Origin of the sequence: Streptomyces rishiriensis (genome assembly GCF_003112535.1) — a bacterium.
GTDB lineage: Bacteria > Actinomycetota > Actinomycetes > Streptomycetales > Streptomycetaceae > Streptomyces > Streptomyces rishiriensis.
In genome coordinates this window covers 57,117-108,523 of record NZ_BEWA01000026.1, presented here as the reverse complement: position 1 = coordinate 108,523, position 51,407 = coordinate 57,117, and the positions used below count along the sequence as shown (strand labels likewise).

Below are 51,407 nucleotides of genomic sequence, written 5' to 3'. Positions count from 1 at the left end.
GAGATAGACAGCAGTGCTGGCCGACGACGCATGCCCCAGCAAGGTCTGTACGACATCGGGTGCCACACCACTGCGGATCCAGCGGGTTGCCGCTGTGTGCCGCATCATGTGCGGCCGGGCACGCAGGCCGCAACGGTCACCGATGCGCTCGATGACCTGTTTCGCGTTCGAGTACGACATCGGACGGCCCGCCCAGCCGCCGACGAGATTCACGAACACGTAGTCACAGCCTGCCGCCCCGGAAACGTCTTCCCGCTCGGCCAGATACTCGCGGTACCGGTGAACGGCGGTCTGAGCGAGGGGCACCGCACGGTGCCGGCCAGCCTTGGCGCGCGCCCCGTTCTCGTTGTTCTGGCGGGGGCGGACGTGCAGGTGGGCGCCACCGGTCCGGCAGCCGAGATGCGTGGAGTCCGGGAGTAGGTGCATGTCCTCACGCCGCAGCCCGAGGGCTTCGCCGATGCGGAGGCCCGCCTCCACCAGGACGGTCAGCAGCAGCCGGTCACGCGCGGTGCGAGCGGCATCGAGAATCTGATCCATTTGGGCACCGGTGAGAGTCTGTGGTGCCCGCTCGATCTCCGGCATTTTGAGGACACGGGCTTTGACCATCAAATGCTGGCCACCCTCGCCGGGGTCGAAGCCGGCCGGGGCATGGGTGAGGAAGCGCGGTTCGCTGAGGCGCGCTGCGACCTCGTGATCCACATGGCCTTGGACCGCGCAGAAGCGGAGGAACTCGCACACCGCAGTGAGTGTGGCGTTGACTGTCTTGCCGGACGGAGGCCGCCCATGGCGTGTCGGTGTCCGCTGAATGTGGAACTTGAACCGGCTCATGTCCCCGAGTCGGACGGTCTTCCAGTCGGTGCCTCGCTCCGCGCACCAGTTGAGGAAGCGACTGATTCTGGGGATGTACGCGCGCTGTGTCTGTGGCGATCGACCGGCTCCACGCAGATACAGGGAGAACTCGCGGGCCTCGGGATGAGGCGCGTACGTCTCCTCGTCGACCAAAAGCCAGGTGATCTCTCCGGTGATGGGCGATACGGCCTTCTCTGTGCGTAACGTCACGGAATCTTCTCCCTGTCCCCGATGTCACTCATGTGCCTCATGGCGTGACTGATAACGGCGAGGGACAGGAATGAGTTACGGCTGTGCCTCATGTGCATCACATGGACGAGGGAGATAGAGATAACCCGGGACGACATCCTCAAGCGCGACCTGGCCCGGGTGAGGTTCACCGGCGGCCACTGCAAGGTGTCCTACGGCGTGCTGGAGTCCGACCCGTACTCGGGCAAGGAGGTGACCTACCGGCGGGGCAGCAGCAAGGTCGACATCGACCACATGGTCGCGCTGTCCGACGCCTGGCAGAAGGGCGCCAAGTACTGGGACGCGGGCAAGCGGATAGCCCTCGCCAACGACCCGCTCAACCTGCTGGCGGTGGACGCGAGCACCAACCGCTCCAAGGGCGACGGCGACACGGCGACCTGGCTGCCGCCCGACAAGGGCTACCGGTGCACGTACGTCGCGGCGCAGGTCGCGGTGAAGAAGAAGTACGAACTGTGGGTCACCGAGGCCGAGAAGTCCGCCATGGAGAAGGTCCTGACGACCTGCCCCGGCCAGAGGCTCCCCGTCGGCGGCAACCCCACGAAGGCGCCGGGGCGCTTCCACGCGGGCTGAAGCCCCGGCTGCCGGCCGGGGTCTCCCCGCGCGTGGCGCCGCACTGCCCCGGCGTCGACGCCCCGGCGGCAGCGGCCGCCACGGCTACCGCCCGTAGGGGTAACCCTGCTGGTAGGGGTTGGCCTGCGCCGCCCCGTACGCCGGGGCCGGCTGCTGGGACTTCCGGTCGAAGACCGCGAACAGCAGCAGCACCGTCGCCGTCACCAGGGCCGTCAGGAACGTGACGCCGAAGTAGGCGTCCGCGTCGTCGGTGTCCGAGACCGCCGTCATGGTCACGATCACGCACTCGTACAGGGAGAACGCGCCGACGGCCGTCCAGTCGGAGGGCAGCCCGCGGCGGATCGCCACGTACAGGAAGGGCACCCACGCGAGGAAGCCCAGTGAACCCCACACCAGGGCCGTCCAGGCCAGCCGCTGGAACCAGCCGCCCTCCAGCCGTCTGTCCTCGCCCGTCGCCGTCGTCGGCATCGTCATGTCGCCCCCCAAGTCACCAGGGAGCCAGGGTAGGGCACGGGCCGACCGCGATGCGGACCGTGTCGGAGCATCGCTTCTTTGCCATCGGATGGCTGAATCTTGCCGCTCTGCGGGACCCCTGTTTTCCGATCATGGGGACGCCGCGGGGTACGGTGCGATCCGTTTGCGGTCCAGGACGTCGAGACGACGCCGTATCGTCGTGCCCCGAACGCAGAACCACAGGACTCCGGCGCCGCACAGCGCGCCACGGGAGGACCTGGCGAGACACAGCCGTACGCGCCGCCGGCGCCGTGCGCACACACGAACGATGGGGTGGGGGATGGCCGAGCACCGGCAGTCCAGGAAGCGCAGATACATCACGTGGGGCGTGGCCGGCGCGGCCGTCCTCGCGGGGGCGGGCATAGCGGCCCAGACCTCGATGGCGGCCACCGTCTGGCCCGCCCAGAAGACGTACACCGGCCGTGCCTTCGACGCCTGCACCGCGCCCTCGCTGGCCGCGATGAAGGCCTGGAAGACCAACGGCTACTACGGCGGCGCCGCGGTCTACGTGGGCGGCAAGAACCGCGGCTGCGCACAGCCCAACCTGACCGCCTCCTGGGTCAAGTCGGTCAACGCGCTCGGCTGGAACCTCATCCCGCTGTACGTCGGCGCCCAGCCGCCCTGCCAGACCGGCTCCAGCCCCGAGAAGATCACCGCCGCGACGGCCACCTCCCTGGGCGCGACCGACGCGGCGGACGCCGCCGCCAAGGCGTCCGCCCTCGGCATGAAGACGGGCAGCCCGATCTACCTCGACATGGAGGCGTACGACATCACGAACAAGTCGTGCAACGACTCCGTGCTGGCCTACGTCCGCTCCTTCACCAAGACGCTGCGCGCCAAGACCTACCGCTCGGGCTACTACGGCTTCACCAGCTCCAGCGCGAAGGCGATCGCCACCGCGACCGACAAGACGGATCTGCCGGGCAACCTGTGGTACGCGCTGTGGGACAAGCAGGACACCACGACCACGGACTGGCCCTGGGGGGCCACCCAGTTCACCGGTCACAGCCGCGGCCACCAGTACCAGGTCAACAGCAAGGAGACCCGCCGCGGTTACACGCTCACCGTGGACCTCGACTCGTGGGACGCACCGGTCGCGCTGGTCGGCTGAGCGCGGCCCCCACGCGCGGGGCTGAGCGCTCGCACCGACGAGCGGGCGGCGAGCGGGCGCGGCGGTGCCCGAAGTCCTGGTGAATCGTTGGTCGAATGGGTTGGCCCCGGGCCTGCCACTGCCTACCATCGATCACCGCAAGACTTTGTGCACCGTCGCACAATCTCCTCGGGAGGTTTCCTTGCACCGCCGTCGTCGCACCGCGCTCCTGCTGTCCGCTGTGATCGCGGCGGCCCCTCTTCTGGCCGCCTGCGGGAACGACGCGCATCCCGGCGCGGCGGCCGTCGTCGGCGGGCAGCGGATCACCGTCGCGCAACTGGAGAGCCGGGTGAAGGAGGTCCGCGCCGCCCAGCGCGCCGTCTTCACCGACGACACGCAGTACGCGCAGGCCCTCGCCCAGACCGGCACCCTCACCCGCGACACCCTGCACGGCATGGTCCTCGACCGTGTGCTGCAGCGGGCCGCCGAGGACGCGGGCGTCACCGTCACGCCCCGCGAGGTCCAGGAGATGCGGACCGGCCTGGAACAGCAGGCCGGCGGCGCGGAGGGGCTCCGGAAGGCGTGGCTCCAGCAGTACGGCATCCCGCCGCAGCGCCTCGAGGACAACCTCCGCCTTCAGCTGGAGGCCCAGAAACTCGCCACCCGGCTCGGCACGAACACCAGCCAGCCCGCGTTCTGGAACGCCCTGTCCAAGGCGTCCAAGAGCCTCGACGTCGACCTCAACCCGCGCTACGGCAGCTGGGACGCCCGCAAGGTCTCCCGCGTCGACGCGAAGACCCCCTGGGTACGCGAGACAGGGACGGCGGGAAGCAAGCAGACGACGTGACGGCGGCGCGGTCCCGTCGGCCCGGCCGGTATGACGAATGCGACGGGCCTGTGGACAACTCGTGGGGCCGTCGGCGGGTGTGGGTTACGTTCGAGGTGTGAACGCATCCAGCCCGTCCAGCGGCCGCCCGGCCGGCGGCCCCGCCGCGGTCTTCGAAGGGGCCCCGGCCCCCGGCCGCATCGTCCTGCTCACCACCAGCCACCGCGTGGCCCCCGGCCTGCTGTCCTGGCCCGCCTGGCAGGCCCTGCGCACGGCGGACCAGGTGCTGTGCGCGGACGGCGCGCATCCGCAACTGCCCTATCTGCGGGACGCCGGACTCACGGTCGAGGAGACGTCCCCGACCGCCGAGGGCCTCGTCGCCGCCTGCGCGGGCGGCCGCACGGCCGTGGTCGTGGCGACCGGCGAGGGCGAGCCGGCCCTCACGGACGGGCTGGCCCGGCTGGCGGGCTCCGGCCGCGTGACGATGCCCGAGCTGGAGCTGCTCCCCGCCTCCTACGACCTGCCCGGAGCCCGCCTGCTCGACCTCGTCCAGGTCATGGACCGCATACGGGCCGAGTGCCCCTGGTCCTCCCGGCAGACCCACCGGGGCCTGGCGAAGTACGCGGTCGAGGAGTCGTACGAACTGGTCGAGGCGATCGAGGTCGGCGACCGCGACGAGCTCCGCGAGGAACTGGGCGACGTCCTGCTCCAGGTCGTCTTCCACGCCCGCATCGCCGAGGAGGACGCGGAGTCCCCGTTCTCCGTGGACGACGTCGCGGGCACGATCGTCGCCAAGCTCATCCACCGCCACCCCCATGTCTTCGGCGACGCCACGGCCACGACCCCGGAGGAGGTCAAGGAGCACTGGCTGCGCACGAAGGCGGACGAGAAACGGCGCGCGTCCGTGACGGACGGCGTCCCCCTGCACCAGCCCGGACTGGCCCTCGCCGCCAAGCTGGTGGCACGGGCCCGCACGGCGGGCCTGGACGTGCCGCTCCCGACAGCCGACGGCACGGGATCCGGAAGCAGGGGAGCGGAGGGCACGGGATCCGGAAGCAGGGGAGCGGAGGGCACGGGATCCGGAAGCAGGGGAGCAGAGGGCACGGGATCCGGGGGGACGGGCGCCGACGGCATCGGCTACGAGCTGCTCGCCCTCGCCGCCCGCGCGGAGGCCGAGGGCGTGGACCCCGAGGCGGCGCTGCGGGCGGCGGCCAGGGCGTACCGGGACGCGATCCGGGCCGCCGAAGGGGTGGCGGGTTAGCCCGCTCCCGCTCCCGGCCGCCGTCGGTGTGCGAGGGCGGCGCCCGGCCCCGACGGCGGCCCCGCGCCGAAGGCGGCCGACCCGGTCGCGCTCGGGCCCGCCCGTGCGCCGCTGCCGATGCAGCCGCTGCCTGCGGCGAACCTGCCGTCGGCGAACCGGCTGCCGGTGCGCCTGCTGCGGGCGGGCACCGCAGCAGGCTGCAGTGGCGCGACCCCGCACTGGTCGACCACCCTGCCGCGGGCGAAGGAGTCCGCGGGCGAAGGAGTCCGCGGACGCGGCCCTGGGCGGCGCAGGGCCGCCGGGCCGGGGCGTCCGGGTGCGCGCGCAGTGCTCGCCCGGCACCCCGCTACCGTCGAGGCGTGACCAACCAGCCCCGCCCCCCGGCCGACGTCCCGCCCGCTCCCGAGCTGTTCACCTGGGAGTTCGCCACCGACCCCTACCCCGCCTACGCCTGGCTGCGCGAACACGCCCCCGTGCACCGCACCGAGCTGCCCAGCGGTGTCGAGGCGTGGCTGGTCACCCGGTACGCCGACGCGAAAGAGGCCCTCGCCGACCAGCGGCTGTCCAAGAACCCCGCGCACCACGACGAGCCGGCCCACGCCAGAGGGAAGACCGGCATCCCCGGTGAGCGCAAGGCCGAGCTGATGACGCATCTGCTGAACATCGACCCGCCCGACCACACCCGGCTGCGCCGGCTCGTCAGCAAGGCGTTCACGCCCCGCCGGGTCGCCGAGTTCGCGCCCCGGGTGCAGGAGCTGACCGATCACCTCCTCGACCGGTTCGCGGACCGGGGCGAGGCCGACCTGATCCACGACTTCGCCTTCCCCCTGCCCATCTACGCCATCTGCGACCTGCTGGGCGTCCCGCGCGAGGACCAGGACGACTTCCGGGACTGGGCGGGCATGATGATCCGGCACGGCGGAGGGCCGCGCGGCGGCGTCGCGCGGTCGGTGAAGAAGATGCGCGGCTATCTGCTGGAGCTCATCCACCGCAAACGCGCGGAGCTGCCCGCTCGGCCGGCCCCCGGCGAGGACCTCATCTCCGGCCTCATCCGCGCCTCCGACCACGGCGAGCACCTCACCGAGAACGAGGCCGCCGCCATGGCCTTCATCCTGCTGTTCGCGGGCTTCGAGACGACGGTCAACCTCATCGGCAACGGCGCCTACGCCCTCCTCACCCACCCCGAGCAGCGTGCCCGCCTCCAGCGGTCGCTCACCGAGGACGGCGGCGGCCCTTCCCTGCTGGAGACCGGGATCGAGGAACTCCTGCGCTACGACGGCCCCGTGGAACTGGCGACCTGGCGGTACGCGACCGAGCCGCTGCGCCTCGGGGATCAGGACATCGCGCCCGGCGACCCCGTCCTCGTCGTCCTCGCGGCAGCCGATCGGGACCCGGCGCGTTTCACGGACCCCGACGTGCTCGATCTCTCCCGCCGTGACAACCAGCACCTCGGCTACGGCCACGGCATCCACTACTGCCTGGGCGCCCCGCTGGCCCGGCTCGAGGGCCGGACCGCGCTGGCCGCCCTTCTCACCCGGCTGCCCGACCTCCGACTGGCGGCGGATCCGGCCGAGTTGAGGTGGCGGGGCGGGCTCATCATGCGTGGACTGCGGACGTTGCCGGTGCAGTTCACTCCGGAGCGTTCCGGTACATAACCCGCCCGGGTCTGATCACATGTCAGCCGGAGTGTGACCATTCGGCGTAGCAAAGGTGACCAGTCCTCAACTCTGTGATCTTCACGTGATCTGCGCGGCATGAACTTGTGACAAGTGATCGTCTGCCGATACGTTCACTCGTCAGCGCGACGGGCCGGTCTCGGACGCCGCGCCGGTACTGCTGTCCAGAGAAAGGCCCCTCGCATGCTCTCCGGGAACGGTCGACACCGTCGCCCCCGTCAGGCTCCGGCCCTCCTCGTCGCGGCCGGGGTGACCGGCTCCGCCATCGCCATCCCGCTGCTCGCCGCCTCCGGCGCGAGCGCTGCCGACGGCACGGTGTGGGACAAGGTGGCGCAGTGCGAGACCGGTGGCTCGTGGAGCGCCGACAAGGGTGACGGCGAGTTCGGCGGCCTGAGTCTCAGCCAGAAGGACTGGGAGACCTACGGCGGGCTCGACTACGCCACGCGTCCGGATCTGGCCAGCCGCAACCAGCAGATCGCGGTGGCGCAGAAGGTGCTCGCGGCTCAGGGCATCGGCGCGTGGGGGACCTGCGGGCTGACCTCCGGCCTCACCAAGGCGAACGGCGCGCTGGCCGTGGACACGGGTCTGGCGGACGACTCCTCCGGTTCGTCCTCCTCCGGATTGTCCGATCTGTCCAAGGGTCTGTCCGGTTCTTCGGGCTCCTCCGGTTCCTCGGGGTCCTCCGGTTCCTCGAGTTCCTCCGACGCGTCGGGCGACGGCTCGGCGAAGGGATCGTCCGACTCGTCCGTGGATGCCTCCAGTTCGCCCTCGGGGTCCCCTTCCTCCTCTTCGTCCCCTTCCTCCTCTTCCTCCGCCGCCGCGGGTGACTCCACCGCCTCCGCCGGGGGCAAGGGTTCGGCAGGCTCGGGTGGCGGGCGGACGTCAGGCGGCTCGCCCACGGTGAGCCCGGAAGTGGACGAGTCGGACAAGTCGGTCCAGGGTGTGGGCTCTTGGAGTCTCGTCGACACCGGCTCCCTCGGCTCCGGCCGGCACCGCGGGGCCACCGCCGACGAGGACGCGACCAAGAGCGCCAAGAGCGCCAAGAGCGCCGAGGACGTCGCGCCGAACGCCGCCGTCCCCGCCTCCGCCGGCCGGCATGCCGCGGCCACCTATGTCGTCCAGGAGGGGGACTCGCTCGTCTCCATCGCCGACTCCCTTGGCCTCGACGGCGGATGGCGTGCCCTGTATGCCGAGAACAGGGACCTCATCGGCGGCGACCCGAGCGACATCGCCCCCGGTCAGACCCTCGACACAGGGGTCCAATAGGGCGCAAAACCCGGTAAAAGTAGCGGGAGTTCACGTCATGCTTCGCTGCCAATTGTCCGGTTTGGTGAAAGTGTGGGATGAGTCTCAGAAGCCCTGATCGTCTTTGAAATTCGGCGGATCACGTGTCTACGGTCGAGGCCGCTCGGCAATCCGAGCCCCGGCCGTCGCAACGCCGAATCCTGCCAGCGGCAGTCCGGGAACAGTCGTCGCGTCAAGCGCCGTAGGCAGGAGCGGGGGACCCAAGGTAAGCGCCGGGACCGGCTGTTGAGGCTGGATCCGGCTTGGGGTGAAGTCACCCCTCCAGGGAGCAGTGCTTCCGCGGAGGAGTGACCGGGCAACTCACACGGCCCGAACCCGACAGCTCACCTCGCAGGCGTCGGTGAGGGGATCCACCATGCTGTTTTCCGCCAAGGGCAAGCACCGTCGTCCGTCCAAGGCCACCCGCGCCGCCGCTCTGGCCGGCGTCACCGGTGTCGCCATCGCCGCTCCGCTGATGGCGGCCGGCAACGCCTCCGCCGCCACCGCCTCCGAGTGGGACACGGTCGCCCAGTGCGAGTCCGGCGGCAACTGGTCCATCAACACCGGCAACGGCTACTACGGCGGCCTGCAGTTCTCCGCCTCCACCTGGGCCGCGTACGGCGGCACGCAGTACGCCGCGCAGGCCAACCAGGCCTCCAAGTCGCAGCAGATCTCCGTCGCCGAGAAGGTCCTCGCCTCCCAGGGCAAGGGCGCCTGGCCGGTCTGCGGCACGGGCCTGTCCGGCGCCTCCTACAACGGCGGCGGCTCCGGCTCCTCGAACTCCTCCGGCTCGTCCAGCTCCTCCGGCTCGTCGGACAGCGGCAGCAGCACCCGCTCGACCGAGAAGCAGAGCGCCTCCCGCTCCACCGACCGCCCGGCCGCCTCCAAGACGGTCACCACCCCGACCGGCGAGAAGGTCAAGAAGGGCGACGGCGAGTACAAGGTCGTCAAGGGCGACACCCTCAGCTCCATCGCCGCGAAGCACAAGGTCAAGGGCGGCTGGCACAAGCTGTTCGAGCTGAACAAGGACATCGTCGAGGACGCGAACCTCATCTTCCCGGGTCAGCAGCTGCACCTGAAGTGACACCCGGCTCCCCGAGAAGCCGCGGCGCCCCCACGATCGAGGTCGGCACACCGCGGACCTCGTGAGGGCCGCCCCCCGTCCCCACGGGCCCCCCGCTCCGGTGCGTGTTCCCCCGTACGCGCCGGAGCGGGGTTTCTCTTTGCCCGTTCGCCGTCTCCCGGCAACCTTTCTCGGCCACCCCCTTTGTTCCGGGCGTGAACAATAGGTACGGTCTGTCTGTCCACGGGACGGTCGGTCGGCTGCCGACGGCCCGGGGGCGGTTAGGCTCTAGTCGCAAGGCTCGCCGAGGCCGTCATGGCCCGCGGGCCCCGCACAACCAGCGTCACATCCCAAGAAGGAGATGCTCGTGCCGTCCATCGACGTCGTCGTAGCCCGGGAAATCCTGGACTCCCGAGGCAACCCCACGGTCGAGGTCGAGGTCGGCCTCGACGACGGCAGCACGGGTCGTGCCGCCGTTCCGTCCGGCGCTTCCACCGGCGCCTTCGAGGCCGTCGAGCTCCGCGACGGCGACCCCAACCGCTACCACGGCAAGGGTGTCGAGAAGGCCGTCCTCGCCGTCATCGAGCAGATCGGCCCGGAGCTCGTCGGCTACGACGCCACCGAGCAGCGCCTGATCGACCAGGCCATGTTCGACCTGGACGCCACCGACAACAAGGGCTCGCTCGGCGCCAACGCCATCCTCGGCGTCTCCCTGGCCGTCGCCCACGCCGCGTCCGAGGCCAGCGACCTGCCGCTGTTCCGCTACCTGGGCGGCCCGAACGCGCACCTGCTGCCCGTTCCGATGATGAACATCCTGAACGGCGGCTCGCACGCCGACTCCAACGTGGACATCCAGGAGTTCATGATCGCCCCGATCGGCGCGGAGTCCTTCTCCGAGGCGCTGCGCTGGGGCGCCGAGGTCTACCACACCCTCAAGAAGGTGCTGAAGACCAAGGGCCTGTCCACCGGCCTCGGCGACGAGGGCGGCTTCGCCCCGAACCTGGACTCCAACCGCGCCGCGCTCGACCTCATCATCGAGGCCATCCAGCAGGCCGGTTACATCCCCGGCGAGCAGATCGCGCTCGCGCTCGACGTCGCCGCGTCCGAGTTCTACAAGGACGGCAAGTACGAGTTCGAGGGCAAGTCCCGCTCGGCCGCCGAGATGACCGAGTACTACGAGGAGCTCGTCTCCGCGTACCCGCTGGTCTCCATCGAGGACCCGCTGTTCGAGGACGACTGGGCGGGCTGGAAGGTCATCACCGACAAGCTGGGCGACAAGGTCCAGATCGTCGGCGACGACCTCTTCGTCACCAACCCCGAGCGCCTCGCCCGCGGCATCGAGGAGGGTTCCGCGAACGCCCTGCTCGTCAAGGTGAACCAGATCGGCTCGCTGACCGAGACCCTGGACGCCGTCGAGATGGCCCAGCGCAACGGCTTCAAGTGCATGATGTCCCACCGCTCCGGCGAGACCGAGGACGTCACCATCGCCGACCTCGCCGTCGCGGTGAACTGCGGCCAGATCAAGACCGGCGCCCCGGCCCGCTCGGACCGCGTCGCCAAGTACAACCAGCTGCTGCGCATCGAGGAGATCCTCGACGACGCCGCGGTGTACGCCGGCCGCAGCGCCTTCCCGCGCTTCCGCTCCGCCAACTAGGCACGGCACGGGCGAGGCCCCGCCAGGGGCAAGGCCCAGCCAGTCGTACGTACGTCCCCGTACTCGGTCCCGTACCGTGTGCGGGGACGTACGCACGTGAAGGGGAGGCGGAGCACATGCCCGTGCTGTGCTGTCCCGGGGGGACGACCCCCGGACCTCCGGCCGACCAGCAGACGCCGGGAGTACTGATGCGAGGTGAGCTCTCATGACCGGCCGGGACCGGTTCTCCACCGCGACCAGGATCAAGCTGCTCGGCGAGCAGACCGCGGCCCGGGTCTACCGCTCCCAGACGAAGCGCCAGGCCCGCCGCTCCCGGCTCACCGGGCGGGCGGCCCTGCTGGCGCTCGTCCTGTGCACACTGATCGTCGCCCTTGCCTACCCCATGCGCCAGTACGTCTCCCAGCGCGCCGAGGTCGCCGATCTGGAGCGTGAGAAGCAGCAGGCCAGCGAGCGCGTGCAGCAGCTGCGCGACCTGAAGGCGCGCTGGCAGGACGACGCGTACGCAGAGCAGCAGATCCGACAGCGGCTGCACTACGTGCTGCCGGGGGAGACCGGCTACATCGTCGTCGACCCGGACGCGGCCCGGCAGTCCCGGGCCGGCCTCGGGGCGGCGGACCGCCCCTGGTACTCGAACGTCTGGGACGGGGTCGATTCGTCGGACGCCTCCGACCAGTGACCGACCGATAGAAAGACAGGCATGGAAACAGCCCCGCCGACCACTCCGCGCACCGAGCCCACCGACGCGGACGTCGAGGCCTTCAAGCAGCAGCTCGGACGCCCGCCGCGCGGCCTGCGCGCGATCGCGCACCGCTGCCCGTGCGGACAGCCGGACGTCGTCGAGACGGCCCCGCGGCTGCCGGACGGAACCCCCTTCCCGACGCTGTACTACCTGACGTGCCCGAAGGCCAACTCGGCGATCGGCACGCTGGAGGCGAACGGCGTGATGAAGGAGATGACGGAGCGGCTGCAGGCCGACCCGGAGCTCGCCGCCTCCTACCGCGCCGCGCACGAGGACTACGTCCGGCGCCGGGACGAGATCGAGGAGCTGAAGAACTTCCCCAGCGCGGGCGGCATGCCGGACCGGGTGAAGTGCCTGCACGTGCTGGTGGCGCACTCCCTGGCGGCAGGACCGGGCGTCAACCCGCTCGGCGACGAGGCGCTGGCCATGCTCCCGGAGTGGTGGCGCAAGGGCACGTGCGTGACCCTCGCGACGGACTCGGCGACGGACTCGGCGACGGAGGAGACGCGGTGACGCGGGTCGCCGCCGTCGACTGCGGCACGAACTCCATCCGGCTGCTCGTCGCCGACGCGGACCCGCGGACCGGCGAACTCGTCGACCTGGACCGCCGGATGACGATCGTCCGGCTCGGCCAGGGCGTCGACCGCACCGGCCGGCTCGCCCCCGAGGCGCTGGAGCGGACCTTCGCCGCCTGCCGGGAGTACGCGGCCGTCGTCAAGGAGCTCGGCGCGCAGCGGCTCCGCTTCGTCGCCACCTCCGCCTCCCGGGACGCGGAGAACCGGGACGAGTTCGTGCGCGGGGTGCTGGACATCCTGGGCGTCGAGCCCGAGGTCATCACCGGTGAGCAGGAGGCCGAGTTCTCCTTCACGGGGGCCACGCGGGAGCTCGGCGGCCGCGAGGACCTCACCAGGCCGTACCTGGTGGTCGACATCGGCGGCGGCTCGACCGAGTTCGTCGTCGGCGACGACCGGGTGCGCGCCGCCCGCTCCGTCGACGTGGGCTGCGTGCGGATGACCGAGCGGCACCTGGTCGTGGACGGGAAGGTCACCGACCCGCCGGCCGAGCGCCAGATCGCCGCCATGCGCGCCGACATCGAGGCCGCTCTCGACCTCGCCGAGCGGACGGTCCCGCTGCGTGAGGCGCACACCCTGGTCGGCCTGGCCGGCTCGGTCACCACGGTCTCGGCGATCGCCCAGGGGCTGCCGGAGTACGACTCCGCGGCCATCCACCACTCGCGCGTCCCGTACGACGAGGTCCGCGAGATCACCGAGCGGCTGCTGCGCTCCACGCACGCCGAGCGCGCGGCGATCGGCGCGATGCACCCGGGCCGGGTGGACGTGATCGCGGCGGGCGCGCTCGTGCTGCTGGCGATCATGGAGCGGACCGGTGCGCAGGAGGTCGTCGTGAGCGAGCACGACATCCTCGACGGCATCGCCTGGTCGGTTGCGTAACGGACGTCCGACCCGCTCCGTGCACTCTGCTGAGCAGGCAGGATGCCCGGATGAGCACAGCCGAGGGGCCCTTCGTGGCCCCTCGGACGCGTTCTCGCGGCACCCCGCCGGGAAAGTTCGTGAAGTTCTTCACAAGGAATTCGGCCCTGTCGGAGGACGAAGGCGTCCCGGTTGACCCTTCCGGGGGCCGAACTGCCGTGTGAACGTGTTCAAAACAGGCGGGCACGGACGTATCGCGGGCGGTTCGGCAGGAGGCGGCCCGGGGTCCTCGCGGCGTCCTCCGGGGCCCGGAGGAGCAGCTCACGCGCCATTGACAACGTCGCGCCCTATACGCTGGTTCCCTCTTCGCGCCATGATGTGGATCACGCGAGCGGCGGAGGATAGCACACACCCCCTCCAAGCTTGTGAAGGGGCGCACGAGCGACCCCCCACAAGCGGGTGGATACTCGATGGCATGAGCACCACGGAGCGTCCCAGGATCCTCGTAGTAGGCGGTGGGTACGTAGGCCTGTACGCAGCTCGGCGCATCCTCAAGAAGATGCGCTACGGCGAGGCGACCGTCACGGTCGTCGACCCCCGGTCGTACATGACCTACCAGCCCTTCCTCCCCGAAACCGCCGCCGGCAACATCTCCCCGCGCCATGTCGTCGTCCCGCTGCGACGCGTGCTGCCCAAGGCGGAGGTTCTCACCGGCCGGGTCACCACCATCGACCAGGACCGCAAGGTCGCCACGATCGCCCCGCTGGTGGGCGAGGCGTACGAGCTGCCTTTCGACTACCTGGTGATCGCGCTCGGCGCGGTCTCCCGCACCTTCCCGATCCCCGGCCTCGCCGAGCAGGGCATCGGCATGAAGGGCGTCGAGGAGGCCATCGGCCTGCGCAACCACGTCCTCGAGCAGCTGGACAAGGCCGACTCCACCACCGACGAGGAGATCCGCCGCAAGGCGCTCACCTTCGTCTTCATCGGCGGCGGCTTCGCCGGTGCGGAGACCATCGGTGAGGTCGAGGACCTGGCCCGCGACGCGGCCAAGTACTACAAGACGGTGTCCCGCGAGGACATGCGCTTCATCCTGGTCGACGCCGCGGACAAGATCCTGCCCGAGGTCGGCCCCAAGCTGGGCCAGTACGGCAAGCAGCACCTGGAGAGCCGGGGCGTGGAGATCTACCTCTCCACCTCCATGGACTCCTGCGTCGACGGCCACGTCGTGCTGAAGAACGGGCTGGAGGTCGACTCCAGCACGATCGTCTGGACCGCCGGCGTCAAGCCCAACCCGGTCCTCGCCCGTTACGGCCTCCCGCTCGGCCCCCGCGGTCACGTCGACACCGCCCCGACCCTCCAGGTCCAGGGCACCGACTACATCTGGGCCGCCGGCGACAACGCCCAGGTCCCCGACGTCGCCGCCCGCAAGGCCGGCGTCGAGAACGCCTGGTGCCCGCCGAACGCCCAGCACGCGCTGCGTCAGGCCAAGGTCCTCGGCGACAACGTCATCTCCGGCATGCGGGGCTTCCCGCAGAAGGAGTACGCGCACTCCAACAAGGGCGCGGTGGCGGGCCTCGGCCTCCACAAGGGCGTCGCGATGATCGTCATGGGCAAGATGAAGATCAAGCTCAAGGGCCGTCTCGCCTGGTACATGCACCGCGGCTACCACGGCATGGCGATGCCGACCTGGAACCGCAAGATCCGTGTCTTCGCCGACTGGACCCTCGGCATGTTCCTCAAGCGCGAGGTCGTGGCGCTGGGCGCGCTGGAGTCCCCGCGCGAGGAGTTCTACGAGGCCGCCAAGCCCGCCCCGGTCGCCGCGAAGCCGGTCGCCGAGAAGACCGAGAACGAGAAGGCCAAGGCCTCCTGACCTCCGGTCACCCGGCCCCGGGCCCCTGGGCCCGCGGTCACTGAGACACCCCCGAAGGGGCCGTCCGCCATCCGTGGTGCGGACGGCCCCTTCGGCGTCCCCGCCGGGACGCGGCACCGTTGTCACCCTTTGTGATGACGATCTCCGATTGCGCCGGTTACCGTGGTCGGGCAGGCCGAGAATCCCCTCCATGGGAGGAACCATGACCGCCGAGCCCCTCGCCGAGACCAGCTCCCGCTGGCCCGTGCCGCCCCGGGACGGATACAGCGTGGACGACCTGTTCACCCTGCCCGACCTCCCGCCGCACACCGAGCTGATCGACGGGAGCCTGGTGTTCGTGAGTCCGCGGCGCCGCTTTCACGCGAAGATGATCGAACTGCTGCTGCACGGCCTGCGCCGCACCTTGCCGAAGAGCATGAAGGTCGAGCGCGAGATGACCGTCGTCCTGGACCGCCGCAACGGCCCCGAGCCCGACATCTCCGTCGTGCGCGCGGATGCCGTCACCGGCCTGGACCAGACCCGCTTCCAGGCCGCCGACGTCCTGCTCGCCGTGGAGGTGGTCTCGCCCGACTCCGAGGCCCGCGACCGGGACACCAAGCCCCACAAGTACGCCGCCGCCGGCATCCCGCACTTCTGGCTGGTCGAGCTGTCCGACGAGAGCGAGCGCCCCCTGGTCCGCACCTACGAGCTCGACCCGGTGACCAAGAGCTACGCCTTCACCGGCAGCCACCGCGACCTGCTCAAGACCGACGTCCCGTACGACATCGACATCGACATCACGCCGGACGCCCTCGACGCGCTCTGACGTTCCCGCCGGCTCAAGGCCAGCGCTGTGTGCAGGTATTTTGCCCAGCCGTGACGGCGTCGCGGGACTGGACACCGAGCCCTCTCGTGTTTACGTGGTGACAGGACATCCGGGATCGCCGTCATGGAGGTGTGCATCATGGCCGACGCCGCGCCGCGGCTCCATGAGCTCGTCGAACAGATGCTGGGAGAGCCTTTCCCGGTGCGCCTCCGCGCGTGGGACGGTTCGCAGGCGGGCCCGCCCGGCGCGCCGGCCCTGGTCGTACGCAACCGCAGGGCCCTGCGCCGGCTGCTGTTCAAGCCCGGCGAACTGGGCCTGGCCCGCGCGTGGGTGGCCGGCGACCTGGACGTCGAGGGTGACCTGTACACCGCGCTCGACCTGGTCTCCGGGCTCCTGTGGGAGCGCGGCGAGGACGCCCGCACCCTCGCCCGGGCGCTGCGCGACCCCGAGTTCCGCACCGCGGCCCGCGGTCTGCTGAGGCTCGCCGGCCCCCCGCTGCCGCCCGCCCCGCCCCGCGAGGAGATCCGCCGGACCGGGCACCTGCACACCCGCCGCACCGACAGACGCGCCGTCAGCCACCACTACGACGTCGGCAACGACTTCTACGCACTCGTCCTCGGCCCGTCCATGGTGTACTCCTGCGCCTACTGGGAGTCCGCGGACGGCGCCCTGGAGGACGCCCAGCGCGACAAGCTCGAACTCGTCTGCCGGAAACTGGACCTGAGCCCGGGTCAGCGCCTGCTGGACGTCGGCTGCGGCTGGGGATCGATGGCGGTCCACGCGGCCCGTGAGCACGGCGTGCGCGTCGTCGGGATCACCCTCTCCCAGGAGCAGGCGGCCTACGCCCGCAAGCGCGTCGCCGAGGCCGGGCTCACCGACCGGGTCGAGATCCGCGTCCAGGACTACCGGGACGTCGCCGACGGCCCGTTCGACGCGATCTCCTCCATCGGCATGGCGGAACACGTCGGCTCCGACAGGTACCTGGAGTACGCGCGCGTCCTGTACGCGCTCCTGACGCCGGGCGGCCGGCTGCTCAACCACCAGATCGCCCGCCGCCCGCAGCGCGACGAGTCCGCCTACGGCGTGGACGCCTTCATCGACGCCTATGTCTTCCCCGACGGCGAACTCGCCCCCGTCGGCACCACGGTCGGCCACCTCGAACGCGCCGGCTTCGAGGTCCGCGACCTGGAGTCGATCCGTGAGCACTACGCCCTCACCCTGCGCCGCTGGGTGGGCCGCCTGGAGGAGGCCTGGGACCGGGCGGTCCGTCTGACCAGCCCCGGCCGCGCCCGGGTCTGGCGGCTCTACATGGCCGCCTCCGCCGTCGCCTTCGAACGCAACCGCATCGGCGTCAACCAGATCCTGGCCGTCCGGACCCCCGGCTCGGGCGACTCCGGGATGCCGTTGCGCGCCCGCACCTGGAACTGACCCGGCACGAGCGAGGGGTCCCGCGCCGACCTCCCGGCGCGGGACCCCTCGCTCATGCCGCTCGTCGCTACTCCGACTTGATCGCCGCCAGCATGTTCAGCCGGGAGGCGCGGCGGGCCGGCCACAGCGCCGCCAGGATGCCCACCCCGGCGGCCAGCGCCAGGAAGAGCGCCATCCGGCCCCAGGGCAGGACGAGTTCGTACGTGGGCATCTTCGTGCCGAGCAGCTCGCCGGCCGCCCAGCCGAAGAACACGCCCAGTCCGATGCCGAGCACCCCGCCGAAGAGCGAGATCACCAGGGACTCCAGCCGGACCATCCGCTTCACCGCACGCCGGTCCAGACCGATGGCGCGCAGCATGCCGATCTCCTGGGAGCGCTCGAACACGGACATCGCCAGGGTGTTGACGACGCCGAGGACGGCGACGATCACGGCCATCGCGAGCAGCCCGTAGAGCATGTTCAGCACGAGCGTGAACGTCTTCGCGATCTCGTGGGAGAGGTCCGCCCTGCTCTGGACCTTGATGGCCGGGTTGGAGCCGAGGGCCTTCTCCAGCCGGTCCGCCGTGCCCTCCGAGGCCCCGCCCGACGTCTTGACCATGACCTGCATGTCGGCCGGGTCTGCCACATGCGGGGTGAGGGCCGCGTTGTCGACGATGATGCCCTGGATCAGCTGGTTGCCCTGGTAGACCCCGGCGACCGTCAGCTGCTGCTTCCTGCCGTCCTCGTAGTGCACCGTGAAGACGGAACCCGCCTTCCAGCCATGGGACTTGGCGGTGTCCTCGTCGACGGCGACCCGTGCGCCGGCCACCGTGAAGGCGCCGTCGTCGACCTTGAGGTCGGTGAGCTCGCCGATGGCGGAGCCGGTGACGCCGGTGAGGTACTCGGTGGTGCCGTCGATGCGGGCGGGCGCGTTGCGCATCGGGCTGGTGGCGGTCACCCCGGCGACGGACCGGAGCTTGTCGTCGACGTCCGGGGAGAGCTCGTTGCCGTTGGCCATCGACACGACGTAGTCGGCCTTGATCGCGGAGGACGCCATCTTGTCGATGGACCTCTGCAGGCTGCCCGCCATCACGGTCATGCCGGTGATCAGGGTCAGCCCGATCATCAGCGCCGACGCGGTCGCGGCCGTGCGGCGCGGGTTGCGCACCGAGTTCTGGCGGGCCAGCTTGCCGGACACCCCGAAGACGCGCAGCACGGGCGCGGCGGCCGCGATCAGCGGGCGCGACAGCAGCGGGGTCAGGACGAACACGCCGAGGATCAGCAGGACCGCGCCCAGGCCCATGGGGGCCTGGCCGTCGGAGCCGTCCATCGTCGTCGCGGCCAGGACCACCGCGACGCCCGCCGCCGAGAGCAGCGCGCCCAGCGTGTTGCGCAGCACCAGCGACCTGGTCGACGCGGTCGCGTGCACGCTGCTCATCGCGGCGACCGGCGGGATCTTCGCGGCGCGGCGGCCGGGCAGCCAGGCCGCCAGCATGGTGATGACGACGCCGACGAGGAGGGCGGTGGCGACGGTGCCCGGGGAGACGACGAGCGGCCCGTCGGGCACGGTCGCCCCCAGCGTCCCCAGCAGGGAGCGCAGCCCGGCCCCGATGCCGACGCCGGCGACCAGGCCGGTCACGCCGGCGACCGCGCCGACCACCAGCGCCTCGATCAGCACCGAGCGCGTCACCTGCCGGCGCGAGGCTCCCACGGCCCGCAGCAGCGCGAGCTCCTTGGTGCGCTGGGCGACCAGCATGGTGAAGGTGTTGGCGATGATGAAGGTGCCCACGAACAGCGCGATGCCGGCGAACACCAGCAGCCCCGACTTCAGTCCGCTCATCGAGGAGGAGATCGCCTCCGCCTGGTCGTCGGCGAGCTGCTTGCCGGTGGTGGTCTCGACCTGGTCCTTCGGCAGGGCGGCGTCCAGGGCGGACTTCAGCGCGCTCTGCGAGGTCCCGGCGGCCGCCTTCACGTCGATCTCGTCGTAGACGCCGGGCTTGCCGAAGAGTTTCTGCGCGCTCGCCGTGTCGAACAGGGCGAGGCTGCCGCCGGCGGCGACGTTGCCGTCGTCGGTGGTGAAGACGCCGGTGATCCGCGGGGCGAGGACCGGACCGTCGACGGAGAGCCGCACGGTGTCGCCGACCCCGTACCCGGCGCGCTCGGCGGTCTTCGCGTCGATGAGGACCTCGTTCACGCCGCTCGGGGCGCGCCCGGAGACGAGCGGATAGCGGACGTCCTTCGTCCCCCAGTAGTTGCCGCCCTGCGACTGGAAGCCGCCGCCTATGAGCTTGCCGTCCTTGTCGGCCATGGCGGTGAAGCCGGTCACGACGCCGACGGCGGACGCCGCGCCCGGCGTCTTCGCGCTGCGCTCCAGCAGGGCCTGGGTCAGTTCGGGCGTCTTGACGATGCGGTCGCCGACGTCGGGCCGGGACTCGGCGGTGACGGCGACGTCGACCTGGTCGAAGCCTTTGGCGGAGCTCTTCTGCAGGGCGTCGGAGATGGTGTTGGTGAAGACCAGGGTCCCCGACACGAAGGCCACGCCGAGCATCACGGCGAGCACGGTCATCAGGAGCCGGGCCTTGTGCGCGAGGACGTTGCGCAAGGCGGTACGGAACATGGGTGTCGTCTTCTCAGTCCTGCTCGTCGGCGAGCGGTAGGTCCCGGTACGGGATCAGCTGGTGCGGCCCTTGGCGTCGAACCGCTTCATGCGGTCCAGCACCGACTCGGCCGTCGGCCCGTACACCTCGTCGACGATCCGCCCGTCCGCCAGGAAGATCACCCGGTCCGCGTAGGCCGCGGCCACCGGGTCGTGGGTCACCATCACCACCGTCTGCCCCAGTTCCCGCACGGAGTTGCGCAGGAAGCCCAGCACCTCGGCGCCGGAGCGCGAGTCGAGGTTTCCGGTCGGCTCGTCGCCGAAGACGATGTCCGGCCGCGAGGCCAGGGCGCGGGCGACGGCGACCCGCTGCTGCTGACCGCCGGAGAGCTGTGAGGGCCGGTGGCTCAGCCGGTCGGCGAGCCCCACCATCCCGATGACCTTGTCCAGCCACTCCTTGTCCGGCTTGCGGCCCGCGATGTCCATCGGGAGGGTGATGTTCTCGAGAGCGTTCAGCGTCGGCAGCAGGTTGAACGCCTGGAAGATGAACCCGATCTTGTCCCGGCGCAACCTGGTGAGCTGCTTGTCCTTCAGGGAGCCGAGTTCGGTGTCGCCGATGCGCACGGAGCCGGAGGAGAAGCTGTCCAGGCCGGCCACGCAGTGCATCAGCGTGGACTTGCCGGAGCCGGAGGGCCCCATGATCGCGGTGAACTCGGCCTGCCGGAAGTCGACCGAGACCCGGTCCAGGGCGACCACCTGGGTCTCGCCCTGTCCGTAGATCTTCGACAGGTCCGTGGCACGTGCGGCCGCTGTGGTGGTCCGGTCGGCGAGGGGGCTGGTGGTCACGGAGTGGTGCTCCTGTCGGGACGGCGATGGGTTCCTCGGGGTCGTGAACCATCGTCCCGGTCGCCTGCCGCCGTGTAGTCAGCCGCTGTTCCGGTTCTGAAGGCAGACTCCGGACGGACCGCGGGCTCTCGTGTCATACCTGGGGATGACGGCCGCCCCCTCCTTGCCCACGTGCCCGTCCGTCAGCTGGCCATCCGTCAAGAACCGGTGGAGCAACCTCGTTCGGACGGTGAAATTCCGTCATTCCGCATACACGAGCGGTGGCCGCGCGCGACGCTACTGGCAGGTGCGGACGGCCGCTTTCAGGTGCTGATGCACCCTCAGACGTCAATAAAATAAGACAACATCGGGTCCGATCGTCCGCTGATCGGAGGACGGATCCCGATAGGGTCGGTACCTCAAGCGGAGCCCTCGGCCTGCCCAGATGGTGGAATGCAGACACGGCGAGCTTAAACCTCGCTGCCCCTTCGCGGGCGTGCCGGTTCAAGTCCGGCTCTGGGCACTTCCGACGTCTCGGTGATCCCTCCACCGTCCCGACCGTTGACACCCGCTGGACACGGGCGCACACTCACGTCCCAGGTTAGTGAAGAAAACTTCACTGTGCGAACGTCCTCCGAAGGGAACGCCCGATGCGCACCACCGTCGGCATCGTCGGCGCCGGCCCGGCCGGCCTCCTCCTCGCCCGTCTGCTCCATGTCGCCGGCATCGACTCCGTCGTCCTGGAGAGCCGCGACCGGGCCTACGTGGAGCACCGCCAGCGCGCCGGGATCCTGGAGCAGGGCACGGTGGACGTCCTGCGCGCGGCCGGCGCGGGGGAGCGCATGGACCGGGTGGGCCTGCGCCACGACGGCATCGAGCTGCGGTTCGCCAGGCGGCGCCATCGCGTGGACTTCCCCGCCCTCACCGGTGGCCGGTCGGTGACGGTCTACGCCCAGACCGAGGTGTGCAAGGACCTCATCGCCCTCCAGCTCGCGCAGGGCGGCCCGCTGCTCTTCGAGGCGGAGGCGCTGGCCGTGGAGGACGCCGGGACAGACCGCCCGCGCGTGCGCTTCCGCCACCGGGGCGTCGAGGACGTCCTGGAGTGCGACTACGTCGTGGGCTGCGACGGCTTCTGGGGCGTCGCCCGCAAGGCGGTCCCGGCCGGGCTGACCCGCGTCTTCGAGCGGACGTACCCGTTCGGCTGGCTCGGGATCCTCGCCGACGTGCCGCCCTCGCACGACGAACTCGTCTATGCCCGCCACGAGCGCGGCTTCGCGCTGCTCTCCATGCGCTCGCCGTCCGTCTCCCGGCTCTACCTCCAGGTGCCCGAGGGCACGGACGCGCAGGCGTGGCGGGACGAGGAGATCTGGGACGAGCTGTCCCGCCGCTTCGAGACCGACGACGACTGGCGGCTGGAGCGCGGGCCGATCACCCAGAAGTCGGTCACCCCCATGCGCTCGTACGTGCACGAGCCCATGCGCCACGGCCGGCTCTTCCTCGCCGGGGACGCGGCCCACATCGTGCCGCCGACCGGGGCGAAGGGGCTGAACCTCGCCGTCGGGGACGTCGTTACCTTCGCGCGGGCCCTCGCGCACCGGCGGGAGACGGGATCGTCCGTCCTCCTGGACGCCTACTCCGAGACGTGCCTGCGGCGCGTGTGGCAGGCCGAGAGGTTCTCCTACGACATGACGACCCTGCTGCACCCGGCCCCCGACGCCACCCCCTTCGAGGAGCGGCTCCAACTCGCCCGGCTGGAGCGGATCGCCGCCTCGCGGGCGGCCGAGACCGATCTGGCCGAGGGCTACACCGGGTTCCCGTTCGATTGATCGAACAGCGGGGTTCGTCCGGTCTCCGTGGGATACCGGCCTTGTCCCGGCTTGGTCATGATCAGGGGCGGCCCGTGTGGGGAATCGCCACGCCGCGTAGCGTGTTGCGCGACAGGACGAGGGAAAGATCCTCCCCAAGCACTAGGGTCAATCCTTTGCCTACCTATTACCCTTGAGCCAAGGCCGCGCCACGTGGCCATGGAGGAGTGCAATGAGGAGCAGAAACCCGGTCTTCTCGCGACGGGGGTTCAGCCGCGACAACGGCTACGCGGGCTTCAACGCCGCGCCGCAGGCCGGGGGACCCGCAGTCGGCACGCAGCCGGGCAACCCGTACGCCCAGCAGGCCGGCAACCCGTACGCGCAGAACCCCTACGCCCAGCAGGACCTGCAGTACGGCGCCCCGCCGCAGGCCCCGGCCGCCACCGGCCGGATGACCATGGACGACGTCGTCGCGCGCACCGCGACCACGCTCGGCGCCGTTGTCGTCACGGCGATCCTGTCGTGGCTGCTGCTGCCGGTCGACGAGGCCAACCTCAACAAGTCGTACGGCATCGCCGTCGGCGCCGGTCTGGTCGCCATGGTGCTGGCGCTGATCCAGTCCTTCAAGCGACGCCCGGTTCCCGCGCTGATCCTGTCGTACGCCGCGCTCGAGGGCGTCTTCCTCGGCGTGGTGTCCAGCACGGTGTCCACGTACATCGCGAACGGCGTGGTCGCGCAGGCCGTGCTCGGCACCATGGCGGTCTTCGCCGGCGTGCTGGTGGCGTACAAGGCGGGCTGGATCCGCGTCAACCGCCGCTTCTACGGCTTCGTGATGGCCGCCGCGCTCGGCTTCGTGCTGCTGATGGCCGTGAACCTGCTGTTCACGGTCTTCGGCGGCGGTGACGGGCTCGGCTTCCGCAGCGGCCCGCTCGGCGTCGTCTTCGGCGTCATCGGCATCATCCTCGGCGCGTGCTTCCTCGCCCTCGACTTCAAGCAGGTCGAGGACGGCGTGGCCTACGGCGCCCCGCGCGAGGAGGCCTGGCTCGCCGCCTTCGGCCTCACGATGACGCTGGTGTGGATCTACATGGAGTTCCTGCGACTCCTGTCGATCCTGAACAGCGACTGACCCCGCGCGGCACGGCGAGCGACACCACGAAGGGCCCCGGGACACGCGTCCCGGGGCCCTTCGCCGTCAGCACGGGTGTGTCGCGAGCGCGCTAGAGCAGTTTGCGCGCGGCCCTCCTCAGGTCGTACTCGTGGATGATCGCCTTGGCGTGGCCGTACGCGAGGTCGTGCTCGGCGCGCAGCCAGCTGACCTTCTCCTCGAAGCGGAGAGCCGGGCCTTCGTCGACGGTGCGCAGCCAGTCGGAGACTTCACGACCGGTGCAATGGGGGATGCGGGCCAGTATGTTGCGGTGGGTCTCCTCGGAGAGGACATGGGACATCGGCGCCTCCGGTAGCAAAGGGGATGTAAGCCGGTCCTTCAGGTCACCGTGCCTGACTGTTCGCCCGTTGGCAACAGTCCCGGTGCGACGCGTAGTCTCGCGGCGTGGCTGATACGACGTCCCTGACCCGTGCGGTGGACCACTTCGCCGACCGTCTGCGTGCCGCCCCGCAGAGCCGTCTGCAGAGAGGCGCGGCCGCCGAGGCGCTCGCGCTGGCCCGGGAGTTGGCCCGGCGGGCCCAGCTCGTGGAGGAGCCCGGCACCCGGCCCCGGGAGATGCCCGACGCCGGGATGTTCGCCGCCGCCGACCAGATCACCGTCGCCGTACACGACTTGGCCCTCGTGCTCACGGACGAGGGCCAGATCGAGGAAGCGGTGGCACTGGTGGCGCAGGCGCAGAAGCGGGCCGGCGTGTGAGCCTCACAGGCTCGCTATGACCCGGTCCGCCAGGATGTAGACGTTGTCCGCGCCGCACTGGAACGTCAGCGTGTACGCGCCGGAGATGCCCGAACCGCCCAGCAGGAACGGGGTCTCGCCCGCGGTGAGGGCCGCGGCGAGGCGTTCCGCCGTCTCGCGGTGGCCCGGAGTCATGCACAGGGTGGTGCCGTCGGCGAAGACGTAGACGTCGAGGGTGCCCAGCGGGCCCGGGCGCACATCGGTCAGTTCGACCTGGGACGCCGCGAGTTCCTCCAGAGTGGCCACCGTGCGCTCGTGGTCGTTCACGACGGGTGACTGTACCGGTACGAAGTCGGGGTGCGAGGGGTGACGGCGGCGGGCCGCGGCCAGCTCCGCGGACTCACTGCTGAAGTCGTCGGCGTCCGCGGCCGGCTCGGCCACCGGCTCCAGCCCCACGAAATCCGCCTGCCGGGGCAGGAACAGCTCACTGTCCGGCAGCCCCAGCAGGGAGGGGGTGTCGGAGGCGTCACGGGCCTCCTGGGCGGCCCAGAAGGCGCGCGCCTCGGCGAGCTCCCGCTCCCGCTCCTCCGCGAGCGCCTCGGCGACCGCGGCGCGTATCTCGGCTGTGTCGGCGGTGGCGCGGGCCGCCGGAACGAAACCGCGCAGATGCGCGGCTGCGCTCTCGGCGCTCTCGGCGTTCCTGGCGAGCTCGGTGTGCAGGGCGGCGACCTGTCGGCGCAACTGCAAGAGGGTGCGCAGGACGGCGACGCTCACGGCGCCCGTGGCGGCCGTGGTGACCAGCAAGGCGATCGGCATGGCGCTCACTGACGTACTCCCGGTTCAAAGTCGACCCCCGACTTCCTACATCAGCTTGAAGGGTGGACTATCCAGCTGTCAGTGCGTAACGTCACGAAACGGACAGGACTTTGGGCCTGGGGTCGGCTGTCGAAAGGCGCTGAGCTGGGTAAATCCCTCCTGGGAGGGAGATAGGTCACATCCTGGGGGAGATTGGATCACAAAAAGGCCCGGAGCCCAGGTACTTTCCGGACTCCGGACCGATTCATGACGGGGGGTGACGAGGCGATTACGCAGAGGCCCCGTCGGATCCTCCGTCGGATCCTCGCGTCACCGGGTCAGCTCAGGCGCTCGATCACCATCGCCATGCCCTGGCCGCCGCCCACGCACATGGTCTCCAGACCGAACTGCTTGTCGTGGAACTGCAGGGAGTTGATGAGCGTGCCGGTGATCCGGGCGCCCGTCATGCCGAAGGGGTGGCCGACGGCGATGGCGCCGCCGTTGACGTTCAGCTTGTCGAGGTCGATGCCGAGGTCGCGGTAGGAGGGGATCACCTGGGCGGCGAACGCCTCGTTGATCTCGACCAGGTCGATGTCGCCGACGGTGAGGCCGGCCCGGCGCAGGGCCTGGTTGCTCGCCTCGACCGGACCGAGGCCCATGATCTCGGGGGACAGGCCCGAGACGCCGGTCGACACGATGCGGGCGAGCGGGGTGAGGCCGAGCTCGCGGGCCTTGGTGTCGCTCATGACGACCACCGCGGCCGCGCCGTCGTTCAGCGGGCAGCAGTTGGCGGCGGTGACCATGCCGTCGGGGCGGAAGACCGGCTTCAGGCCCTGCACGCCCTCCATCGTGACGCCGGCGCGCGGGCCGTCGTCCTTGCTGACGACCGTGCCGTCGGGAAGCGTCACCGGGGTGATCTCGCGCTCCCAGAAACCGTTCTTGAGGGCTTCCTCGGCGAGGTTCTGCGAGCGGACGCCGAACTCGTCCATGTCCTGCCGGGTCACGCCCTTGACGCGGGCGAGGTTCTCGGCGGTCTGGCCCATCGCGATGTAGGCGTCCGGGACGAGGCCGTCCTCGCGGGGGTCGTGCCAGGTGGTGCCCTCCTGCTCGGCGACGGCCGCGGTGCGGGCCTCCGCCTCGGCGAAGAACGGGTTGTGCGTGTCCGGCAGGCTGTCGGAGTTGCCCTTGGCGAACCGCGAGACCATCTCGACGCCCGCCGAGATGAAGACGTCGCCCTCGCCGGCCTTGATGGCGTGCAGGGCCATGCGGCTGGTCTGCAGGGACGAGGAACAGTAACGGGTGATCGTGCAGCCGGGGAGGTGGTCCATCCCCATCTGCACGGCCACGATGCGGCCCAGGTTGTTGCCCTGCTCGCCGCCGGGCAGGCCGCAGCCGAGCATCAGGTCGTCGATGTCCCGCGGGTCCAGCTCGGGGACCTTGGCGAGGGCGGCCTGGATGATCGTGGCGGTGAGGTCGTCCGGGCGCAGGTCCTTCAGGGAGCCCTTGAAGGCGCGGCCGATGGGCGAGCGGGCGGTCGAGACGATGACTGCTTCGGGCATCACGGCTCCAGGCGGGAAGGTGGCGCTCAGCGCCTCGTTACGGGCGGCGGTCGAGCCACGGGCAGGGGTTCGTACGGGCACGGCTGCTTGGGAAGTTACCCGTACGTATGGCCAGGGTCACGGGGATGGCGATGTGACCCTGGCCGCAATTTACTAAGCGCTTGCTTGGCCGCCTGTCGCTCAGGGGGAAGGAGCGGCGGGCGCCCGCTCCGGCTCCGCCACCCGCCGGCGCCGGCGCCGCTTCAGCAGGGCCCAGGGGCCGCGAGGGCCGGTCGGCATCGCCGCCGTCACCTCCGTGCCGGGCTCCGAGGCCGCTTCCGCCGCCGCCCGGGCCACCGGCAGGAAGCCCTCGCGGCGGGCGGCGTCCGGCCGCTCGTCCTCGGCCGGCCACAGGCCGAGAGCCGCGCAGACCGTGGGCAGGACCGCCATCGCCGCCGTCGCATAGCCCTCCGCCGACGGGTGGTAATGGTCGGGGCCGAACAGCTCGCGCGGGTTCGCCTCGAACTCGGGACCCAGCAGGTCGCCCAGGGACACCGTGCGGCCGCCCTGCTCGACGGCGCCGATCGTCTGGGCCGCCGCCAGCTGGCGCGAGGCCCGGCGGGCCAGCCAGCGCAGCGGCTGCTGGACCGGCTCGATCGTGCCCAGGTCCGGGCAGGTGCCGACGACGACCTCCGCCCCGGCCGTGCGCAGCCGCCGCACCGCCGCCGCCAGATGCCGCACCGAGCGGGTGGCCGGCATGCGGTGCGTCACGTCGTTCGCGCCGATCATGATCACGCAGACGTCCGGCACCCGGTCGCCGTCCTGCAGGACCAGCGCGACCTGCCGGTCGAGGTCGTCGGACTGGGCGCCGGGGTGCGCCACGTTGCGCAGCTCCACGGGCCGCTCCGCGACCGCCGCCAGCCCCGAGGCCAGCAGGGCGCCCGGGGTCTGCCCGGAGCGGTGGACGCCCTGGCCCGCCGCCGTGGAGTCGCCCAGCATCGTCAGCCGCAGGGGCTCCCTGCCCGGCCCGGGAACGTCGTACGCGGTGCCGTAGCGGCCGTCCGCGTGCGGGACGTGCGGGTGCGCCCCGTTGTTCACCTGGCGGCGGGCCAGATGCACCTCCGCCAGCACCAGCCCGGCCACCGCCGCCCCGGCCAGTCCGATGCCGCCGCCGCCGTAGGCCGCGCCGGCCGCGATACGCCGGGCCACTCTCGCCCTCGACATGCTCGTCATGCCTCGACGCCACCTCCTCGTGTCCGTACACCCACTCCTTGCCCCGTACGCACCGTCGTCCAATCTCGACGGGGAGTGAACCTGCCGACGGGGACGCCGCCCCGGCCCGCAGCCGGGCCCGTACCCTGGCGGGACCACTACGACCACAGTTTTTGCAAGCAACCGGAGACAACGGTGCAATTCCACGACTCGATGATCAGCCTCGTCGGCAACACCCCGCTGGTGAAGCTCAACAGCGTGACCAAGGGCATCCAGGCGACCGTCCTGGCCAAGGTGGAGTACTTCAACCCGGGCGGCTCCGTGAAGGACCGCATCGCCCTGCGCATGATCGAGGCCGCCGAGCAGAGCGGAGAGCTGAAGCCGGGGGGCACGATCGTCGAGCCGACCAGCGGCAACACGGGCGTCGGGCTGGCCATCGTGGCACAGCAGAAGGGGTACAAGTGCATCTTCGTGTGCCCCGACAAGGTGAGCACCGACAAGATCAACGTGCTGCGGGCGTACGGCGCCGAGGTCGTCGTCTGCCCGACCGCCGTGGACCCCGAGCACCCCGACTCCTACTACAACGTCTCCGACCGGCTGGTGCGCGAGACGCCGGGCGCGTGGAAGCCCGACCAGTACTCCAACGCGAACAACCCGCTCTCCCACTACCACTCCACCGGCCCCGAGCTGTGGGAGCAGACGGAGGGGCGGATCACCCACTTCGTCGCCGGCGTGGGCACCGGCGGCACCATCTCGGGGACCGGCCGGTATCTGAAGGACGCCAGCGAGGGCCGGGTGCAGGTCGTCGGCGCCGACCCCGAGGGGTCCGTGTACTCCGGCGGGTCCGGGCGGCCGTACCTGGTCGAGGGCGTCGGTGAGGACTTCTGGCCGACCGCCTACGACCGCACCGTCGCCGACGAGATCGTCGCGGTGTCCGACAAGGACTCCTTCCAGATGACCCGGCGGCTGGCCAAGGAGGAGGGCCTGCTGGTGGGCGGCTCCTGCGGCATGGCCGTCGTGGCGGCGCTGCGGGTCGCCGAGCGGCTCGGCCCGGACGACGTGGTCGTCGTCCTCCTGCCCGACAGCGGCCGCGGCTACCTCTCGAAGATCTTCAACGACGAGTGGATGGCCGACTACGGCTTCCTCGAGGACGAGGGGCCCAGCGCGCGCGTCGCCGACGTGCTCAACGACAAGGTGCACGGCGCCATCCCCTCCCTCGTCCACATGCACCCGGACGAGACCGTGGGCCAGGCCATCGAGGTGCTGCGCGAGTACGGCGTCTCGCAGATGCCGATCGTGAAGCCGGGCGCCGGGCACCCGGACGTCATGGCCGCCGAGGTCGTCGGGTCGGTCGTGGAGCGGGAGCTGCTGGACGCCCTGTTCACCCAGCGGGCCTCCCTCGGCGACCCGCTGGAGAAGCACATGTCCGCGCCGCTGCCGCAGGTCGGTTCCGGCGAGCCGGTCGGCGACCTGATGTCCGTGCTCGGCATGGCGGACGCGGCGATCGTCCTCGTCGAGGGCAAGCCCACCGGGGTCGTCAGCCGTCAGGATCTGCTGGCCTTCCTGGCCAAGGGCGGGAAGTAACTTCCGGGGCGTGGGGGCCGTAACTGCGGGGAAACCTGCGGTGAACGGCCCCCGCGGGCGTCGGACTTCCGTTTGCCCACCGGATCGGTGGACTTCGTGGAAGTGGTACGAGCACGTCACGTGCGCGCAGCACCCGGTTAACACGCGTCCGGCATATTTGTGGATGTCGAAGGGCGGTGGGGGTACCTCCCAGGCGTTGAGCGCTGGGGGAGGCTCCCCGCCCCTACGGCACCGAAACGGCGTCACGGACCTCCGGAGCGGCTCCCGGACCTCCACCGACGCCACGGACGCGCAAGCCCGGCCTGACCCGGCACGCGTCCCTCGCGGGGACCGCCGTCGTCCCGCCCCCCGGTGACGGGGGTGCGGCGGTCCCCGCGCAAGCTTCCCCGCGCGCGGCCCCCTTTTCGGCGGCTCGGCTCAGCGGGGCGACGTCTGCACCTGTGAGGCTCCCCAACTGCCCAGCAGCCGCAGCCGCTCCTCCGTCTCGGAGCCCGCTTCGGCGGTGTACACCAGCAGGGTCTGGTCCGGGTCCGCCGCCACCGCCAGCGTCTCGTAGGGCAAGGTCAGCAGACCCGCGACCGGGTGCTGGACCCGCTTCACCCCGTAGGCGCACTCCCGGACCGGATGATCGGCCCACAGCCTGCGGAAGTCCTCGCTCTTCAGCGAGAGTTCCCCGACGAGCGCGGTCAGCCGGCGGTCGTCCCGGTGGTGGCCCGCCAGGTTCCGCAGGTGCGCGACGCACTGCGCGGCCACCGCGGACCACTGCGGGTAGAAGTCGCGGGAGCCGGGGTCGAGGAAGACGTGCCGGGGGATGTTGCGGCCGTCCGGCCCGGCCCGGCCGTAGCCGAACACGGCGTCGGCCGCCGCGTTCCACGCCAGCACGTCCATCCGGACGTCCAGGACGAACGCCGGGGTGCGCTCCATGCTGTCGAGCAGGAGTTGCACGCCCGTGCGGACGCGGGGCGCGCTCCGGCGCCCGGCGGGCCTGTGCGGGCGGGCGACCGCGCGCAGGTAGGCGTGCTCCGTGTCGTCGAGGCGCAGGACGCGCGCCACGGCGTCCAGCACCGCGTCGCTGACGGCCGGGCCCCGGCCCTGCTCCAGGCGTATGTAGTAGTCGACGCTCACTCCGGCGAGCTGCGCCACCTCCTCGCGCCGCAGCCCGGGAACGCGCCGGCGCCCGTGCGAGGGCAGTCCGACCTCCTCCGGCCGGATGCGGGCGCGGCGCGAGCGCAGAAAGTCTCCGAGATCCCCGTCCATGCGCTCGATGGTAGGGGAGGGGCGGATCGCGAACCTGGTACTGGCAGACCCAGGAAGAGCGCAGCCCTGGGTAGCGCCGCGGGGGACGGTGAGAGTGGTGCGTGCCGCCGGGGAGACGCCCCGGCCCAGCGTCGCAGGAGCATCAGATGCCGTACGAGAACCCGTATGCGAGCCTTGCCGGCCGTACCGCCGTCGTCACCGGCGCCGCCAGCGGGATCGGGGAGGCGGTGGCCGTGCTGCTCGCCGCCTCGGGCGCCCGGGTCGCCCTGCTGGCCCGGCGCGCGGACCGGCTGGAGGCGGTCGCCGAGAAGATCCGCGCCGACGGCGGCGAGGCCCTCGCGGTCGTCGCCGACGTCACGGACGACGCGTCCGTGGCGGGGGCCGCCGACCGGGTCAGGGAGGCCTACGGGGCCGTCGACCTGGTCGTGAACAACGCGGGAGTCATGCTGCCGAACCCCGTGGACGACGGTCGCGTCGACGAGTGGCGGCGGATGCTGGACACGAACGTCACCGGGGTGCTGCGGACGATCCGCGCCTTCACCGGGGACCTGGTGGGCGCCGCCGCCGAGGGGCGCGCCGCCGACCTGGTGAACGTCTCGTCGATCGGCGCGCACGTCACGTTCCCGAACTACGCGGTGTACGGGGCGACCAAGGCCGCCGTCACCTACCTGTCCCAGTCCCTGCGCACCGAGTTCGGGCCCCGGGACGTGCGGGTCACCAACGTCGAGCCGGGACTGACGCAGACCGAACTGGCGACGCACCTCGACAACGACGAGCTGGCCGGGCAGCTGGACGGCATGTTCGACGCCGTCGGCGCGCTGTCCTCGGCGGAGATCGCCGACGTCGTCGCCTACGCGACCAGCCGCCCGCGGCACGTCAACCTGCGGCAGATCATGGTCCTGCCGACCCGGCAGGCGTGAGGCCAGGAGCCAGAAGCCAGGAGCGGGCCGGCCAGGGGCGGGCCCCTCGGTCCGCGTCGCGTACGTCAGTCCGCGTCGCGCGCGGACCGTCGGCGCCGGCCCGGCAACAGCTCGGGGTTGCTGCGGGCGGCCTGCACGAAGTTCACGCCGACGACGCCGAGCCAGGTGGTGAGCACGCCGGAGAAGCCGGCGAAGGCGCCGCCGATCGCCGACAGCGGGACCGCCAGGATCAGCGAGACGACGCCGAAGCCGAAGCGCTCGCCCCAGGAGTCCGCCGCCCTGGGCGAGCGGGCCCCGCGGGCCGTGGCCATCTGCTGCTCCGCGAGTTGCCGGCGCACCCGGCGCTCCACCGCGCCGTCGATGCGCTGGTCGACCTTCTCCAGGAACGAGTCCACCAGCGCGGACTCGTACTCCTCGCCGAGTTCCCTGCGTGTCTGCAAGGTGGCGTCGAGTTCCTTCTTCAGGTCCGTGTCCCGCGCGTCCATGGCCGTCTCCCATCCCGTCATGGACACCAAGGCTAGGGAGCCGGGACGCCCGCCGCACTGGGGACAGCCCCCCTGTCCGGCGGGGGGCCCGCTAGCGGGCCAGCCCGTGCTGCCTGGCGTACGTGTTCGCCACGTCCTCGGGGTCCTTCTTGTCCTTGTCCACCTGGCGGTTGAGCTCGGTGAGCTGGGTGGTGGTGAGGACGTTGCCGAGCCTGGCGAGGGCCTTGCGGACGGTGGAGTCGGCCCGGCGGTCGGCGATGAGCGGGACGATGTGCTGGCCGGGGATGAGGTTCTTCGGGTCGCTGAGCACCACCCAGCCGTTGTCCAGGATGTCGGTGTCGGTGGTGAAGAGGTTCGCCACGTCGACGTCGCCCTTCTTCAGGGCGCCCTTGACCAGTGGGCCGGAGGAGTCCAGCGACTTGAACTCCTTGAACTCCACGCCGTACACCTCCTTGAGGCCGACCACGCCGACGCGGCGGGTCTTCACCTCGGGGGCGGCGCCGAGGACGAGCCTGCCGTTCAGTTTCGTCAGGTCGGCGAGGGAGGCCAGGCCGTACTTCCGGGCGGTCTCCCGGGTGACCGCGAAGGCGTCCGCGTCCTCGGCGAGGCCGTACGGCAGCACCTGGAGTCCGGCGGGCAGGGCGATGGTGAGGTCGTTCTGCATCTCGCCCTCCTCGGTCGCCGCGGCCTTCGGGGCGAGGTAGGTGAGGAGGGCGCCCTGGTACTCGGGCAGGAGGTCGATGTCGCCGCTTTTCAGGGCGGGGAAGACGATCTCGCGGGTGCCCAGGTTGGGGCGGACCTTCACCTTCACGCCGGCCGCCGCCAGGACGGCGGCGTAGAGGTAGCCCAGCACCTGGTTCTCGGTGAAGTTGGCGGTGCCGATGGTGACGCCGTCCTTGCTGGAGCCGCCGCCGGAGGCGGCGCCGCCCTCGTTGTCGAGGGAGGTGATGCCGCTCGCGCAGGCGGTCAGGGCGGGGACGGTCGCGGCCGCGAACAGGCCGCCGAGGATCGTGCGTCGGTTCATGTCGGGATTCCCTAGGCGTGCTGTGCGGGGCGGTGTCGGAAGAGGAGCCGCTGGACGCCGGAGAGCGCGAGGTCCAAGGCGATGGCGACGGCGGCGACCAGGACCGCGCCGCCGAGCACCTGGACGAGGTCGCGCTGGGCGAGGCCGTCGAAGACGTAGCGGCCGAGACCGCCGAAGGAGACGTACGCGGCGATCGTGGCCGTGGCGACGACCTGGATGAGCGCGAGGCGCAGGCCCGTCATGATCAGGGGGAGGGCGAGCGGCAGCTCGACCTGGAACAGCACCTGGTGGCCGCGCATGCCCTGCCCGCGTGCCACGTCCTTCACGTCCGGGTCGACGGCCGTCATGCCCGCGTAGGTGTTGGTGACGATCGAGGGGACCGCGAGGGCGACCAGCGCGACGTAGACGGGCCACATGGACAGGCCGCTGGCGAGGAAGACCAGGACGACCAGGCCGACGGTCGGCAGGGCGCGGCCGAAGGAGGCCAGGTTGATGGCGAGGAACGCGCCCCGGCCGGTGTGGCCGATCAGCAGGCCGACCGGGAGGCCGATCACGGCCGCGACGAGGGTGGCCAGCAGGGAGTACTGGAGGTGTTCGGCGAGGCGGTGGGCGATGCCGTCCGGGCCGGACCACTGGGCGCCGCTGGTCAGCCAGCCGCCGAGGTTCTTGAACAGTTCGTACATCAGGCTCGCCGCCTCTTCCACGGGGTGAGGAGGTACTGGACGCCCACCAGAGCCGCGTCGGCGACGACGGCGAGGAGGATCGTGAGGACGACTCCCGCGATGACCGGCGTCGGGAAGTCGCGCTGGAAGCCGTCGGTGAACAGCTGGCCGAGACCGCCGTCGCCGATGTAGGTGGCGACGGAGACCAGGGAGATCGACATGACCGTCGCGATCCGCACGCCCGCCATGATCACGGGGAGCGCGAGCGGGAACTCGACGGTGAGGAGCGTGCGCAGGGGGCGGGTGCCCATCGCCTTGGCCGCTTCCTTGGTCTTCGCGGGCACCGAGTCGAGGCCCTCGACCGTGTTCCGCAGCAGCACGACCAGGGTGTAGACGGTCAGGCCGATGACGGTGGTGGTGCGGGTGAGGCCGCTGATCGGCAGCAGCAGGACGAAGATCGCGATCGAGGGGATCGTGAACAGCACGTTCGAGAGGCCGAGCAGGAACCCGCGCAGGGGGCGGACCCGGTGGGCGACCACCGCGAGGGGGAGGCTGATCAGCAGGCCGAGGAGGACGGCGGTCAGCGCGGCCTGCAGGTGAGAGATCGCGAGGGTGGTCAGTTCGTCGGTGTGCCCGGATATCCAGGACCAGTCGATGGTCATGCGGCCACCCGTGCCTCGGTGTGGGCCCGGCCCGCGTGGGTGTGGACGTCGTCGCGCGAGGTCACGCCGGTGAGGACGCCGTCGGCGTCGACCCGCGCGACCAGGCCGGTGGGGGCGGCGACCGACTCGTTGAGCGCCGAGAGGAGGGAGTCGGCGTCCCTGAGGGGGCGCACGGGGACCTCGGCGCCGTCCGACGCGGACGCCCAGTGCAGGGGCCGGCGGGCCTCGTCGAGGACGAGGGTCCAGGCGCCGCCCTCGGGGGCGGGGCCCTGCGGGACGTCCGCGAGGGTCTTCAGCGAGAGCAGCTTCAGACCGCGCTCGGCGCCGAGGAAGTCGGCCACGAAGTCGTCGGCCGGGCGGGCGAGCAGCTCGGTGGGCGAGGCGCACTGGACCAGGTGGCCGCCGGTGCGGAACACGGCGATCTGGTCGCCGAGGCGGACGGCTTCGTCGATGTCGTGGGTGACGAAGACGATGGTCTTGCTCAACTCCTTCTGCAGCCTGAGCAGTTCGTCCTGGAGCTGGGTGCGGACCACGGGGTCGACGGCGCCGAAGGGCTCGTCCATGAGGAGCACGGGCGGGTCGGCGGCGAGCGCGCGGGCCACCCCGACGCGCTGCTGCTGGCCGCCGGAGAGCTGGTGCGGGTAGCGGCGGCCGGAGTCGGCGGACAGGCCGACGGTCTCCAGCAGTTCGGCGGCGCGGGCGCGGGCCCTGCGCCGGCCGTGGCCCAGCAGCAGCGGCACGGTGGCGATGTTGTCGAGCACCGTGCGGTGCGGGAAGAGGCCCGACTGCTGGATGACGTATCCGATGGAGCGGCGCAGTTCGGCCGCGTCCTGACGGGTGATGTCCTTGCCGCCGACCTCGATGGTCCCGGAGGTCGGGTCGACCATCCGGTTGATCATCCGCAGGGTGGTCGTCTTGCCGCAACCGGAGGAACCGACCAGCACGGTCACGCCGCCCTCCGGCATGTGGAGGGAGAGATCGTGGACTGCCGTCGTGCCGTTGGGGAAGCGCTTGTGGACCGCGTCGAACTGGATCATGAGTTGTCCCTTGCCCGGCTGTATAACGTCATGCAGAGTTCTCCGTAGATGAATAACTTGTCAACGGTCCGGTGTTAATCCGACGTAACGGATGACCGGAGGGCAAGATCGACTGTCCCGATTGAGGGGAGTTCGTAGCCTTATGTCGTCTCGAATCGTGGACGCATCTCCCGGAGTGGGCTCCGGTCTCGTCGTCCTCGACGGGATCGCCCTCGGCGTCGAGGACGTCGTACGCCTCGCCGACGGCGTCGCCCGGCCGGTCCCCGGCACCGACGCGACGAAGCGGATGACCGAGGCCTGGGACGCCGCCCGGCTGATCGCCGCCACCGGTCGCGTCTACGGCCGCTCCACCGGCGTCGGCGCCAACCGGAACGAGGACGTGCCCACCGAGGCGGCCGCCGAACACGGTCTGCGCCTGCTGCGCAGTCACGCCGGCGCCATCGGCGAGGAACTGCCCGCCCGGCAGGTCCGGGCGATGCTCGCCGTCCGCGCCAACCAGCTGCTCGCCGGGGGCGCCGGACTCAGGCCCAGCGTCGTCACCGCGCTGTGCGAGGCGCTGGAGAGCGGGGCGCATCCGGTCGTCAACGAGTTCGGCTCGGTGGGCACCGGGGATCTGGCCGCCCTCGCGCAGGTCGGCCTCGCACTGGTGGGAGAGCATCCGTGGCGCGGAGCAAAGGGCCCCGCACCGCAGCCGCTCGACAACAACGACGCCCTCGCGCTCATCAGCAGCAACGCCCTCACCCTCGGCCAGTCCGCCCTCGCCCTGCATGAACTGCGCGGACTTCTGCAGGCCACTCAGGTCGTCGCCGCCCTCTCGCTGCTCGCCGTGGACGGCTCGCACGAGGCCTACGCCGCCCCCGTGCACGCCGCCCGCCCGCACCGCGGCTCCGCCGAGGTCGCCCGCCGCATGCGCGAGCTGATCGGCGCCGAGGACCGGCCCACACCGCCCCTGGGCAGGATCCAGGACCCCTACGGCTTCCGCTGCCTCCCCCAGATCCACGGCCCCGCGCACGACGCCGCCGACGCCCTGGAGGAGGTGATCGCCGTCGAGATCAACGCGGCCGCCGAGAACCCCCTCATCTGCCCCGAGGACATGACCGCCTACCACCACGGCGGCTTCTACCAGGCTCAACTCGCCCTCGTCCTGGACCACTTCAGGCTGGCCCTGACCCAGGTGGCGCGGCTGTCCACCTCCCGGCTCTCCACGCTCAACGAGCCCGCCTACACCCGACTGCGGCCCTTCCTCGCCGACTCCGAGCCCGCCTCCTCCGGCGTGATGATCCTGGAGTACGCCGCCGGCGCCGCCCTGGGCGACCTGCGGGCCTTCTCCGCGCCCGCGTCGCTCGGTCACGCTGTACTCTCCCGGGGCGTCGAGGAGCAGGCCAGTTTCGCCTCGCTCGCCGCCCGGCAGACACTGCGCGTCTGCGCCGCGTACCGTCTCGTCGTCGGCTGCGAACTCGTCGCCGCCGTACGGGCGCTGCGCCAGCGCGAGCTGCGGCCCGAGCCGGGGCTGCCGGCCGGGCGGGCGCTGGAGCTGGCCGAGGCGCTGCTCGACGCCGACCAGGCCGACCGGCCGCTCACGGAGGACGTGCGCGCGGCGGCCGGACTGCTGGACCGGTTCACGGACATCTGGAGGGGGAGCGGGGCATGAGCGCGGAGACGGAGTTCGGTGAGGGCGGACCGGGACCGGGGGCGGCGGACAGTCCCGCCGCCCGGCTGCAGACGCTGTTCGAGGGGCACCGGCTGACGCCGACCCAGCGGCGCATCGCGCACAGCATGGTGCGGCGCGCCGCCGACGTGCCGTTTCTGTCCAGCGTCGAACTGGCCGAGCTCGCCGGGGTCAGCCAGCCGTCCGTGACCCGCTTCGCGGTCGCCCTCGGCTTCGACGGCTACCCCGCCCTGCGCAGGCATCTGCGCGAGGTCGCTCCCGCCGAACAGCCCGCCGACGCGGCCTCGTACAACGAGTACCAGCAGGCCGTCGAGGCCGAGATCGAGAACCTGCGGCACCTCGCCGAGGTGCTCGCCGACCCCCGTCCGGTGCGGCGGGCCGGCCGGCTGCTGGCGGCCTCCCGCCCGCTGCCCGTCCTCGGCCTGCGGGCCGCCGCCTCCCAGGCGTACGGGTTCGCGTACTTCGCCGCCAAGGTCCATCCGGACGTACGGCTGCTGCACGAGGGCGGCACGATGATCCACGACCGGATCGACGCCGCCGTCCGGGCCGGCGCCTCCGCTCTGCTCTGCTTCGCGCTGCCCCGGCACCCGCGCGAGGTCGTCGACACCCTCGGCTACGCCCGGGAGGCCGGGCTGAGCGTGGTGACGGTCGCCGACTCCGCGTTCGCGCCCGTCGCCAAGGTCTCCGACCTGCTGCTGCCCGCCGCCGTCGGCACCGGTCTCGCCTTCGACACGGCCTGTGCGCCGATGCTGCTCGGGCGGGTGCTGCTGGAGGCGATGTGCGACGACCTGCCCGACGCGCAGGCCCGGCTGGAGGAGTTCGACGCGCGGGCGGCGTCGCGCGGGCTGTTCGTGGAGTAGCCCCACCCGTGGGGACGCGCTCTTCGTGGGGGCGCGTTCTTCGTGGGGACGCGTGCTCTTCGTGGGGACGCGTGCTCTGTGTGGGGACGCGTGCTCTGTGTGGGGGCTCTCAGACTCGTCTCACGTTCGCTCACTAGTCTGCGCGGTCACGAGACTGTGCCTGAGTGACGAGGAGGCGGACGTGGCACGCGGAGGACACGGGTTGGCCCGGGTGGCGGTCGTCGTACGGGCCGGAGCCGCGCCGTTGTGGTGGTGCGGGGTGGTCGCGGCGGGGGTCGGCGCCCTGACGCCGGGCCTCACGGGACGGCGGATCGGGGTGACGGCCGGGGCGGCGCTGTTCCTCGTGGCCGCGGCGGTCACGGGGCTGCGCGGACGGCGCCGGTTCACCGGGCTCGGCGGCGGAGCCGCCCGGGCCGGCAAGCACGACGTGCTGCAGGACCGGGCGGTCACCGTCCGCACCTGGCGGCGCGGTCACCGCTGGTGGCTGCTGCTCGCCTTCCTGGCCGCGCTGGGCGGTTCCCTCGCGGCGCCCGCCGCCGGCGGGATGCTGCTCGCCGGCTGCGGGGCCGGGCTGCGCTGGAAGGCCGCCTGGCTCGGGCGGCGCGAGCGGGAGAACGACGCGCTGCTGTGGGTCCGTGTCGACTGGCTGGACCGGCGCGGCGGACGCCCGGCCGGCAAGGCCGTCAAGGCGTACCGCAGCACCGGCGTCGCGGCGGGCGACGCGGCCCCGGGCGGAGCCCGCCGCCGCACCGCTGCGCTGGTCTAGGGCCTGTCGGGCGCGGACCGGAGTCCGCGCCCCCGGCATGATCCGGGACGGGAGTCTCAGACCTCCAGGTCCTCCTCGATCTTCCTCAGCTGGTGGCGGGCCATCGCCAGGTTGGCCCGCTTGGCGTCCAGGACGAGGTACATGAAGAGTCCGTTGCCGCCGCGGCCGCTGATCAGCCGGATCAGGTGGTACTGGTCGTTCAGCGTGATCAGGATGTCCTCGATCTGTCCCTTGAGCCCGAGGTGTTCCATGGTGCGCATCTTGGCGCGCACCACGTCGGTGTTGCCCGCGGCGGCGACGTTCAGGTCGAACGTCTTGCTGCCGCCCATCGTGCCGAGCGCCATGCCGCTGGTGTAGTCGACGAGGGCGACTCCGGTCGCCCCCTCGATGGAGGCGAGGCACTCTTTCAGCGTGGTTTCGGTGTTGGCCATGACGTGTGCTCCTCGGTTCCTGTCAGCTTTCCGTGGTGGTGCGCGCGTTGGCGGTGGCCGGGCCGCGCGCCGTTCTGGTCCGTACGGTCGGGGGCTTGGCCGGTGTGCGCACCGGCGGCTTGGCGGGGGGCTGCGGCGGCGGCTCGGCGGGAGCGGCCCGCGTCTGCCGCGCCGCCGCCTCCCGGGCGTCCACGAGCTCCCCGAGGCGGGCCCCGGCACGGCGGCCCTCCAGGTGCAGCCGGCCGACGTTGACGCGGTCCTGCGCGAGCAGGGTCAGCACGGCGGACTCGCCGGCCGCGTACGTCGCGACGTAGCCGTACCGGCCGCGCACGAGCAGCTCGCGGAAGTCGCCCTGGCCGGTGGTGTCCGCCATCCGCACGGCGACGCCCAGGGCGGCGGCGGTCAGCGCGGCCACCACCTCCGGCTCCACGCCGGGCGTGTCGTGGGCGAGGACGAGGCCGTCCACGCCGGCCGCGAGCGCGCCGGTCAGCTGGGGCACCCGGGCCCGCAGCCGCCGCAGTTCGTCGAGTATCTCGGGCGCCGAGGCCATCAGCTCGCTCCTCTCGGCGCGCGGTCGCTGCCGTTCAAAGGGCCTCCAGCGCATCCCTGAGCCTCTTCAGCAGGGTGATGTCGGGGTCGTTGACGCGGGGCAGCGTGATGCCCGGCGAGGGTGGGGCCGCGGCCGTCCCGGTGCTCTCGGCGAGTGCGTGGCGGGGCGGGAGGCCGGGCACGGCCGCGGTCGCGGCGTGGTGGACGCGCGGCGGCGGGAAGAGGGCTGTCAGCAGCCCCGCCGCCGCCAGCCGCCGGACGTCCACCAGGGTGTGGAAGGCCTGCCGGCCCAGCTCGCGGGCGATGTCCGGCGCGGTGCGCACGCCGTCCGCCAGGGCCAGCACCGCGCTCTGCCGGGCGGTCGGCGTCGGCGCGGCGACGGCGTCGGACCGGCGCAGCGGCGCGCCGTCGGACAGCGGGTCCGGCCAGAGACGGTTCAGCAGCTCGCGCCGGCGCAGCGTCTCGCGCTCGACCGCGTCGACCGGGACCGGCCGCACGGCGCCCAGCCAGTGGCCGGCGCCGTAGCGGAAGTGTCCCGGGGTGCTGCTGGGGGCGAGCGCGAAGTAGGCCGCGTCGAACACCGCCTCCAGATGGCACAGCTCCAGCGCGCCGCGCGGGACACGGCCGGCGTCGAGCAGCAGACGGGCGGCGCCGTACTCCTCGTCGGCCCGGTCCACCGCGTCCTGCCAGACGGCCGGGGCGAGGGTGCCGTGGGCCAGGAGGAGCACGTCGAGGCCCGGGGCGAGCGGGCTCTCGGCGTGCACCACGCGGCCCTCGGCGAGATAGAGCGAGCCGCGCTCGCGCTCCAGGACGCCCGTCGCCCGCTCGGCCGCGAGCCGGGTCAGCATCGGCGACAGCGCGCCGCCGCGATCCCGGGCCCCGGACTTCTCCCGCACGGGCAGCCGGGGCGGTGGGGTCGTCCCCTGGGGGTGCGTTCTCACCGCGGTCACCCCAGCACCAGCCGTCCGGCCATCTCGCCCAGCCGGATCCGCGCCAGCGCCAGGTTGCCGTCCGGCCGGCCCAGCCACACGTGCAGGAAGACGCTGCTGTCGAAGGACGTCGGCACGAACCGCAGCACGTGGTAGCTGTCCCGGTTGCTGATGATCAGGTCCTCGACCGGGGGATCGACGCCCGCCCCCGGTCCGGCCGTTGCGTCCGCGTGCTCGTGACGGTCGTAGCCGTCGGGCGTGAACGCCCGCTGCTCGGCCGTGAGCCGGGCGACCTCGGCGGCCTCGGCCGCGGCCGCCTCGTGGTCGCCGCCGGGGAACTCCCCGACCGAGCCCAGGGCCAGCCCGCTCGTCCAGTCGACCAACGCGGCGCCCCGTGCGCCGGGCAGCCGCATGGCCTCCAGTAGACACTCGTCGATTCCGGGCACCGTTGGCTCCCCTCCCGCCTGCGGTTCGGCTGAGTGATGAAGAAGCTACGCAACGTAGGCGCGAGAGGGTGAGTCTTCTGGCATTTTCCAGCGGAACATGCGGCGGGGTGGCTAACGTGGGTCGACTGACCTCGTTCCGGGCCGGGCGTCGCCCCATGTGTCCCTTCAACACCCGCTCGCCGGCGCTCGTCAACGGCGTGCGCGCCTCAGCGGGGTGGTGAGCCGGGCGATGTGCGCCCCCTGTCCGCCTGTTCGCCTCCTCCCTCTTCCGCCTCCCCCCGGGCTTTTCCTGTCTCCCCGGGCCGTAGCTCGTCGCACCCGTGTATTGACTAGCTCTATTCAGCGCGTCAGGATGTGAATAAGAACAGCAAAATCCGCCGGGATCACCCATCCGCAAGGAGGCCGACCATGTCAGGACCCCGCCCCGTACGAGCGCCGCGCGGTACGGAACTGAGCGCCCTGGGATGGCAGCAGGAGGCCGCGCTGCGGATGCTGCAGAACAACCTCGACCCCGAGGTCGCCGAGCACCCCGACAAGCTCGTCGTCTACGGCGGCACCGGCAAGGCCGCCCGCGACTGGCGCTCCTTCGACGCGATGGTCCGCACCCTGAGGACCCTCAAGCAGGACGAGACCATGCTCGTCCAGTCCGGCCGCCCGGTCGGGGTCATGCAGACCCACGAGTGGGCCCCGCGCGTCCTCATCGCCAACTCCAACCTCGTCGGCGACTGGGCCAACTGGGAGGAGTTCCGCCGGCTGGAGCAGCTGGGCCTGACCATGTACGGCCAGATGACCGCCGGGTCCTGGATCTACATCGGCACCCAGGGCATCCTCCAGGGCACCTACGAGACCTTCGCCGCCGTCGCCGCGAAGAAGTTCGGCGGCACTCTGGCCGGGACCATCACCCTCACGGCCGGTCTCGGCGGCATGGGCGGCGCCCAGCCGCTCGCCGTGACGATGAACGACGGCGTCGCGATCTGCGTCGACTGCGACCCGCGCGCCATCGACCGCCGCATCGAGCACCGCTACCTGGACGTCAGGGCCGACGACCTGGACCACGCGCTCCGGCTCGCCGTCGAGGCCAGGGACCAGCGCAAACCCCTCTCCATCGGCGTCCTCGGCAACGCCGCCGAGGTCGTCCCGCAGCTGCTGGCGATGGGCGCGCCCGTCGACATCGTCACCGACCAGACCTCCGCCCACGACCCGCTGGCCTACCTGCCGACCGGCCTCGCCTTCGAGGACATGGCCGACGCCGCCGAGAAGGACCCGGCCGGCTTCACCACCCGGGCCCGCGAGTCGATGGCACGGCACGTCGAGGCCATGGTCGGCTTCATGGACGCCGGCGCCGAGGTCTTCGACTACGGCAACTCCATCCGCGGCGAGGCCCGACTCGCCGGGTACGACCGGGCGTTCGCCTTCCCCGGCTTCGTCCCCGCCTACATCCGCCCGCTGTTCTGCGAGGGCAAGGGCCCCTTCCGCTGGGCGGCCCTGTCCGGCGACCCGGCCGACATCGCCAAGACCGACAAGGCGATCCTCGACCTCTTCCCGGAGAACGAGTCCCTCGCCCGCTGGATCAAGCTGGCCGGTGAGCGCGTCCACTTCCAGGGCCTGCCCGCCCGTATCTGCTGGCTCGGCTACGGCGAGCGCGACAAGGCCGGCGAGCGCTTCAACGACATGGTGGCGTCGGGAGAGCTGGCGGCCCCCCTCGCCATCGGCCGCGACCACCTCGACTGCGGTTCCGTCGCCTCCCCGTACCGCGAGACCGAGGCCATGCTCGACGGTTCCGACGCGATCGCCGACTGGCCGCTGCTGAACGCCATGGTCAACGTGGCCTCGGGCGCCTCCTGGGTCTCCCTCCACCACGGCGGCGGCGTCGGCATGGGCCGCTCCATCCACGCCGGTCAGGTCTCGGTGGCGGACGGCACCAAGCTGGCCGGTGAGAAGATCCGCCGGGTGCTGACCAACGACCCCGGCATGGGCGTCATCCGGCACGTGGACGCGGGGTACGACATCGCGGAGTCCGTCGCCGACGAGCGGGGCGTGCGGGTGCCGATGCACGAGGGTGATGCGCAGTGACGGTTGACGGCGGCCGTCCGGCGGGGGCCGAGCCCCCGTCGCCCGCCCCCACCGGCCCGCGCCACGAGCACCCGCGGCCGCATGAGCCGCGGCCCGCGGTGGCCGGCGCCTCCTTCCAGGAGATGTGGCGTGAACTCGCACCCGTCGGGCGCCACCGCGACACCGGCGGCTACCGCCGCTACGCCTGGACCCCCGCCGACGCCGACTGCCGGGCCTGGTTCCGGCAGCAGGCCGAGGGACGGGGACTGACGTACGAGGTCGACCGCAACGGCAACCAGTGGGCCTGGCTCGGGGACCCGACCGCCGGGGACGCCGTCGTCACGGGATCGCATCTCGACTCCGTGCCCGACGGCGGCGCCTTCGACGGGCCCCTCGGGGTCGTGTCCTCGTTCGCCGCCCTGGACGAACTGCTCGCCCGGGGCGTGCAGTTCGCCAAGCCGCTCGCTCTCGTCAACTTCGGGGACGAGGAGGGCGCCCGGTTCGGGCTCGCCTGCGTCGGGTCGCGGCTCACCGCCGGGCAGCTCACCGTCGAGCAGGCGCACCGGCTCACCGACGGCGACGGGATCACCCTGCCGCAGGCCATGGAGGCCGCCGGGCACGACCCCGACGCTCTCGGCGCCGACCCGGAGCGGCTCGGCCGCATCGGCGCGTTCGTGGAGCTGCACGTCGAACAGGGCCGCGCCCTGGACCTCAGCGGCGACCGGGTCGGTCTCGCGAGCGCCATCTGGCCGCACGGGCGCTGGCGGTTCGACTTCCGCGGCGAGGCCAACCACGCCGGCACCACCCGTCTCGTGGACCGGCGCGACCCCATGCTGTCGTACGCCGAGACGGTCCTCGCCGCCCGCCGCGAGGCCGAACTCGCGGGCGCCGTCGCCACCTTCGGCAAGATCTCCGTCGAGCCGAACGGCGTCAACGCCATCCCCTCCCTGGTGCGCGGCTGGCTCGACTCCCGCGCCGCCGACCAAGGGACCCTGGACCAGGTGGTGGGCGGCGTCGAGAAGGCCGCCCGTGAGTACGCCGAGGCCCACGGCGTCGACCTGGACGTCGTCCGCGAGTCGTTCACGCCCGTCGTCGAGTTCGACCACGCCCTGCGCGACGAACTGGCCCGCATCCTGGGCGGCGGCTCCGGCCGGGATCGTGTCGTCGGCGGAAGTGGCGGAAGTGGCGGAAGTGGCGGAAGTGGCGGAAGTGGCGGGAGCCGGGGTGACACCGGCCTCAGGGTCCCCGTGCTCGGCACGGGCGCCGGACACGACGCCGGAATCCTCTCCGGGAGCATCCCGACCGCCATGCTGTTCGTGCGCAACCCCACGGGCGTCTCGCACTCGCCGGCCGAGTTCGCCGCCGAGGACGACTGCGTGGCCGGGGTGCTCGCGCTCGCCGACGCACTGGAAGGGCTGGCCTGCAAGTGACGCACCCCCACACGCGGACGTACTGGCTGGAGCACGCCTGGCTCGACACCCATGTCGAACCGGGAGTCGCCGTCGAGGTCGCGGACGGCCGGATCACGGCCGTCCGCACGGACGTGCCGACCCCGCCCCCCGGCGCCGAGATCCTGCGCGGCCTGACCCTGCCGGGGCTGGCGAACGCCCACTCGCACGCCTTCCACCGCGCCCTGCGCGGAACCGTCCAGGTCGGCTCCGGCACCTTCTGGACCTGGCGCGAGGTCATGTACTCGGTCGCCGACAGGCTGACCCCCGAGACGTACCACGCACTGGCCCGCGCCGTGTACGCCGAGATGGCGCTGGCGGGCGTCACCTCCGTCGGCGAGTTCCACTACGTGCACCACGCCCCCGGCGGCGCCCGCTACGCCGACCCCAACGCCATGGGCGAGGCCCTGATCGCGGCTGCCGCCGACGCCGGCATCCGCATCACCCTCCTCGACACCGCCTACCTGTCCTCCGGCTTCGGACAGCCGCCCACCGCCCACCAGCTCCGGTTCTCCGACGGGACCGCCGAAGCCTGGGCCGAACGCTGTTCAGTTCTCAAGGAACGGGATCACGCGCGGATCGGGGCGGCGATCCACTCCGTGCGGGCCGTGCCCGCCGACCAGTTGGAGACCGTCGCACGGTGGGCCGAGGAGCGGCGGGCCCCGCTCCATGTGCACCTGTCCGAGCAGACCGCCGAGAACGAGGCCTGCCGGGAAGCCCACGGGTGCACCCCGACGCAGCTGCTCGCCCTGCACGGGGTGCTCGGGCCGCGCACCACCGGCGTCCACAACACCCACCTCACCGCCGAGGACGTCTCCCTCATCGGCGGCAGCGGCACCGGCACCTGCATGTGCCCCACCACCGAACGCGACCTCGCCGACGGCATCGGACCCGCGGTCGCCCTGCAGAACGAAGGGTCCCCGCTCTGCCTCGGCTCCGACAGCCACGCCGTCATCGACCTGCTCGAAGAGGCCCGCGCGATGGAACTCGACGAGCGCCTGCGCACCCGCACCCGCGGTCACTGGACCGCGGCCGCGCTGCTGCGCGCCGCGTCCGCCGACGGCCACGCCGCCCTCGGCTGGCAGGAGGCCGGGGCGATCGAGGAGGGCGGCCTCGCCGACCTCACGACCGTCGCGCTCGACTCGGTCAGGACAGCGGGGCCACTGCCCCGGCTCGGCGCCGAGACGGCCGTATTCGCCGCGAGCGCGGCGGACGTCCGGCACACCGTCGTGGGCGGACGGCATGTCGTACGCGACGGGGCGCACACGCTCGTGCCCGACGTGCCGCAGGCCCTCGCCCAGGCCGTCGACGCCCTGCGCGGCTGACCGCCGTCCCCGCCGTCCCCCTCGCCCCCGTCGTCCCCCGCCCGGCCACCCATGAGGACGCCATGAGCAGCACCGTCATCACCAACATCGCCACGCTGGTCACCAACGATCCCTCCCTCGGACGGCGGTCCCCCCGGTCGAGCACATCCGAGAGCGGGGGAGATTCGCCTCTCGGCCTGATCCGAGACGCGGCGGTCGTCATCGACGGCGACCGCGTCGTGTGGACCGGTGAATCAAGCAAAGCACCCGCCACTGACAACCGGGTCGACGCCGGCGGCCGCTCGGTGCTCCCCGGCTTCGTCGACTCCCACTCCCACCTGGTGTTCGCCGGCGACCGCACCGAGGAGTTCAACGCCCGGATGTCGGGCCGCGGTTACACGGCGGGCGGCATCCGCACGACCGTGGCGGCCACCCGGGCCGCGAACGACGAGGAACTGGAGGCCAACCTCACCCGTTATCTGAGCGAGGCCCTCAGCCAGGGCACCACCACGATGGAGACCAAGTCCGGCTACGGCCTGACGGTCGCCGACGAGGCGCGCGCCCTGCGCCTCGCGGCACGCCACACCGACGAGGTCACCTACCTCGGCGCGCACATCGTCTCCCCGGACCACGCCGACGACCCGGCCGCCTACGTCGCCCTGGTCACCGGCGAGATGCTCGACGCCTGCGCCCCGCACGCCCGCTGGATCGACGTGTTCTGCGAGAAGGGCGCGTTCGACGGCGACCAGGCCCGCGCGATCCTCACCGCCGGCCGGGCGAAGGGACTGCACCCCCGCATCCACGCCAACCAGCTCTCCTACGGCCCCGGCGTGCAGCTGGCGGTCGAACTGGACGCGGCCAGCGCCGACCACTGCACCCACCTCACGGACGCGGACGTCGACGCCCTCGCGAGCGGCGACACGGTCGCCACGCTGCTGCCCGGCGCCGAGTTCTCCACCCGCGCCGAGTGGCCGGACGCCCGCCGCCTGCTGGACGCGGGCGTCACCGTCGCCCTCTCCACTGACTGCAACCCCGGCTCGTCCTTCACGTCGTCCGTGCCGTTCTGCGTCGCGCTCGCCGTGCGGGACATGGGGATGACCCCGGACGAGGCGGTGTGGTCGGCCACGGCGGGCGGCGCCGCGGCCCTGCGCCGGACGGACGTGGGCCGGGTGGCCCCCGGCGCGTACGCCGACCTGACCCTGCTGGACGCCCCGAGCCACGTCCACCTGGCCTACCGGCCGGGCGTCCCGCTGGTGTCCGGGGTCTGGCGCAGGGGCGTGCGCGTGGTCTGAGGGGGCGCGGGCCGAGCAGGCGCGGGCCGCGGGTCCCGGTCGGCTCAGAGCCCGGGGGAAGCGCCGTCGCAGGCCTCGGCCGCGGTGGCGGCCCCGGGTGCGGTCCGGGCGGCGGTCCCGGCACCGGCGGCCCCGGGTGCGGTCCGGGCGGCCGCCGTGTCGGAGGTCTCGGCGGCGGTGCGTCCCCGGTCCGCCGCCGACCTGCCCCAGCCGGTGCCGACGAGCACGAGCACCGCCCCCGCGAGACCGGGCAGGCCGGGCCGGTCCCCGGCGAGCGCGATGCCCACGGCCGCCGCCCACACCGGCTCGGTGCCCAGCAGCAGGCTGACCCGGGACGGCGACGTACGGCGGACCGCCCACATCTGCACGAAGAACGCGAACAACGTGCAGAACACGGAGAGATACAGCAGACGGGCCCAGTCTCCGGCGTCGAAGTCCGCCGCCGCGGCCCACGGCGAGGCCCCCGTCCCGGGCACGGCCGACACCAGCGCGAACACGACGACCGCAGCGCCCAGCTGGACCGTCGTCAGCGACAGCGCGTCCGCCCCGCGCACCGACTCCATCCGCGCCATGGCGAGCACGTGCACGGTGCGGGCCACCGCCGCCCCCAGCATCAGCAGATCGCCCCCGGACGGAGCGGTGAACCCGGCGCCCTGCGTGAGCAGCGCCACGCCGAGCACCGACAGCCCCGCCGCCGCCACGAACGCCCCCGGCAGTCGCACGCCCCGCGCCCGGCTCTCCGCGAGCGGCGTGAACACCATGGTCAGGCTGATGATCAGCCCGGCGTTGGTCGCGGAGGTGTGGACGACGCCGTACGTCTCCAGGAGGAAGATCCCGGCGAGGACCAGGCCCAGCACTCCGGCGCCGCGCCACTGCGTGCCGCTCAGCGCCCGCAGCCGTCGCCACCCGACCGCCGCCAGCACCGGCAGCACCACGGCGAACCGCAGCACCAGCACGGCCGAGACGGTGTCCGCCGTGGTGACGCCCTTGGCGGCGAGGTAGCTGGACCCCCACACGACGGCGACCAGCAGGACGGGCACGTCGCCGAACCGGCTGAACCGGCTGAACCGACCGGCGGCGACGGGAACTGCGGGAGAGCGGGGCACGGGGCTCCTCATGAGCAGACGACGCGGGCCAGCGGCGCTGCTGGTTCGAGGGCCGGGCCAGCGTAGACGCCGGGCGGAGACCGGCCCGCGGATTTTCACGATGAGGACGGCGGCGGCCTCAGGCCGCCCCCGCCCGCCACACCTGGCGCGCGGCCTCGTCCAGCAGGTCGAACGACAGGGAGCCGGAGTCGTCCACCGTCAGGGCCGACGCGAAGGCGATCGCCGGCCGGATCCTGCCGTCCTCGTCCACGGTGAACATCAGGTTCCGGCCGTTGCGGCCCTCCACCGAGTCGCAGCTCCAGACGCCGACGCCGTCGTCGACCGCGCCACGGCTGTCCAGGCAGAAGTCGGGGTCGGCGTAGGACTGGAGCACCCCGCGCGCGGAGTCGACCCGCCAGCGCTGACCGGGGGAGGCCGAGCAGGGCACGGTGACGACGTCCGTGCCGTTGCGCAGGTCGCCGGCGACCTCCAGACAGCGGCCCGTGGCGGCGTTCACGACCTGGGCGAACGTGGCCCCGGGCGGGCGCGCGGGAGAGGCGGACGGGGTGGGCGCGGGCCGCGGCCCGGGCGGCGCGGAGGTGCGGGACGCGGACGGCGACAGGGAAGGTGACGGGCTGGGCGAGGCCGCGCTCGGCGCGGCGGACACCGACACCGTCGCCGTCACGGTCACCTGCGGCGCGGTCGACGGCCTGGCGCCCACCGCGCCCGCTGCCTCGCCGTCCGACGAGTCGCCCTGGGTGGCGAGCAGGATCAGCAGCGGGATCGCCGCGACCCCCAGCACCGCCGAGGCCAGCACGATCCGGCGGCGGGGTTTTCGGGCGGCCGTCCGCGCCGCGCGCACCGGCTCGCGCTCGTCCATCGCGTACGACGCCCCGCCCCACGGCAGCAGCCCCTCCGCGAGGGCGCCGCGGGGGGTGTCGCGCAGCGCGCACTGTTCCTCGTAGGCGGTCGCGCAGTGCGGGCACTGCGCCCGGTGGGCGTCGAGGTCGGGGCTGTGCCGTGGGCCGTCGGCGCGTACGGATTCCTCGATCAGCCGGCGGAAGTCCCCGCAGCGCGGGTCGTCCGAGGCGGCGAGCCGGTGCCGCAGACAGGCCTGGGCGAGGGACTGGAGGGCGGGTCCGGCGCCGTGGACCACGTCCTGGGGGGTCAGACCGAGCAGCGTGGCCGTGCGCTCGGCCGGCTCGCGCTCGACGACGTCGTACCAGATCAGGCCCTGCGTGCGGGAGGGCAGCGAACGGAACGCGACGAGCATCGGCGGTACCGGGCCGCCGGGGCCCGTCGTGTTGAGGACGAGGAGCAGTCCCGCGTCCAGCCCGCCGGCCCGGTCGTCGGCGGCCCAGCTCGCGGCCGCCTGCCCGGCCAGCAGCAGGAGCCGGTGCCGCCAGGGGCCGCCGGGGTCGGCGCCGCGCGCCGTCTCCCGGGCGGCGAGGGTGAAGGCCTCGGCCGCGAGTCGCCGGGCCGCCGGTTCGCCGGTCGTGCAGCGGCGGGCGTAGGCCAGCACGGCGGGCTGGTGGCGGGCGCGCAGGGCGCGCAGCGCCGGGTAGGCGGCGGCGGGTGCGGCGCGGAGCCGGTCGGTGAGGTGCGCGTCGGACGCGGTGTCGGCGTTCGGCGCGTGCGCCTCGTCGTCTCCGTCGGCACGGGCCATGAAGGGTCGCCTCCTCGCCGGACGCCCTCGCGCGTCCGGTTGCTGACGTACTGGTCAGTCCGGGGTGAGGGCGACCCTAGTGGCGCATGGGGCTCCGTGGGGAGGTTTCCGGGGGTAACAAGAGGGGCGGTGGGGGCGCGTGGGGAGAGGGGCGGGAGAGCGGCGGGAGGGAGGGGGCTGGAAGAGGGGCGGGAGAAGGGGCCTGGACGAGGGGCCTGGACGAGGGGCGGGAGAAGGCGGCGGGCAGACGCCGGCGCCCGGCCGATCGAGTTCAGGTCGAGCTCAGGTCGAGCTCAGGTCGATCGGCCGGGCGTCGGCGTCCAGCGAGGTCTCCCGGGTACTACTCCTCGACCGTCAGCGCCTTGCGCAGTCGCACCAGGGTGCGCGACAGCAGCCGCGACACGTGCATCTGCGAGATGCCGAGTTCCTCGCCGATCTCCGACTGGGTCAGGCCGGCGACGAAACGGAGGGAGAGGATCTGCCGGTCGCGGGGCGCGAGTCCGGCGATCAGGGGCTTCAGCGACTCGATGTACTCGATGCCCTCGATGCCGTTGTCCTCGTAGCCGATCCGATGGGCGAGGGCGCCTTCCGAGTCGTCGTCCTGCGGCTGCGCGTCCAGCGAGGACGCCGTGTAGGCGTTGGACGCGGCCATGCCTTCGACGACCTCGTCGTTGGAGAGGCCGAGACGCTCGGCGAGCTCCGCGACCGTGGGCGCGCGGTCCAGCTTCTGGGCCAGTTCGTCGCCCGCCCTGGCCAGGTCGAGCCGGAGCTCCTGGAGCCGGCGCGGGACGCGCACCGACCACGACGTGTCGCGGAAGAAGCGCTTGATCTCGCCGATGATGGTTGGCATCGCGAAGGTCGGGAACTCGACCCCCCGCGAGAGTTCGAAGCGGTCGATCGCCTTGATCAGGCCGATGGTGCCGACCTGGATGATGTCCTCCATGGGCTCGCTGCGGGAGCGGAACCGGGAGGCGGCGAACTTGACGAGCGCGAGGTTCAGTTCGACGAGGGTGTTGCGCACGTACGAGTAGTCGTAGGTGCCCTCTTCGAGGGATTCGAGCCGTGCGAACAGGGTCTTGGACAGGGCCCGCGCGTCGACGGATCCGACCTCGTCGAACGGGGGGATCTCCGGGAGTCCGGCGAGGGCGTCGGTGGGGTCGACGTCCGGCACCGCGTTCTGTGCGATGGGTTCCAGATGTTCTTGGTCCGGAGGGGGTGTCGACGTCGCTCCGCGGGTATGCGGTGCGTCGAGCCGGGGTGACATGATGTCCTCCATCGTTCTCGGCGTATGGCTGCCGAAGCCAGTGAGCGCACTACGGTGTGCGGCGCCTCCAAAGCCGGCCGTGTCGGTCTGCGTGTTCGTACTAGGCCTACCTGCTTTA

At 72.1% G+C, this 51,407-nt stretch carries 46 protein-coding genes, 1 tRNA gene, 1 pseudogene and 1 riboswitch; of the genes and pseudogenes, 27 read left to right on the top strand and 21 right to left on the bottom strand.

Annotation, left to right across the window (positions count from 1 at the left end; genetic code table 11):
• A partial coding sequence (locus tag Sri02f_RS35845; RefSeq protein ID WP_109005494.1) for a tyrosine-type recombinase/integrase occupies positions 1 to 1,059 on the bottom strand: 1,059 nt, incomplete at its 3' end.
• Positions 1,060 to 1,182: 123 nt separating this feature from the next.
• On the opposite strand from Sri02f_RS35845, the pseudogene Sri02f_RS35840 reads away from it, so the two are divergent.
• Positions 1,183 to 1,668, top strand: a pseudogene (locus Sri02f_RS35840) (HNH endonuclease family protein); the annotation flags it as partial.
• An 84-nt stretch (positions 1,669 to 1,752) separates the two neighbouring features.
• Here the strand turns inward: Sri02f_RS35840 and Sri02f_RS35835 are convergent.
• Complete coding sequence (locus tag Sri02f_RS35835; protein WP_109005493.1) at positions 1,753 to 2,142, bottom strand: hypothetical protein; 390 nt, start codon at positions 2,140 to 2,142, stop codon at positions 1,753 to 1,755.
• A gap of 319 nt (positions 2,143 to 2,461) precedes the next feature.
• Between Sri02f_RS35835 and Sri02f_RS35830 the strand changes: the two genes are divergently transcribed.
• From Sri02f_RS35830 to Sri02f_RS35765, 13 genes are all read left to right on the top strand, one after another.
• Positions 2,462 to 3,292, top strand: a complete 831-nt coding sequence (locus Sri02f_RS35830; protein WP_109005492.1) for a glycoside hydrolase domain-containing protein — start codon at positions 2,462 to 2,464, stop codon at positions 3,290 to 3,292.
• Between the two features lie 181 nt (positions 3,293 to 3,473).
• Positions 3,474 to 4,118, top strand: a complete 645-nt coding sequence (locus tag Sri02f_RS35825; RefSeq protein WP_109005491.1) for a SurA N-terminal domain-containing protein — start codon at positions 3,474 to 3,476, stop codon at positions 4,116 to 4,118.
• A 97-nt stretch (positions 4,119 to 4,215) separates the two neighbouring features.
• Entirely contained in the window at positions 4,216 to 5,358 is a 1,143-nt protein-coding gene (locus tag Sri02f_RS35820) for a nucleoside triphosphate pyrophosphohydrolase (RefSeq protein ID WP_245970948.1), read from the top strand.
• A gap of 359 nt (positions 5,359 to 5,717) precedes the next feature.
• A complete protein-coding gene (locus tag Sri02f_RS35810; RefSeq protein WP_109005490.1) occupies positions 5,718 to 7,013 on the top strand; it encodes a cytochrome P450 family protein in 1,296 nt (431 codons plus the stop codon).
• Positions 7,014 to 7,217: 204 nt separating this feature from the next.
• Positions 7,218 to 8,300 carry a LysM peptidoglycan-binding domain-containing protein gene (locus tag Sri02f_RS35805; RefSeq protein WP_109005489.1) on the top strand — a complete coding sequence of 361 codons (1,083 nt, stop codon included), beginning with the start codon at positions 7,218 to 7,220 and terminating at the stop codon, positions 8,298 to 8,300.
• 206 nt (positions 8,301 to 8,506) lie between these two features.
• Positions 8,507 to 8,691, top strand: a riboswitch (cyclic di-AMP (ydaO/yuaA leader).
• 3 nt (positions 8,692 to 8,694) lie between these two features.
• Positions 8,695 to 9,402, top strand: coding sequence for a LysM peptidoglycan-binding domain-containing protein (locus Sri02f_RS35800; protein WP_109005488.1), 708 nt, complete (start codon positions 8,695 to 8,697; stop codon positions 9,400 to 9,402).
• Positions 9,403 to 9,742: 340 nt separating this feature from the next.
• A complete protein-coding gene (gene eno, locus Sri02f_RS35795) occupies positions 9,743 to 11,035 on the top strand; it encodes a phosphopyruvate hydratase (RefSeq protein ID WP_109005487.1) in 1,293 nt (430 codons plus the stop codon).
• 205 nt (positions 11,036 to 11,240) lie between these two features.
• Entirely contained in the window at positions 11,241 to 11,711 is a 471-nt protein-coding gene (locus Sri02f_RS35790; RefSeq protein WP_109005486.1) for an FtsB family cell division protein, read from the top strand.
• Between the two features lie 21 nt (positions 11,712 to 11,732).
• Positions 11,733 to 12,287: a DUF501 domain-containing protein gene (locus Sri02f_RS35785; protein ID WP_109005485.1), complete on the top strand. Its 555-nt coding sequence runs from the start codon at positions 11,733 to 11,735 to the stop codon at positions 12,285 to 12,287.
• Positions 12,284 to 13,225 (top strand): Ppx/GppA phosphatase family protein, encoded by a 942-nt coding sequence (locus Sri02f_RS35780; RefSeq protein WP_109005484.1) that lies wholly within the window; start codon positions 12,284 to 12,286, stop codon positions 13,223 to 13,225. Before Sri02f_RS35785 ends, Sri02f_RS35780 begins: the two co-directional genes overlap by 4 nt.
• A 454-nt stretch (positions 13,226 to 13,679) precedes the next feature.
• Complete coding sequence (locus tag Sri02f_RS35775) at positions 13,680 to 15,074, top strand: NAD(P)/FAD-dependent oxidoreductase (protein WP_109005483.1); 1,395 nt, start codon at positions 13,680 to 13,682, stop codon at positions 15,072 to 15,074.
• 202 nt (positions 15,075 to 15,276) lie between these two features.
• Complete coding sequence (locus tag Sri02f_RS35770) at positions 15,277 to 15,879, top strand: Uma2 family endonuclease (protein WP_109005482.1); 603 nt, start codon at positions 15,277 to 15,279, stop codon at positions 15,877 to 15,879.
• Positions 15,880 to 16,017: 138 nt separating this feature from the next.
• Positions 16,018 to 17,307 carry an SAM-dependent methyltransferase gene (locus Sri02f_RS35765; protein WP_109005499.1) on the top strand — a complete coding sequence of 430 codons (1,290 nt, stop codon included), beginning with the start codon at positions 16,018 to 16,020 and terminating at the stop codon, positions 17,305 to 17,307.
• Positions 17,308 to 17,374: 67 nt separating this feature from the next.
• Here the strand turns inward: Sri02f_RS35765 and Sri02f_RS35760 are convergent, their stop codons facing one another.
• Positions 17,375 to 19,903 carry an ABC transporter permease gene (locus Sri02f_RS35760; RefSeq protein ID WP_109005481.1) on the bottom strand — a complete coding sequence of 843 codons (2,529 nt, stop codon included), beginning with the start codon at positions 19,901 to 19,903 and terminating at the stop codon, positions 17,375 to 17,377.
• A gap of 54 nt (positions 19,904 to 19,957) precedes the next feature.
• The gene (locus Sri02f_RS35755; protein ID WP_109005480.1) at positions 19,958 to 20,728 is read right to left on the bottom strand and encodes an ABC transporter ATP-binding protein; all 771 of its coding nucleotides are present in this window, start codon (positions 20,726 to 20,728) and stop codon (positions 19,958 to 19,960) included.
• Between the two features lie 418 nt (positions 20,729 to 21,146).
• Here Sri02f_RS35755 and Sri02f_RS35745 point away from each other — a divergent pair.
• The 3 genes from Sri02f_RS35745 to Sri02f_RS35735 all read left to right on the top strand — a co-directional run bounded on the left by Sri02f_RS35745 (position 21,147) and on the right by Sri02f_RS35735 (position 23,638).
• Positions 21,147 to 21,230 (top strand) — tRNA-Leu (locus Sri02f_RS35745).
• Between the two features lie 127 nt (positions 21,231 to 21,357).
• Positions 21,358 to 22,533 (top strand): 4-hydroxybenzoate 3-monooxygenase, encoded by a 1,176-nt coding sequence (locus Sri02f_RS35740; RefSeq protein ID WP_109005479.1) that lies wholly within the window; start codon positions 21,358 to 21,360, stop codon positions 22,531 to 22,533.
• Positions 22,534 to 22,744: 211 nt separating this feature from the next.
• Complete coding sequence (locus tag Sri02f_RS35735; RefSeq protein ID WP_109005478.1) at positions 22,745 to 23,638, top strand: Bax inhibitor-1/YccA family protein; 894 nt, start codon at positions 22,745 to 22,747, stop codon at positions 23,636 to 23,638.
• A 91-nt stretch (positions 23,639 to 23,729) separates the two neighbouring features.
• On the opposite strand, the gene Sri02f_RS35730 is transcribed toward Sri02f_RS35735, so the two are convergent.
• Positions 23,730 to 23,957 (bottom strand): DUF4287 domain-containing protein, encoded by a 228-nt coding sequence (locus Sri02f_RS35730; protein WP_109005477.1) that lies wholly within the window; start codon positions 23,955 to 23,957, stop codon positions 23,730 to 23,732.
• Between the two features lie 104 nt (positions 23,958 to 24,061).
• Between Sri02f_RS35730 and Sri02f_RS35725 the strand changes: the two genes are divergently transcribed.
• Positions 24,062 to 24,373: a hypothetical protein gene (locus Sri02f_RS35725; RefSeq protein WP_167467687.1), complete on the top strand. Its 312-nt coding sequence runs from the start codon at positions 24,062 to 24,064 to the stop codon at positions 24,371 to 24,373.
• 3 nt (positions 24,374 to 24,376) lie between these two features.
• Here Sri02f_RS35725 and Sri02f_RS35720 read toward each other — a convergent pair whose 3' ends face one another.
• From Sri02f_RS35720 to Sri02f_RS35710, 3 genes are all read right to left on the bottom strand, one after another.
• Positions 24,377 to 25,177: a hypothetical protein gene (locus Sri02f_RS35720; RefSeq protein ID WP_109005476.1), complete on the bottom strand. Its 801-nt coding sequence runs from the start codon at positions 25,175 to 25,177 to the stop codon at positions 24,377 to 24,379.
• Between the two features lie 308 nt (positions 25,178 to 25,485).
• Entirely contained in the window at positions 25,486 to 26,706 is a 1,221-nt protein-coding gene (locus tag Sri02f_RS35715; protein WP_109005475.1) for an acetyl-CoA C-acetyltransferase, read from the bottom strand.
• A 180-nt stretch (positions 26,707 to 26,886) separates the two neighbouring features.
• On the bottom strand, positions 26,887 to 27,918 hold the full coding sequence (locus tag Sri02f_RS35710) for an SGNH/GDSL hydrolase family protein (protein WP_109005474.1): 1,032 nt from the start codon (positions 27,916 to 27,918) through the stop codon (positions 26,887 to 26,889).
• Positions 27,919 to 28,092: 174 nt separating this feature from the next.
• On the opposite strand from Sri02f_RS35710, the gene Sri02f_RS35705 reads away from it, so the two are divergent.
• Complete coding sequence (locus Sri02f_RS35705; RefSeq protein WP_109005473.1) at positions 28,093 to 29,481, top strand: cystathionine beta-synthase; 1,389 nt, start codon at positions 28,093 to 28,095, stop codon at positions 29,479 to 29,481.
• A gap of 417 nt (positions 29,482 to 29,898) precedes the next feature.
• On the opposite strand, the gene Sri02f_RS35700 is transcribed toward Sri02f_RS35705, so the two are convergent.
• Positions 29,899 to 30,738, bottom strand: a complete 840-nt coding sequence (locus tag Sri02f_RS35700; RefSeq protein WP_109005472.1) for a helix-turn-helix transcriptional regulator — start codon at positions 30,736 to 30,738, stop codon at positions 29,899 to 29,901.
• Positions 30,739 to 30,884: 146 nt separating this feature from the next.
• Here Sri02f_RS35700 and Sri02f_RS35695 point away from each other — a divergent pair, with 146 nt between their 5' ends.
• Positions 30,885 to 31,658: an SDR family oxidoreductase gene (locus Sri02f_RS35695; protein ID WP_109005471.1), complete on the top strand. Its 774-nt coding sequence runs from the start codon at positions 30,885 to 30,887 to the stop codon at positions 31,656 to 31,658.
• A 65-nt stretch (positions 31,659 to 31,723) separates the two neighbouring features.
• Here the strand turns inward: Sri02f_RS35695 and Sri02f_RS35690 are convergent, their stop codons facing one another.
• The 5 genes from Sri02f_RS35690 to Sri02f_RS35670 form a co-directional block, all read right to left on the bottom strand.
• Positions 31,724 to 32,143 carry a hypothetical protein gene (locus Sri02f_RS35690; RefSeq protein ID WP_109005470.1) on the bottom strand — a complete coding sequence of 140 codons (420 nt, stop codon included), beginning with the start codon at positions 32,141 to 32,143 and terminating at the stop codon, positions 31,724 to 31,726.
• Positions 32,144 to 32,234: 91 nt separating this feature from the next.
• Positions 32,235 to 33,167 (bottom strand): ABC transporter substrate-binding protein, encoded by a 933-nt coding sequence (locus Sri02f_RS35685; protein ID WP_109005469.1) that lies wholly within the window; start codon positions 33,165 to 33,167, stop codon positions 32,235 to 32,237.
• Between the two features lie 11 nt (positions 33,168 to 33,178).
• Positions 33,179 to 33,850 carry an ABC transporter permease gene (locus Sri02f_RS35680; RefSeq protein WP_109005468.1) on the bottom strand — a complete coding sequence of 224 codons (672 nt, stop codon included), beginning with the start codon at positions 33,848 to 33,850 and terminating at the stop codon, positions 33,179 to 33,181.
• Positions 33,850 to 34,491, bottom strand: a complete 642-nt coding sequence (locus Sri02f_RS35675) for an ABC transporter permease (RefSeq protein ID WP_109005467.1) — start codon at positions 34,489 to 34,491, stop codon at positions 33,850 to 33,852. Before Sri02f_RS35675 ends, Sri02f_RS35680 begins: the two co-directional genes overlap by 1 nt.
• Positions 34,488 to 35,528 carry an ABC transporter ATP-binding protein gene (locus Sri02f_RS35670; protein ID WP_109005466.1) on the bottom strand — a complete coding sequence of 347 codons (1,041 nt, stop codon included), beginning with the start codon at positions 35,526 to 35,528 and terminating at the stop codon, positions 34,488 to 34,490. Before Sri02f_RS35670 ends, Sri02f_RS35675 begins: the two co-directional genes overlap by 4 nt.
• Positions 35,529 to 35,670: 142 nt before the next feature.
• Here Sri02f_RS35670 and Sri02f_RS35665 point away from each other — a divergent pair, with 142 nt between their 5' ends.
• The 3 genes from Sri02f_RS35665 (at position 35,671) to Sri02f_RS35655 (ending at position 38,823) form a co-directional block, all read left to right on the top strand.
• Positions 35,671 to 37,179 (top strand): aromatic amino acid ammonia-lyase, encoded by a 1,509-nt coding sequence (locus Sri02f_RS35665; protein WP_109005465.1) that lies wholly within the window; start codon positions 35,671 to 35,673, stop codon positions 37,177 to 37,179.
• Complete coding sequence (locus Sri02f_RS35660) at positions 37,176 to 38,057, top strand: MurR/RpiR family transcriptional regulator (RefSeq protein WP_109005464.1); 882 nt, start codon at positions 37,176 to 37,178, stop codon at positions 38,055 to 38,057. The genes Sri02f_RS35665 and Sri02f_RS35660 overlap by 4 nt, the downstream gene beginning before the upstream one ends.
• A 181-nt stretch (positions 38,058 to 38,238) precedes the next feature.
• Complete coding sequence (locus Sri02f_RS35655) at positions 38,239 to 38,823, top strand: hypothetical protein (protein WP_109005463.1); 585 nt, start codon at positions 38,239 to 38,241, stop codon at positions 38,821 to 38,823.
• A 56-nt stretch (positions 38,824 to 38,879) separates the two neighbouring features.
• On the opposite strand, the gene Sri02f_RS35650 is transcribed toward Sri02f_RS35655, so the two are convergent.
• Genes Sri02f_RS35650 through Sri02f_RS35635 form a run of 4 tightly spaced genes read right to left on the bottom strand, consistent with a single transcriptional unit; the run spans position 38,880 to position 41,178 of the window.
• Complete coding sequence (locus Sri02f_RS35650; RefSeq protein WP_109005462.1) at positions 38,880 to 39,254, bottom strand: roadblock/LC7 domain-containing protein; 375 nt, start codon at positions 39,252 to 39,254, stop codon at positions 38,880 to 38,882.
• 22 nt (positions 39,255 to 39,276) lie between these two features.
• The gene (locus tag Sri02f_RS35645; RefSeq protein WP_109005461.1) at positions 39,277 to 39,804 is read right to left on the bottom strand and encodes a roadblock/LC7 domain-containing protein; all 528 of its coding nucleotides are present in this window, start codon (positions 39,802 to 39,804) and stop codon (positions 39,277 to 39,279) included.
• Between the two features lie 34 nt (positions 39,805 to 39,838).
• Positions 39,839 to 40,753, bottom strand: a complete 915-nt coding sequence (locus Sri02f_RS35640) for a transcriptional regulator (protein ID WP_174855779.1) — start codon at positions 40,751 to 40,753, stop codon at positions 39,839 to 39,841.
• The gene (locus tag Sri02f_RS35635; protein WP_109005460.1) at positions 40,750 to 41,178 is read right to left on the bottom strand and encodes a hypothetical protein; all 429 of its coding nucleotides are present in this window, start codon (positions 41,176 to 41,178) and stop codon (positions 40,750 to 40,752) included. Before Sri02f_RS35635 ends, Sri02f_RS35640 begins: the two co-directional genes overlap by 4 nt.
• 408 nt (positions 41,179 to 41,586) lie before the next feature.
• On the opposite strand from Sri02f_RS35635, the gene hutU reads away from it, so the two are divergent.
• The 4 genes from hutU (at position 41,587) to hutI (ending at position 47,274) form a co-directional block, all read left to right on the top strand.
• A complete protein-coding gene (gene hutU, locus Sri02f_RS35630; RefSeq protein WP_109005459.1) occupies positions 41,587 to 43,251 on the top strand; it encodes a urocanate hydratase in 1,665 nt (554 codons plus the stop codon).
• A 122-nt stretch (positions 43,252 to 43,373) separates the two neighbouring features.
• The gene (locus Sri02f_RS35625) at positions 43,374 to 44,660 is read left to right on the top strand and encodes an allantoate amidohydrolase (protein WP_109005496.1); all 1,287 of its coding nucleotides are present in this window, start codon (positions 43,374 to 43,376) and stop codon (positions 44,658 to 44,660) included.
• A complete protein-coding gene (locus tag Sri02f_RS35620; RefSeq protein ID WP_109005458.1) occupies positions 44,657 to 46,003 on the top strand; it encodes a formimidoylglutamate deiminase in 1,347 nt (448 codons plus the stop codon). The genes Sri02f_RS35625 and Sri02f_RS35620 overlap by 4 nt, the downstream gene beginning before the upstream one ends.
• A 62-nt stretch (positions 46,004 to 46,065) precedes the next feature.
• The gene (gene hutI / locus Sri02f_RS35615; RefSeq protein ID WP_109005457.1) at positions 46,066 to 47,274 is read left to right on the top strand and encodes an imidazolonepropionase; all 1,209 of its coding nucleotides are present in this window, start codon (positions 46,066 to 46,068) and stop codon (positions 47,272 to 47,274) included.
• Positions 47,275 to 47,318: 44 nt separating this feature from the next.
• Here the strand turns inward: hutI and Sri02f_RS35610 are convergent, their stop codons facing one another.
• The 3 genes from Sri02f_RS35610 to Sri02f_RS35600 all read right to left on the bottom strand — a co-directional run bounded on the left by Sri02f_RS35610 (position 47,319) and on the right by Sri02f_RS35600 (position 51,301).
• The gene (locus Sri02f_RS35610; protein ID WP_109005456.1) at positions 47,319 to 48,392 is read right to left on the bottom strand and encodes a DMT family transporter; all 1,074 of its coding nucleotides are present in this window, start codon (positions 48,390 to 48,392) and stop codon (positions 47,319 to 47,321) included.
• 106 nt (positions 48,393 to 48,498) lie between these two features.
• Positions 48,499 to 50,025, bottom strand: a complete 1,527-nt coding sequence (locus Sri02f_RS35605; protein WP_109005455.1) for a ricin-type beta-trefoil lectin domain protein — start codon at positions 50,023 to 50,025, stop codon at positions 48,499 to 48,501.
• A gap of 340 nt (positions 50,026 to 50,365) precedes the next feature.
• Positions 50,366 to 51,301 (bottom strand): RNA polymerase sigma factor SigF, encoded by a 936-nt coding sequence (locus Sri02f_RS35600; protein ID WP_109005454.1) that lies wholly within the window; start codon positions 51,299 to 51,301, stop codon positions 50,366 to 50,368.
• Between the last annotated feature and the right edge of the window lie 106 nt (positions 51,302 to 51,407).

Excerpts from the sequence above, each read along its gene's own strand:
- Sri02f_RS35800 (WP_109005488.1), top strand. The coding sequence starts at position 8,695 with ATGCTGTTTTCCGCCAAGGGCAAGCACCGTCGTCCGTCCAAGGCCACC.
- Sri02f_RS35675 (WP_109005467.1), bottom strand. The coding sequence starts at position 34,491 with ATGACCATCGACTGGTCCTGGATATCCGGGCACACCGACGAACTGACC.
- eno (WP_109005487.1), top strand. The coding sequence starts at position 9,743 with ATGCTCGTGCCGTCCATCGACGTCGTCGTAGCCCGGGAAATCCTGGAC.
- Sri02f_RS35650 (WP_109005462.1), bottom strand. The coding sequence starts at position 39,254 with ATGGCCAACACCGAAACCACGCTGAAAGAGTGCCTCGCCTCCATCGAG.
- Sri02f_RS35680 (WP_109005468.1), bottom strand. The coding sequence starts at position 33,850 with ATGTACGAACTGTTCAAGAACCTCGGCGGCTGGCTGACCAGCGGCGCC.
- Sri02f_RS35695 (WP_109005471.1), top strand. The coding sequence starts at position 30,885 with ATGCCGTACGAGAACCCGTATGCGAGCCTTGCCGGCCGTACCGCCGTC.
- Sri02f_RS35645 (WP_109005461.1), bottom strand. The coding sequence starts at position 39,804 with ATGGCCTCGGCGCCCGAGATACTCGACGAACTGCGGCGGCTGCGGGCC.
- Sri02f_RS35740 (WP_109005479.1), top strand. The coding sequence starts at position 21,358 with ATGCGCACCACCGTCGGCATCGTCGGCGCCGGCCCGGCCGGCCTCCTC.
- Sri02f_RS35775 (WP_109005483.1), top strand. The coding sequence starts at position 13,680 with ATGAGCACCACGGAGCGTCCCAGGATCCTCGTAGTAGGCGGTGGGTAC.
- Sri02f_RS35660 (WP_109005464.1), top strand. The coding sequence starts at position 37,176 with ATGAGCGCGGAGACGGAGTTCGGTGAGGGCGGACCGGGACCGGGGGCG.
- hutI (WP_109005457.1), top strand. The coding sequence starts at position 46,066 with ATGAGCAGCACCGTCATCACCAACATCGCCACGCTGGTCACCAACGAT.
- Sri02f_RS35730 (WP_109005477.1), bottom strand. The coding sequence starts at position 23,957 with ATGTCCCATGTCCTCTCCGAGGAGACCCACCGCAACATACTGGCCCGC.
- Sri02f_RS35735 (WP_109005478.1), top strand. The coding sequence starts at position 22,745 with ATGAGGAGCAGAAACCCGGTCTTCTCGCGACGGGGGTTCAGCCGCGAC.
- Sri02f_RS35830 (WP_109005492.1), top strand. The coding sequence starts at position 2,462 with ATGGCCGAGCACCGGCAGTCCAGGAAGCGCAGATACATCACGTGGGGC.
- Sri02f_RS35600 (WP_109005454.1), bottom strand. The coding sequence starts at position 51,301 with ATGGAGGACATCATGTCACCCCGGCTCGACGCACCGCATACCCGCGGA.
- Sri02f_RS35765 (WP_109005499.1), top strand. The coding sequence starts at position 16,018 with ATGGCCGACGCCGCGCCGCGGCTCCATGAGCTCGTCGAACAGATGCTG.
- Sri02f_RS35690 (WP_109005470.1), bottom strand. The coding sequence starts at position 32,143 with ATGGACGCGCGGGACACGGACCTGAAGAAGGAACTCGACGCCACCTTG.
- hutU (WP_109005459.1), top strand. The coding sequence starts at position 41,587 with ATGTCAGGACCCCGCCCCGTACGAGCGCCGCGCGGTACGGAACTGAGC.
- Sri02f_RS35770 (WP_109005482.1), top strand. The coding sequence starts at position 15,277 with ATGACCGCCGAGCCCCTCGCCGAGACCAGCTCCCGCTGGCCCGTGCCG.
- Sri02f_RS35670 (WP_109005466.1), bottom strand. The coding sequence starts at position 35,528 with ATGATCCAGTTCGACGCGGTCCACAAGCGCTTCCCCAACGGCACGACG.
- Sri02f_RS35700 (WP_109005472.1), bottom strand. The coding sequence starts at position 30,738 with ATGGACGGGGATCTCGGAGACTTTCTGCGCTCGCGCCGCGCCCGCATC.
- Sri02f_RS35760 (WP_109005481.1), bottom strand. The coding sequence starts at position 19,903 with ATGTTCCGTACCGCCTTGCGCAACGTCCTCGCGCACAAGGCCCGGCTC.
- Sri02f_RS35625 (WP_109005496.1), top strand. The coding sequence starts at position 43,374 with ATGTGGCGTGAACTCGCACCCGTCGGGCGCCACCGCGACACCGGCGGC.
- Sri02f_RS35805 (WP_109005489.1), top strand. The coding sequence starts at position 7,218 with ATGCTCTCCGGGAACGGTCGACACCGTCGCCCCCGTCAGGCTCCGGCC.
- Sri02f_RS35685 (WP_109005469.1), bottom strand. The coding sequence starts at position 33,167 with ATGAACCGACGCACGATCCTCGGCGGCCTGTTCGCGGCCGCGACCGTC.
- Sri02f_RS35785 (WP_109005485.1), top strand. The coding sequence starts at position 11,733 with ATGGAAACAGCCCCGCCGACCACTCCGCGCACCGAGCCCACCGACGCG.
- Sri02f_RS35710 (WP_109005474.1), bottom strand. The coding sequence starts at position 27,918 with ATGACGAGCATGTCGAGGGCGAGAGTGGCCCGGCGTATCGCGGCCGGC.
- Sri02f_RS35610 (WP_109005456.1), bottom strand. The coding sequence starts at position 48,392 with ATGAGGAGCCCCGTGCCCCGCTCTCCCGCAGTTCCCGTCGCCGCCGGT.
- Sri02f_RS35790 (WP_109005486.1), top strand. The coding sequence starts at position 11,241 with ATGACCGGCCGGGACCGGTTCTCCACCGCGACCAGGATCAAGCTGCTC.
- Sri02f_RS35665 (WP_109005465.1), top strand. The coding sequence starts at position 35,671 with ATGTCGTCTCGAATCGTGGACGCATCTCCCGGAGTGGGCTCCGGTCTC.
- Sri02f_RS35835 (WP_109005493.1), bottom strand. The coding sequence starts at position 2,142 with ATGACGATGCCGACGACGGCGACGGGCGAGGACAGACGGCTGGAGGGC.
- Sri02f_RS35605 (WP_109005455.1), bottom strand. The coding sequence starts at position 50,025 with ATGGCCCGTGCCGACGGAGACGACGAGGCGCACGCGCCGAACGCCGAC.
- Sri02f_RS35715 (WP_109005475.1), bottom strand. The coding sequence starts at position 26,706 with ATGCCCGAAGCAGTCATCGTCTCGACCGCCCGCTCGCCCATCGGCCGC.